Here is a 57,671-nt window from a genome sequence, read left to right as displayed (position 1 = left end):
CCCCGGCAAGCTTGGAAATGCGCAAAACAACTACCTCTTTCGCAATTTGGCAAAGACGATCCCAAGGCGTTCCAGGCTTCACGTAGAGTAGATCGTGAGCGTCTTGTTCGGATAAGCCTAAAATATCGACTGCAAGCGTGCTGAACAGTTCAATTTTCGATTCGAAATAGTTATAAATAAGACCTTTGCTCATTCCCGCCGCTTTCGCAATATCGCTGATCGTCGTCGCATGGAGCCCGTTTTCAACAAAAAGCGGCAGCGCCGATTTTAAGATTTGTTTTTTTCGTTCCTCGCGGAGTTGAATATCTTTTTCAACATTTCTTGGCATCCCGTATAAGCTCCTTGATCTTATTCACGTATTCGTAAACCATTATATTCAATTGTTTGGTTCGCCACAACTATAGTTCAAAACAATAGGCGGGGTAAAACCGCTGCGGGACAGAGGATTCTTGCAATCGCTGTTAAAGCCCGATTCCTTTACTTAATTGAAGTTTGCGGTAGGAAGGAATCACGCTTTAAAGGCGAACACTATCGTTTCTCCAGAATCCCTCTGTCCCTTCGCTGCCCTATCCTTTTCCGTCAAGCATTAACCTTTATATAGAAGGTTCACGAATTTTGTTTAATCCCTTTTTTCACAAAAAAAGCCGGCGCCTTTGAACATCGGCGCCAGCTTGGCTTGTAGATATGAGCTTGTCGTACAACATTGCGGTATTAGATCAATTCGAGACGCTTCAAGTTTCTATAGCTGATGGCCAGGCTTTCGAGCGGATCTCTGCGGCTAAAATCTTGTTCAACCACCAGCCACTCCGTGCCGACCTCCTTGGCCGTACGGGCAATGGCTTTAAAATCGAGAATACCCTCGCCGATCTCGGCAAAGAACGCTTCCTCGCCCGCTTCCACGTCCTTAATGTGCAGCAGCGGACAACGGCCGCGCAGCTTGCTCAAGTATTCTACGGGATCCAGACCTGCGCGCTTTACCCAGTACGTATCCAGCTCCAATTTGACCAATGAAGGGTCCGTCTCCTGGAGCAGCCTGTCCAACGCATAGACGCCGTTAAAGGTTTTAAACTCCCAATCGTGGTTATGATACAGCAGCTGCACGCCCCGTTCACGCAAACGTGAGCCGATCTCGTTCAGCTGCGCCGCCTTGATTAGCAAATCCTCTTCCGAGTCGAAGTGATAGGAGAGCGCCACATATTTCTCGGCGTCCACCGCCTCCAAATAATCGGCGATGCCGTCCGGATTGGAAGCAAGCTCCTCAATTCCCGAATGAAAACCAGTCACCTTTAAGCCGAGTTGATCGAGCAGCGACTTTTGTTCGGCCACTGTCATACCTGCCGGCGGCGGTCCAAGCTCAATGCCCCGATAACCGATTTCGGCAATTTTTTTTATCGTTCCGATATAATCTTTGCTAAGATGATCCCGAACAGTATAGGGCTGTACGGAGACAGAAAATGTAGACATATTGCAACAAGCTTCCTTTCTTGCCTCTGGGATGCGGTTTAGATTTTATAACGAATTAAGACCAGTCGAACACGACGCCGTGATAATGATCTTTGTCGTTGCGCAGACCTTCATAAGCCTGCGGCGCTTGCTCCGGCTTCAAAATATGGCTGATTAGCGGCTCGATCTTCAACTGCTCGCGTTTCAGCAAATTAAATATAATTTGAGAATTTCGCGTAAGCGAATGCTTGACGAACGAATCCGGTTCTACCGGATATCTCCACTCGTGAGCGCCTTTAAAGGTAAGACAGCCGTGCCCGTCCAAATGAACGTAGTTTAATACGTCTGTAATATTGCCTTGGAATTCGCCCCGCGGGCTGCCCAGCAATATAACTTCACCGTATTTCGCCACCCATGGCAGTCCGTCCGTCACTACTTTCGGAATGCCGGTCGCATCGATTAAAGTAGATACCCCTCTGCCTTGGGTAATCTCGGCTATCTCCTCTTTCACTGTTGCTCCGGACTGTACCGCATAAGCGACACCGCTTGCTTTAGCAGCATCCAGTCGATTGGTCGACAAGTCGATGCCGATTACGAAAGCGCCCTGCAAAGAGGCCAATTGTGCGGCCATGTTGCCGATCAACCCTAAGCCCGTTACCGCTACATGATCGCCTAGCTCAATATTCGATACGCGCAGAGAGGTCATTGCGACGGAAGCCATTCGTGTAAACGGCACCCAATGAAGAGGCACATCCGACGGCGCCTTCAAGAAAAGGCCGCTCGTTGAAATGACCGAATACAAGCTGTGATCGCCATAGTGAAACACATGATCGCCTTGCTTATACCCTTCCACTTCTTCGCCTAACTCGATGATTTCACTCACGGAAGAATAACCTGGAATCGAAGGCATTTGGAACCAGCCTTCATTGCCCGACAAGCAAGCCAGCTCGGTTCCTGGGCTGATTAAGGAATATTTCTTTTTAACCAGCACTTCCCGTTTTCCGATTTTGAAGTCGCTCTGCTGTTCCGTTTCGACCTCGACCTGCCATGGCGCTTTAAAAATAATTTTTTTATTTTCCATAATCAACTCTCCTTTGAATTCGCTGTTTGCATGCTGCGGCTTCTTGCCAAATAATTTTCAATAAATTGACTGGCGGTAAGACCAACGATCGTTTTAAACGTTCGGCTAAAGGAATGGATGCTCGCAAAGCCGACTTCATCCGAAATTTGCGTAATCGTAAGACGGTTTTCCAGCAGCCTTCTTTTCGCTTCCTCTATCCGAACATGTGTCACATACTTATGGATTGTAATGCCCAACTGCTCTTTAAAGAGACGAGACAGATGGTTGGTCGACAGGCCCGTATAATCACCAATTCGCTCCAGCTTCAATTGAGGATCGCTGTATTGCTGCCGAATGTAGACAATTGCCTTCTCGATGGAAGCCCAGCCTTTCGTCTTTGTCCCTTTTCCTTCCGACGACTCGCGTTGGTTTCTTAGAAAATAGATCAGCAGTTCCAACGCCAGTGATTTCATAAAAAGGTGACTATAAGGCCGTTGGCCGATAAATTCCTGTCTCAACAGGTGGAATCTTCTATGCAGCTCTAGTCGGAGCGCGGGGTGGATTCGCGAAATCGGATTTAACGCCGATAGCAGTTCCTCTTCCGGCTTAATCTCGATTTGCTGATCCTGATTCACCCCGGTATCAGCCCAGGTGCTCTGATCGTCCCAATGGAATAAATCAAAATGAAAAATATATTGAATCAGCGGCTCACTCGATGTCGCTCGGATAAAATGAAGCTTCATCGGCGGAATGAGGATGACGTCCCCCGCCTTTATCTCATATTGAACGCCGTTCAGTATGATGTCGGCCTCGCCCTGTTCGATGTACGTATACACATGATCGAAATCCAGCCATTCGCCGACAAGATACTGGAACTCGGTTATCTTCACAGAGCGCACAAACGGCGACAGCCTTTCCATTCCACTGATGCTTCTTTCCATCCGATCCTCCGCCTATATGGTGTTTCTTCTATTTAATAGAGAACGCTTGCGAGAAGCCTTTGCGGGAACGCTCCAGCAGCTCATCCACCGATTGGTTCGGCTCCTCTTGCGATAGCACTTCCTGAGAGACGACTCCCGTATATCCCATCTGATCCAGCCTGCGCAAAAACTGTGCCAAGTCGATTACGCCTTCTCCCGGATACAGACGGTCGTTATCGAGCAATTGATCGATCGGCTTATCTTTTGCATCATTAATATGAACATGAGCGATTTGATCCGACCGGAGCGAATCCCATTGGCCGGCTTCCATTTCGCTTGTATAGCTATGATAGGAGTCCATAAGCAATCCGACGTTAGGCAATCCAATCGCTTCAATCAGTTCCAGCGTCTCTTCAACCGTCCATATGAAAGGATTTTTCCATGTCGTACGATAATGATGAGGACCGACAAATTCAAGCGCCAGCTTAATGTCGCGGCTTTCGAGGACCTCGGCGCAGCTTCTCAAACGGTGAACCGTTTGGGCCATAAAGAAGGCCGATTTCTCATCAGTCGAAGGCAAAATGTAGGTCGTGAATACGCTGATACCCAGCTCCTTAGCCGCATCGGCATATTGAGGCAATTTCGAGAGATCCTTTAGAAACTTGTCGTTGTCGTTTCGCCAATCGACGCCCACATCGCTAGCCCCTGCGACGATTCCATTGGTTTGCAGCGCGCTTTTAATGAGAGCGACTTTATTCTTTTCTACGATGCTTCCAATATCTAAATCAACCGCTTCGAAACCGTATTCGGCGGCTTTTTGAATGAAAAGAACGTCGTCAATATTTCCAATTCCGGCTTTCGTCAACCCTTTTTTCATTCACAGTCTCTCCTTTTATGTTGGTAGCCGCTGCATTTTTCCCTATGCAGGTTACTACCTATGTTAGTGAAAATAAATGGAGAAGTCTTTAATCAGGAAAACGATTTTTTAACAAAAACAACGATTTTTGAAGAAAGCATGTCGACCGATAGAGTAGATAAAAAAAAGAGAATGGATTGTTCATCCATTCTCTCGGCTTGAATCGTTTTAAGTTAATCTGCGCTTGCGGTAATGTGCTCCCACTTCTCATATTCATCCAACATGGAGTTGAGCTGCGTGCGAGCCATTACGAGCCCCATGCTACCCAGAGCCAGTCTTCTTGGCGGATTGTCTGTAGCAGCAATATCGGCGACCGCAGACATCGCTTTTTCTACATCGCCGTAAGGCGCTGTCTCGGCAAGTTTATTGTACCAATCGTACGTCGGTTTATAATCGGCAATTTCATTTTTATTTTCTTGCGTATTTGCTTGAAAACCTGTTTTGAAGCCTGCAGGCTCGACTAACGTGATGTTGATCCCAAGATCCTTCACTTCGGCAGCCAGCCCTTCGCTAAGACTTTCAAGCGCGGCTTTCGAACTGCAGTAGATCGGCAAGGTCGGCAAGCTTTGTACGCCGCCCATAGACGATATATTGATAATATGGCCGGAACGATTTTTTCTCATTTGCGGAAGAACGGCTTGAATCGTACCCATAACGCCAAATACATTCGTTTCATATTGTTTGCGCGCTTGATCGACCGTTACTTCTTCAAAAACGCCCGCCTGAGAATATCCCGCATTATTGAGCAAAACATCAATTTGCCCGTATTGATTCGTTACCGAATTGACAACCTGTTTAACCATTTCTTGATTCGTAATATCTAATGCCAGCACCTGAATGTTAGCATATTGCCCGAATTCCGGAGCGGCTTTCTGCGTATCCCGCATGGTAGCTACTACATTCCACTCGCGTTTGGCGAATTGAAGGGCCAACTCTTTGCCGAAGCCTGTCGACGTGCCGGTAATTAATATTGTTTTACTCATCTGTTTTTCCCTCCTGGTAGCTGTTTGAGCATCGCTCATGAATGATCTTACCCCTTAAAGTCGACTTTAAGTCAAGCGCCGTTTTTTTGGTAAAAAATCATTCTTGTGCCAATCGCCTCACGCTTTTCTCACCAAGCTGCAGAAGGGTATTTCACTGCTCCTATGTTTACAGTGTCACCGATTTCAGGCATTACACTTCTTTGCTTTTCTTCTTCATTAAAAGATACAAAAAAAACGGGGCGCCAAGCACAGCTGTGAACACGCCTGCCGCAATATCCTTAGGCTGGAATAACAGGCGGCCCATTAAATCCGCTCCCCCCAATAGAATCGCCCCCACAATTGCCGAAGCGATTAACAAAACAAAGTGGGACCCGCCAACCAGTCTGCGTGCAATATGCGGCGCCATTAATCCGATAAACCCAATGCCCCCCACATATGCAATGGCGGAACCGGCCAATGCCGAAGCAATTCCAATTAGTGCAATCCGCTGCGCCTGCACTCGGCCCCCAAGCGATATGGTTGTTTCTTCACCCAATATTTGAATGTCCAGTTGACGCGACATCATCAGAAGGAGCGGAAACAATACGCCAATCCATGGCAGCAGCGCAAATACATTCTCCCATTTGGCTCCATAGATTGTGCCTGTAATCCAAATCTGTGCTTGGCTGGTCAAAAAGATGGGACTAAAAATGAGAAATAACGTTTTGCCTGCCTCCAGAAGCGCTGAAACGCCAAGCCCAACCAATATCATCCGAAACGGAGAAACTCCCTTCTTCCAGGAGAACAAATAAATAAAAAAGGAAACGAGTGCAGCGCCGGCAAACGTAAATAGCGGCATAAATCCAAAGCCCCACTGTTCATTCAAAAAAGCAAGATAAAAAACCGCAACCATCGAAGCCCCGCTTGTTACCCCTACGATATCCGGAGACGCAAGCGGATTCCGGACGACACCTTGCAACACAACCCCTGAAACTGCAAGCGCAGCTCCCGCCAGCACTGCAAGCAAAAATCTCGGCATGCGAAAGTTCCATACAACCAGTCCTTCCGTCGAATGGCTATCTCCCGTAAACAACAATTGTATGACACGAAGCGGATTGATCCACAATGTGCCAATGCCAATGCTGATAATGCCGCATACAGCCAATAATAACAGCAGCAGCGTCACTTTTGTCCCTTTCAGCCGTTCCCTTTGCAGCAACGGTCGGATTCGTCCCTTCAACCTTGCTTTCATGATAAGCGTCTCTCCCTTCTAGCCAAATAAATAAAAAAGGGCGCGCCAACAAGTGCAGTCATCACTCCAACAGGCACTTCTTTCGGAAAAGCTATAAATCGGGCTCCGATATCTGCAGCGAGAAGAAGGTTGCCCCCTAGTACAAGGCAGTACGGAATGATCCAACGGTGATCGTTACCGACAAGCGCACGAACAATATGCGGAATCACGAGACCTACGAATCCGACAGGGCCTGCAACCGCAACCGAGCTGCCTGCGAGCGCAACGACCGTCAATAAGGATACAATCTTCAGCCATTGCGTACGCTGTCCTAATCCTTTCGCAAGCTGCTCCCCTACTGCATAAATGTTAAGCGATTTTCCCAACACTAATATGACCACATAACCCGCAAGCAGAAATGGCAGCACAGCCGTAAGCTGGTTCAAGCTTTTGCCCTGTACCGAACCGGCCAGCCAAAACAAAACATCATCGAGTGTCCGTTCGTCACCGATCAACAACGCTGTTGTAAATGAAGTAAACAACGCAGCTAGGGTAGCTCCCGCCAATGTCAGCTTGAGCGGCGTAATACCGTCCTTGCCCACCTGTGCCATGACGTAGACGGCAATAGCTGCAAAGGCCGCTCCAGCAAATGCAAGCCACACCATCGACATGGACGATTGGATTGAAAATAAAGATAGGCCCGCAACAATGAAAAAGCCTCCTCCTGCATTGACTCCCAGAATGCCGGGGGATGCCATCGGATTATAGGTAATGGCCTGCATCAACGCGCCGGAAGCGGCTAGCGCAGCTCCTATTAACAGTGCAATAATGGTGCGCGGCATACGCAATTCCCGAATGATAATATGTTCATTAGACCCGTCAAACGCCGTATACGCCTCCTTCACCGTGTGCCAGGAGGTATCGGCATAACCAAACACGACGCTCATCCAGAATAGTAGGATTGCAAGCGCCGCAGCCAAAAGGAGTCCTATTATTTTCCAAGTCTTATTATGTAGCATATCGGCTAGCTCCTGTTTTATAAGTTCAAAACCGAAATCAATGCTTAAATTCAAAGTGAGCAAACGCTACGTGGCAGAGGGTTCTTCCAATCGCTTCACTTCCGAGACATGCTTCAAGCAGTCCGAATAAATTCGGACTGCTTGAACTAAACTCGTTTCATTTATTGCCGCTTACCCCAAAAGATATTTCTTCAGTTCATCCAATACCAGGTTGGCAGAAACAATACCGCCGGATGAGTTCCATATCCCGTCATAGACTTTGTGCGTATTTCCTTTTTTCACCACGTCAAGGTTTTTCCACAGCTCATTTTGCTGCCATTCTTGTTCCGCCTTGGCCGCCTCGCCTTTCTCATTATCGTAAGTAAAGAAGAACATGATGTCGCCATCCATGTCAGGAATGCGCTCCTTGCTTACATCGTCTGCAAACTCCGCTTTATCCTGAACAGCCGGACGCTGTAGGCCTACCTGCTTCAGAATAACCCCGGAGAACGTATCGTTATAATAAATACGAACGATGCCCCCTGGATTGAAGCGCACAATGGATACTTTCGAGTTGACTTTATCGCCAAGCTCCGTTTTCAGATCCGACGCTTTCTTATCGAATGCAGCAAGATTGGCTTCGCCCTTCTCCTTCAGGTTCAAGGCTTCAGCATATACTTTATAATTGATTTTCCAATCACCGCTCAGACGCTCCGAGAATACCGTTGGAGCAATATCGGACAATTGGCTGTATACTTTTTCTTGACGCATCTTGTTGCCCAAGATGAGATCCGGCTTCAACGAAGCAATCAATTCAAGATTAGGCTGATTCTCGTCGCCCAAGATCGGAATATCCTTCAATTGATCCGATAGATGCTGATAAATAGGATCAATCCCCCAAGATCTAACGATGCCAACCGGCGTAATCCCCATCGATAATACAGCCTCCGTACCTTCATTCGTCAATACGACGATACGCTTAGGCGTTCCTTCAATGACCGTTTCCCCCATCGCATGCTTAACCGTATACTTTTCACCTTGTACCGCTTCTTCTTTATTGGCCGTTTTCCCGGCACAACCGGATAGAATTAGAGTGACTGCCACTACTGCGCTTAGAATAAAAGCAAAACGCGCTTTTTGAATATGCATGATGATTTCCGCTCCCCTTGTCTTTGATAATGATAATTGTTTTCATATGTAAGACTAAAGCAATCCTATCTTTTCTACAATATCCATATATACCTGTTTATTTGTCTTTTTGTATCCCCATTCTCCGTTCATTTGTCTTCTTATACCCTATCTATGAATGCTCGGAAACACGATCTACTTAAAAATGACGCCGATTCTAAATGACTTTCTGATGAAAAGAGTGAGCCATAGCAGCAAACAGACCATACCAATGGCCGATCCGCCGTAAAATATGCCCGAGCCTCCAAAAGGAATGAGAAACATGGAAGCAGTTAGCGGCGCGAGCAGCTGCCCGCCGTTTTGAAATACCATCGCCATGCTGTAGTTTAAGTGCATTTGACCGCCTGCACTTGATTTGAACAGCAATAATTCCAAGCTCGCTTGCGCGATGACTAGACTAATCCCGAATAAACAGCGGCTTACAATCATGAGCACCATTCCTCCTTGGCTTCCTTGCAAGGCAAGACCGATCTATTGATAATCGTTATCAATATGATAAACTATATAATAGTGTAATGTGCCATTTACTTGAATATCCCTTTGCATCCTTTTGTTTGTCTAATCGTTTCCATTATTTTCACTAAAGGAGATGCTTTGAACTTGAGTCTTCCTTGGAATGATCAGTTCTGCCTTTTTTCTAACATACATTTCTACCAATATCGTGAAAGTGCCGATCTTTCAAAAATAGATACGCTTACTGGTCTCACTCATCTCTTGTTCGTCGTCTCTGGCAAAGGGACCATTGAAGCTGGTGACACCATCTATTCCGTTGAAGCTCCTCAATTATTTCATTTACCTGAAAATACGGCGTTGAAAGGAATGCTGTTCGGACATCAAACACAGTGTTATGTTATTTCTTTCCAATTGATTACGATATTCAAGCAAGGGGAACGATGGATCGGCGAACAATCAACATCAGGCGCCCAAGCGCTTCAAGCCGGGCACATCGAGCTCAGAGATTATTCAATTTACTCGGAGATCAAAGAGCTTTATGAGACTAATCTCTTGCCCGATAATCGATCGCAATCCAATCTGTTATTTCAGAAGCTGCTTCTACACATCCATGATCAGACTCCCCCGCGTCCCCACACGCAAACGAATAAAATGCCCAAATGGAATGGCATCGAAGAAAGCATCCGTTACATGCAAGCCAATCTCAACAAAAAAATGAATCGGGAAACATTAGCTGCAATCGCCAAATTAACGCCTAGTTCGTATTGCCGCAGCTTCAAGAAAGCGAAAGGCGTCGCCCCAATGGACTATTTGAGCCATCTTCGCATTGAACAGGCCAAGCAACTGCTAGCCACCGGTATAACCTGTAAGCAAGCAACCTACCGATTGGGGTATGTCAGCGAATACTACTTCAGTCGCGTATTCAAAAAAATGACCGGCTTGCCGCCGACCATTTATATGAAGCGAGAGCATTTGCGAGTTGCCGTCGCCTCCCGGTTTGATATCCATATGAATTTGGAATCGCTAGGCGTAGAACCCGTTGTCGTCGTCGATTGTTATCATCATCCCGGAATTGAACAGGAGGATTACAGGCGGCGCCTGATGAGCCAGCTTGAAGAATTGAGAATAGCGCAGCCCGATCTTATTATTGGAGATTATTCGCATGCTTTCTTATATGAAACGTTTAAGCGAATCGCTCCGACGGTCTTGTTAAACTTTGATCTGGATTGGCTTGTTCTTCATCGAAAAGTAGCCGAATTGGTAGGAAGAGAAAAGGAAGCGCAGAAAGTGATTGAGCAATTAGATGAGCGTGTCGCGGTGGTAAAACAGAGGATAGTAAGCATGGATAAGCCGCCTCGGGTCGCATTTATGCAAGTCATGAACGATCATGTTTACTTGCAAGGAATCATCAATCACCCGTTGAATAAGCTGCTGTATACGGAAATGGGGTTGCTGCCCGGCAAGCATGTGCCGAAAAATAAAATGAGACAGGAGTTATACCCGTCTCATTTTCCCAACATAGAAGCCGATCAAATATGGATTCGTCTATATTCTGATACTGCCAAGGTGCGGCAAACGTTGCAGCGGATGATCGAACAGCCGTTTTGGAGCAATATCGACGCCGTTCGAAACAATCAAGTTCACTATACCGCCAATTGGCTTATCATGAGCTGGACAGCACATGGGAGAGAGAGAATCATAGATGAAGTCATGACCTATTTAAAGCATTGAATAGACGACTGCTATTCCCACCATGCTTCGGAAGGGTATTTCTCTGCTCCAATGGTTACGGTTTCGCCTATTTTAGGCGTCGCCAACGCTGTATTCAGCTGCTCAGCCGCTCGTTTCGCCCGTTCAATAGGGTCTGTCCAGCTATGCAGCGCCAGCGTAAAAGCCCCCCAGTGAATAGGGATCATTAATTGGCCTTGCACATCTTGATTGGCCTGCAGCGATTCTTCAGGAGTCATATGAATGTTGGCCCACTTCTCATCATATTGACCCGTTTCGATAAGCGTGAGATCAAACGGACCATATTGATCGCCAATTTCCTTGAAATGCGGTCCGTATCCGCTGTCGCCGCTATAGTAGATCTTCGCTTGATCACTAATAATAACCCAAGAGCTCCATAGTGTGGAGCCGCCGCTGCTTCCGCCTCGGCCGGAGAAATGTCTTGCAGGCGTGCTGACCAGCTTTAATCCCTGAACCGGCTCTTCCTCCCACCAATCCAGCTCTTTAATGCGATCGGGGTCGACTCCCCACTTCATCAAATGCCCGGAAACCCCCAGCGGGACGATAAACTGCTTCACTTTTCCTTTCAGCTTGCGAATCGATCCATAGTCCAGATGATCATAATGATCATGCGAGATAATGACAGCGTCGATTTCAGGCAAATCCTCGATCTCAGCCGGCAGCTTGTCGCTGTAACGCTTAGGACCGAAGAATCGGACAGGAGAAGCATAATCGCTGAGTACAGGTTCGATGAGCAGCTTCACCCCGCTTACTTTCAACAACAGTGTGGAATGGCCGAACCAGATTACTTGATCTTCCTTACTTTCCTCGAAAGCTTTCGGATCGAAGGATTCGACCGGTATGCTCTCCTGCTTCTTCGGCCTGCTGTTAGGAGTCCCTTTGATCGTTTTGATCAGCGCATCTGTAGTATCCTTCAAGCTGTAATCCATTGGCGTTGGAATCTGATTGCGAAACTTCCCGTCAACAAACTGCGGGGAAGTCTGGATTCTTTTCTGGCTTTCCGCCGAGCTTTTGCCGCCAAGCGGAGGATAATATTTCATTATTAAATAAATGATTAAAGCGACTATCGCGACTAGAAGCAATAATTTCATTCCGATTGATTCCCACTTTCTCATCATTACATAACGGCGTTGCGACCCAAAATCGCCTTCGGCTCCAAATATTGTTCCAATCCGTACGAGCCGTGATCCCTGCCTATACCGGAGTTTTTAAACCCTCCGAACGGCGCTTGCGGTTCGTCGTGCAAGCCGTTGACCGATATCCGGCCGGCCACAATCTGCTCGGCGACCCGATTGCCCCGCTCCGTGCTCCCGGAGAAGACAAACGCTTGCAAGCCGTACGGCGTATCATTGGCAATTTCAATAGCCTCTTCTTCCGTCTTATAAGTAATGATCGAAAGAACCGGACCAAATACCTCTTCCTGAGCAATCGTCATATCATTTGTCACATTGGCAAATACCGTCGGCTTCACGTAGTAACCGCCGTCCAGCCCTTCAGGACTGCCTGCGCCGCCGACTACCACTTCCGCTCCATCGTTGATCGCCTGATTAATATAGTGCTGAACTCTTTCGAACTGCTTCTCGTTCACCATCGGACCAATTACCGCAGCTTCGTTCCACAGATCGCCCACTTTTAACGCACCGACAGTTTCAGCCATTAAACGTTTGACCTCGTCTAAGCGCGATTCCGGAACGAGCACCCTAGTGCCGGCCAGACAAGCCTGGCCGCTATTGATGAATCCGGCGCTTACCGCAAGCGGTACGGCTTTCGTGAGATCAGCGTCATCCAAGATGACGCTAGGCGATTTTCCTCCCAGTTCAAGTGTAATCCTCTTCAAGTTAGCCGCCGCGCCTGCAGCGATTCGTTTACCGACTGCTGTGGAACCTGTAAACGTGATGCCGGTCACGTCCGGATGGCGAGTCAGCTCTTCGCCGACGACTTCTCCCTTGCCATTAACGATGTTGATTACACCTGCCGGGATATTGGCTGCATGGACAGCCTCCATGAATAGTTCCGTTTGCGCCGCGCTGAACTCACTCGGTTTGACAACGACGGTGCAGCCCGCTGCAAGCGAGGGCGCAAGCTTATTGGCAAGATGTGTCGCATTGGCATTCCAAGGCGTAATGACGCCTACGACACCGACCGGTGCCATTCGTACTTGTGCCGTACCGGCCGGCCGTACGAAAGGATACGATTCCACCGTTTCTTTCATATGCGAAAAGGCGTTGACCGCAATTTGAGTCAGCATTTTAGCCACACTAACGGGCGCGCCGTATTCCGAAACGGTCGCCTCCGTCAATTTATCGAAACGTTGCGACAGCGAGTCATGCAGCCGTGCAAGAATTTCCATGCGTTCCTCAATACTCGTTTTAGAGAACGATTTGAATGCAGCTTTAGCTGCCTCTATTGCGTTACGCGTATCATCAACGTTTCCCAGCACGACTTTGCCGGTAACTTGTTTGTTAACAGGATTGCGCAGCTCCAGTTCTTCCGTGCCCATAGGTTTGACAAATTGTCCATTTATATAAATCCGATCGTACACATTCATTTTCGTTCCTCCTTGATTTTAAAAAGTGTTAGCCATTAAATCATTTACATTCTACATGTTAAAGTTCACTTTAAGTCAATAGTTTTACATAAAATTAGCGAAGCTTTGCTCTCTTTTTTTCTCACGAAAGAAAAAAGGGGCAAAGCTTCGCTTCGTTTTCGCTCGTATTTAATTGGCGGTTTCCTTGTTCGTTGGAGTATCGAGCTTCTCAATATACGCAAGAAAGCTGTCCTCCGGACTGCCATTTTGGATGTTGTTATAAACTTCCAGCTTCTGACTTACTGCTTCAAAAGCCTCGTTCAGCACCTGCTGCTTTTTTACGATTTCCGCTTGATGCGCTTGCAAGATGGCCCTTCTTTGCGCAATCGTCGATTCTCCCTGTTCGGCAAGCTCGACAATTTCTCTTATGCCCGCTATGCTCATTCCCGTTGCCCGAAAGCAAGTCATTAATCGAATCCAGTCCAAATCCTTTTTATCAAACAGGCGGTTGCCTTTCTCATCCCTGCGAATGTTCGGCAGCAGTCCTTCTTTGTCATAAAATCGTATCGTATGCGCCGCGCAATTCAATATCTCCGACGCTTCCTTGATTGTGTACAAGCGCTCTCTCCCCCATTCCAACGTTTGCTTTCATATCCCGATTATTGCTCTGCACAGTAATTAATCAGCGCCTATTCACCTTTTAATTTCGCAATTATAACATAAGCCAATCGTTAATCAAATGAGCCGACGACTAGCCGCCAGAACCCTCTTTCCTGTCGCACTGGAAAAATTGAACACGAATAGATTTTACAAAATCTTTTCATAGTTTTGTCATTGCGCGAACAAATGGGTTCTAGTATGTAGGGGAATTTAGACGAACGAAACAGAGGAGAATGCCTATTCATCACCCTTAATATCCGGCAGTGGGATAATTGCCAATTGTTATCCAAATAGGGACGGTTGATCCAAAACAAAATAGATCGCTGGAGGTGCAACATGGAGCCGCTAAAAATTTGGGCACATCGCGGAGCAAGCGCCTACGCTCCGGAAAATACGATGGCAGCTTTCGAGCTTGCCGTGCAGCAGCATGCCGATGGACTGGATATTACGATTCATCGTACAAAGGACGGAGAAATCGTCGTCATCCATGACGACAAGATCGATAGAACCTCCAACGGCACGGGTGACGTTGCCGACTACACGCTCGCCGAGCTTCAAATGTTCAATTTCAACGCCGGCTTTGAGGAGCAATATCCGACAGCCGAAATCCCGACGCTTCGTCAAGTGCTGGAGTTTGTTAAAACCCATGGTCTTGAGCTGAACATCGAGGAAAATGTCATTTTCTCCGACCATGACCGTGCAGCAATCAGCTTGGATGCCGCCAAGCTGGTACAGGATCATGGCTTAACAGAGCGAGTAAGCTTCTCATCCTTCAACCATCAATCGATGGCTCGGATCAAGCAGTCTGTTGCTGAAATTCAGACAGGCTTGCTCTATCTGGAAGGCTTATACAATGGCGAGGAGTATGCCAAAACAGCGAACGCTTCCGCCCTGCATTCCTTCTTCATCAGCGTAACGCCTGAAATGGTCTCGCAGGCTCATAACGCTGGAGTACGCATCCATGCATGGACAGTCAATGAAGTCGCTGCCGTCAAATCGATGATCGATGCCGGGGCAGATGTGATCATTACCGATTGCCCGGACATTTGCGCCGATCTTCGGGATATGGACAAAGACTCGCGCACTCATTTGAACGAGCAGCAATTTAGAGCTCGTTACGGTGAAGTAAAGTCCTACTCCTTTATGCAAAGCCTGTATACAAAAATGGCCACTAATCAAAGCCAGGAAGGATAACAAAATGAAAAATCCTAAAATACTCGGTCATCGAGGCGCAAGCGGGTATGCTCCCGAAAATACGATGGAAGCTTTTAGACTTGCGATTCAGCAGCATGCCGACGGATTCGAAATTGATATTCACATTACGAAGGACGGCGAAATTGTCGTCATTCATGACGACACAATCGATAGAACCTCCAACGGCACAGGAGTCGTGACGGAGCTCACGCTTGCCGAGCTAAAGCAGTTTAATTACAACGTCGGCTTTGAGGAGCAGTTTCCGACCGCTGAAATTCCAACGCTTAGCCAAGTGCTGGAGCTTGTGAAGGCGCATGACTTATACCTGAATATTGAGATCAAAGATATTATGACCAACACGGGCAAATATGACGGACTGAACATTGCCGCCGCCAATTTGGTCAAGGAATTCGGGCTGGTGGATCAGGTTATTTTCTCTTCCTTCAACCACCATTCCATGGCTGAGCTGAAGCAGGCCTGCCCGGAAATAAAAACGGCGCTGCTGCATTTCTCCAAGCTGTATAAAGGCGAGGAATATGCGAGATCGGCCTATGCCGATGCTCTCCATCCTCTTTTCTCTATCGTGGACAAGAGCACGGTAGAGCAGGCGCATCAAGCCGGCGTTCAGATGAATGCCTGGACCGTTAATCAGCCCGCTGATATTGAAGCGATGATCGTTGCCGGCGTTGACGCCATTATTACGGATTATCCAGACACAGCATATCGTCTTAGAGAATCGAAGCAGGCATAAGCTCAGCTCGAATTCAAGCAAGCAATTCAGTTTCAAGAGGACTAAGGCTAGACGGAAGGAAGCGGATATGAGCAGCATAGTACTGGAAAACGTAGAGAAAAAGTACGGGGATAAATCCATCATTGACGATCTCAATCTGACGATCGAAAGCGGCAGCTTTACCGTACTCGTAGGACCGTCCGGCTGCGGCAAGTCGACTACGCTTCGCATGATTGCGGGGCTGGAGGAGAACACCGGCGGTACGATTTACATTGGCGGTCAGAACATGAACAAGGTGGAACCGGGCAAACGGAATTTGGCCATGGTGTTCCAAAACTATGCATTATATCCGACGATGACCGTCTTTCAAAATATCGAGTACGGTCTCAAGAACAACAAAGTGCCCAAGGCTGAGCGGAAGCGCCTAATTGAGGATATTGCGGATACCGTCGGGCTGACCAAGCATCTGCAAAAAAAGCCGGAGTTTCTCTCCGGCGGAGAACGGCAGCGGTTGGCGCTTGCCAGAGCGATGGTGAAGAAGCCCGCCATCTTTCTGATGGACGAGCCGCTTTCCAACCTGGATGCCAAGCTGAGACAGCAAATGCGCGCGGAGCTGATCGAGCTTCATAAGAAGCTCGGAGCGACATTCGTTTATGTGACGCATGACCAGGTTGAGGCGATGAGCATGGGGACGAAAATTGTGCTGATGGACGGCGGAAAGATCATGCAGGAGGATACGCCGCACCATATGTATCAGCAGCCGAAAAACATTTTTTCCAGCAAATTCATCGGCACCCCTGCCATGAACATCATGGAGCTTCAAAACTGCCCTAACGCACTGCAGCAGCTTGCTCCCAAAGAAGCAAGGTATGTCGGCTTCAGACCGGAAAAGGTGAAATTCAGCCTGGATGCGATAGAACCTGCTGCAAGAAGCAGCGCTATTGCATTGGAAGGCGTTCTGACTGCGCGTGAAATATTAGGGGCCGAAATTATTTATAAGGCAGAGCTGGACCGCAATCAAACGATTGCCGTTAAATGCTTCGACAGCCTGGAACGAGATTTAAGCAAAACGACGATGTATGTGGAACCTGCCCACCTCGCTTTCTTCGACAACAGCGAGCAAAGAATTTACGGTGCGAACGCCGCTGCGAAATCTATAGAATTGTCGAGTGAACGGTCATGAGCGGCAGCGGCACGGTTAGGCGAATTTTGCCTTATTTGATGGTCGCGCCTGCAGTCCTTATTTTAGTAACCTTCTATCTCTATCCGATCGGTTACAACATCTATTTGAGTTTCTTCTCTTGGAATATGCGGGGGCCGATGAAGTTCGTCGGAATAAAAAACTATACGGAACTCTTCATGAGCCGCGACTTTACACAAACGTTGATGAACACGGTTTGGTATACGGTTATGGAGGTCAGCCTCGTGATCGTATTCGCTTTGTTGCTTGCGTTGTTTTTGCAAAAAAACACCGTGATCAACCGGTTTATCCAAACGATCAGCTTTACGCCGAATATTATTTCGCTCGTTTCGGTATCGCTGATCTGGATGTGGCTGATGAATACCGACAAAGGGCTATTCAACTATATCCTGTCGCTCTTCGGAGCGGATGCCGTAGGCTGGTTGACCGATAAGCGCATCGCCTTGTTCTCCATCGTTCTTGTGTCCGTATGGAAGTCCGTCGGATTTAATGTGTTAATTATTTTATCGGCGCTTGGTTCGATACCGCGTTATCTCTATGAAGCGGCGGCACTGGATCGGGCGTCCAAAACTTCCGTGTTTTTCAATATTACGCTGAAAATGATTTCGCCAACGCTGTTCTTTCTCATTCTGATGAATATCATCAGCTCTTTCCAAGCCTTTGAGACGATCAGCGTCATGACGAACGGCGGTCCGTCCAATTCGACTAACACGCTCATCTTCAGCATTTATAAGCAGAGCTCCGAGTACTACCGCGTCGGGTACGCTTCGGCGATCGCCGTTGTGCTCATGGCCATCGTAGGCCTCATCACCTTGGTCTACTTCAAAGTACTCAATAAGCGCGTTCATTATCGTTAAGGGGGACAACTTGAATGGTTAACTGGGTTAGAACCCCTAAATTCATTATTCGACTATTGCTGTCATTACTGCTCCTTGTCGTTTTCCTGGCGCCATTCTATTGGATGATTCTCAGCGCCTTCAAAACATTGGATGAAGTCATCGCCGTGCCGCCAAAGTTTTGGGTGGACAAGCTGCAGTGGGTCAACTTCCAGCAGGCTTTTACAAGAATCAACTTTATGCACTATACCAAGAACTCGATCATCATTACGGTAGGCACGCTGATCGGCCAGCTCCTCGTTGTCGTGCCTGCGGCGTATGCCTTTGCCAGGTATCAGTTCCGGGGCAAAAACGTATTGTTCGGTTTGGTGCTTATTACGATGATGATCCCGGGACAGCTCATTTTCCTTCCGATCTTCGTCATGTTCGCCAAGACGGGACTGCTCAATACCTATATTTCCTTGATCATTCCTTTTATCGCAAGCGGTATGGCGATCTTTATGCTTAGGCAGACGTTTATGCAAATTCCAGACTCGATCTTGGAAGCTGCACGGCTGGACAACTCCAGCGAGTTTAAAATCATCCGTTCCATTATGCTGCCGATGGCGATTCCTACACTGTCTACCCTCGCGCTCCTGACTTTTATCGGGACTTGGAACAGCTACTTCTTCCCGCTCGCATGGACGACGACCGATGCGGTTCGCACCTTGCCGCTGGGCGTGAAGAAGCTGCAGGATGCCGAAGGGTTGAACCCTCATATCGTCATGGCCGGCAACATGATGCTGATCCTGCCGATCTTGATTATGTTCGCTTTTGCCAGAAAGCATATTATTAAAGCTTTTACTTATTCGGGCGTAAAATAATAACCCAACTATCGGGAGGAAACCCATGAAAACCTCAATGAATTCGCTGAAAAAAAGACTGATTCCGATGACAACGGCTGTACTTGCCACCACTGTTCTATTGGCTGGCTGCGGACAATCCGGCTCCGACCAGAAGGCTGTTGCTTACACCAAGGGAGATGAAGTCGTTGAAGTCCAGTTCTGGACGTCTGCCATCGAGAAGGTCAATCAAGATCTGGTAGATGAGTTTAACAAAACAAAGGGCGCGGAATTGAACATTCATGTCACTGCGGAATATCAGGGCGATTATTGGGAAATGCAGAAGAAGGTCAATGCTGCAGCCATTGCCAATACGCTCCCCAATGCGTTCATTGACGAAGTTGCAATGACGAAGGGTTTTGCGGATAACGACACCATTGTCGATCTGGAGCCTTTCATCAAAGCGACCGATTTCAACCGGGATGACTTTAAAATCGGCGATTTAGGCAACCTCTACGTTGGCGACGACATGTACGCATTCCCGCATATGCGCAGCTTGCCAGTTATGTACATCAACAAGACGCTGGCGAAAAAAATCGGCATGAACGAGAACGGACCGCAAACGTTCGCTGAACTGGAAAGCTATTTGAAAGCTTCCTACGATGCGACCGGCAAAACGCCTATGTACTTGTTTAACAACGACTTCTGGGTAATGGAGGCGCTGCTGTACTCCTACTCCGACACTTCAGTTCTGAGTGAAGACGAAAAAGCGACTAATATCAATGGCAAAGGCGCTGTCGATCTTATCACTTACTTGAATGATCTGATTGGCAAAGGATATATCAAAGTGCTGAGCGCAACACAACAAAATGATTTTATCGGCGCTGTTTCCAGCCCGGATACGCTCCTTACCTTCTCCAGCATTGGCGGCTACAAAATCTTTTTGGGCCTTGCAGCGAAAAGCCAAACGGAGCTCGGCGTCGCTATGATTCCTGCCGGCGAAGCCGGAAAACGCGGCGTATCGGTTGGCGGATCGAATATTTACATGGCCAATACCGGCACTGATATTGAAAAAGCGGCTACGTTTGAATTTATTAAATGGATTACGGATACCGATCAGGCTGCTTTCGCTTCCGTGAACACCGGCTACTTGCCGACTCGTCTTTCTTCGCTCGACACCGAGATGATGAAGAACACGATCGCCGAGCTTCCTGGCTACCAGGTCGCTATTGACGAGCTGAAATTCAGTAAAAAGAGACCGCAAACCGGCGTCTACCACGAAGTCGAAAACTTGTTTGTTACTCGTATTGCTGACATCTGGACGGACAAGCTGAACATTCAAGAAAGCCTCGACGCTTTGAAGAAAGATGTCGACGCGATTTTGACGAGATAAGCTGTAACACGGAGGCAAAAGGTTCTTTACTATCAGATATACTCATTCAAACAAAAGAAGAAACCCGTCGTCATCGAATTTGACGTTGGGTTTCTTCTTTTGTTTTGCCGGGGTATTCCCGTTTAGGAAAAGAACGGATGAAACTTCTCCTCTGCGCTCCGATCAAGCGTCCGGTATGTGGAGCGTCCCAAATAAAGCGGAATTTCCAGCTTAGTTAAGTCCGGCAGCCCATTGTCCAAGAAGCGCTCCCTATCCTGGTAGCACTGGACGATTTCGCCAGCAAACCATTCGTGATCGCCGAAAGTCGTAATGCTCAATGTTTTACATTCATAGGCGACATAAGCATCGCTTAGCACCGGAATATCCGCCTTCAGCCCTTCCTCATATGCAATGTTGAATTTCTCGAATTTATTGACGTCCCGCCCGCTGAACGAGCCGGCCGCTTGAATGATCTCCGAGCAACTCGCTGGCAGGAAGTGTACGCCAAATACCCCGCTCTGCTTAATGAGATTGTACGTATGCGTTTCTTTGCGTAGCGAAATACCGTAAATGCCAGGCGAAGAACCGACGTAGGTATGCCAGCCAGAAGCCATGACGTTTTGTTCGCCGTTGTAGCGAGACGTTACAACCGCAACCATGCCCGGATAATTATAGGTCAATGTTTCTTGAATCGGCTCTCTCATCTATGGATTCTCCCTCGTTTGCTCAACATCATTTTTTTCGAATGAACGATTGGAGCAGCAATAATCCTGCTGCCAAGGCTGCTGCATTACCCGCTATTGCCGAAGCAGGAAATAGTTTATAAGCAAACAGTGAAAATACAATAAGCAGTGCTGTGATTAACAATAATGGAACATTGATTTTAAAAACACTTCTCTGAACAAGCACGATAGATAAATAAATTCCTAGTACAAAAAAGATCGCTTTAATGGCGTAATCCAGTTCGTATATGTTCCCGCTAAACCGGTACTTCTCCTCGTAATGACCATGTACAGTAGAGAAAGGCCAATAAAGCCTGCAAACCATAGCAAATAATAAGCGCTCTGGATGATTGCCTTCTTCATCCCCGCTCACCTCCTGGAATAATAAATCCTCATTCCAGTTATCTGGTAATTAAATCGTATCACACTATTCCTCTGTGTCAACAGAGAATTAATGATGATCCTTATCAGAAACTACTGTAGAGAGTTTAGTCTTCCTTGACCTCGCTTCCAGTTGACAATAAAAGCAAAAATAAATATTATAGTCGTAGCAACTATATTCATGTCTATTATTTGAGGAGGCCTCCTTTGGAATTAGAAAAGTATATCGGTGTCAACGTGCAGCGCGCCGCTCTTAGATTAAACAATTTTTATCAAAAAGTGGTTAACCCATTTGAAATTACAATAGATCAATGGGAAATACTCGTTGTTTTGTGGGAAAAAGAAGGCATTACGCAAAAGGAACTTGCCGAACGGCTTCATAAAGACCCGACGAACGTTGCCCGGATGTTATTTAAACTAGAGAAGAAGAGCTTTATCTACCGTGTCGTCCACGAGACGGACCGGAGATCGCTGCGCGTTTATTTGACTCCGAAAGGAAATGAAATTCGGGATGACATTTTAGAGCCTTCCATCGAAGCCTATAAGAACACCATTAAGGGCTTGTCTGAAGAAGAAGTTGCGACGTTCATACGAATTCTCAACGTCATCTCTAACAATGTAACTGAAGAATAACGTCAAATGTCGGCTGGCAGCAGCGTACCAGCAATTTGAGTGTTATTATGGCGCAAACCCAAGCTTCATGAGAGTAGGAAAGCTACGGATCAGAGGGTTCTTCCGGTCGCTGTTAAAGCCCGATTCCTTATTGGGTGAGCGTTTGCAGCAGTAGGAATCACGCTTTTAAGGCGACCGACCACTATCGTTTCACTAGAATCCCTCTCTCCCTTCGCTAATTACATCGCCGCTCTTCCTTTTATCCAACTGTTGAGACATAATGGCCTATATAGTTGCTGCGACTATTATAGTCTAGACATCTTATTTGCTTATCGCTTTCTGATCTCTTTATTTAATCCACACCACTAATAGTTGCTGCAATAACTAATAGTGAAGCAATAAAAGGAGGGTTCATCAAATGGAAGAATCGCAACAGAATGCCGGCATTTTTAGTCCGCAATATCGGGCTTTGACGATTGGGATCATTCTTGCCGTAACTACCGTCGCATTCGAGGGATTGGCGATCACGACAATTGCCCCTAGCCTGGCGCAGAAGCTACAAGGTCTTCATTTATACGGCTGGATTTTCAGCGCCTTCCTCTTGGCTCAAATCATTGGAACGATGGTTGTGGGTCAACGGATTAACAAAAACGGCGTACTGGCTTCATTTTCAGTCTCCATCCTTTTTTTCGTCGTCGGTATTGTCATTGCCGCCCTTTCCGTAAACATGATGATGCTCATTATAGGACGCGTATTTCAAGGCTTTGGCGCAGGAGCCATTATCACTTGCGTCTACTACAGCATAACGCTTGGCTATCCTGACAGATTAAGAACGAAGATTCTTGCTATGTTCTCCAGCGCGTATATTTTGCCAGCATTAATTGGTCCTTATATCGCCGGTCTTTTAGCTGAGTACGTTTCATGGAGATTCGTATTCTGGTTCGTGCTTCCGTTCATTGGCTTGGCTGTCGTTCTGACGCTCCCTGCTTTCCGCAAATTTCCGGCTGGCGACAAGTCCTCTTCGCAAGGTCAAGGCAACCGGAAAGAAGGCTACGCCGTGCTGCTGGCCGTCGGTACCGGACTGCTGCTCACAGGGCTAGGCTTTATTACAGATTGGAAAGGCATGCTGCTGTCGGCTACGGGATTGCTGATCATGATTGTCCCTCTGCGGAAGCTGCTGCCCTCTGGAACTTTTAGCGCAAGAAGTGGACTGCCTGCGACAATCGCTTCAAGGGGGTTATTTGTAGCTTGTTATAATGCTACGGAAAGCTACGTGGTTTTGGCGTTGACGGATGTTAAAAACCTGTCTGCCGATCTTGCGGGTTTAATCGTCGCCTCGGGGGCACTAAGCTGGTCGGCGGCGGCATGGTTCCAATCCAGGCTTGACGCCAAAGACCAAGGGGCCGGAAGAAACAAGCGAGTCATGACCGGCATTGGCTTTATGATTGTCGGCGTTGCCGCCGTTATACTTGCCGTAGCTTTGTCGGAAGGCGGAATCGGTTTTGCGATTATTTCGCAAATTTTCACCGGCTTTGGCATTGGCTTGGCGCACCCGACCACAGGCGCAATTGCATTGCAGCATGCTAAGGCGGGAGAAGAGGGGGAGACCTCGGCAAGCATTCAATTCACGGATGCGTTCAGTCCAGGGTTAAGCATCGGTATCGGCGGGGCGTTCATCGCCATTAGCCAAACGATGAATTGGGGATTGTTAACCGGGATTGTATTGGCCTTGTCGTTGCAGCTGTTGTTTGCAATCATTAGCCTTGCAGTTTCGTTACGCATCAAGCAAGCCTTATAAACTAATGAGAGTAAAATCAGTGCTTGACGGAAAAGGAGAAAAAGTGGAGGGGCAGAGGGATTCTGGAGAAACATAGTGGTCGCTCTTAAAGCCAGATTCCTACCTCAGACTTCTATAAATGAAAGGAATCAGGCTTTAATGGTGATCGGAAGAACCCTCTGACCCATCCCCTCACTTCAAGTCAAGCACTGTTTTCGTTTTTGAGCCCTTATAATAGAAGAAACTGCCAAAAAAAGCACTGCCTCTAAAGCAGTGCTTTTCCAGTTGGAGCAACCGAATCGGAGCGAACGCGGCCTGTGATGAACACCCCAAGCAGAATGAGCGCTCCCCCGGCGAATTGAGAGACGCCTACCTGCTCGCCAAGGACGAGCAAACCAAATAAAATGGCGATGAAGGGAGGCAGGTTGTTGAACAGTGAGGCTGTCCCCGGACCAACGACCGCCACTCCTCGAACCCACCACACAGCTGCTGCTACGTTCATAAGTCCGGCTAAGGCGATAATCAGCCACATGGATAGACCGCCTTGCAGCATCATCCCTCCAAGTAACCACTCTCCCCCTGCGGGAGGCACCATCAGCAGCATACCAACGAAGGAGGAATAGGTCGTAATCGTTAACGGAGATAGCCTGCGCGCCAGCCTTGGGGTGAACAAGGTGCTTGCCGAAAAGCCAAACATCGCCAGCAGCAAATAGAGGTCACCTGTTCCGATACGCCAGGATTGTTCGCCGCTCTGCACAATGACTAGCACACCTGCAAATCCTAATCCCGCCCCCAACAGCTTCAGTCCGCGAATACGAGTCTTCAGAAAGACGGCCTCTAGCGCCAGCGTTGTAAGAGGGGCGGCGGCATAGATTAATGAAGCATTGGCAGCGGTCGAATTTTCTAACCCGATAAAATAGGCTGGTTGCTGAATCAACGTAAACAAAATCGAAGAATAAAGCAGCAGCAGCCATTCAGCTTTGGTCGGCTTTTGCATCGCTTTTTTACGACTGCCGCCCCAATAGAAAAGAAATAAAAACCCCATCGTAAACAATTGCCTTAAAAATGAGAGCAGCACCGGCGAGAACGCCTGCAGCAGATAAGCGCTAATAACGTAGCTGATTCCCCATAAAAAAGCAACAACGAACAGCCTAGCAAATGCCGATCTATATTCAGCCGTCATCGTGAATGGCTACACGCGGACCGAAGTGTAGCGGTTGGCCGGACGCCCAAGCGACAAATGATCACGCAGAGTGCGCCCGGTATATTCCGTACGGAATACCCCTCTGCGCTGCAGCTCCGGAACGACCAGTTCTACAAAATCTTCGAGTCCGCCCGGCAGATGGGAGAATGCAATGTTAAAGCCGTCCGCCGCCCCTTTCAAGAACCACTCCTCCAGCAAATCAGCGATCTGCTCCGGTGTGCCGACCACACCGCGCCTATTCGTCGATCGTTCATAAAGCTGGCGAAGCGTCAGCTTCTCATCGTCCATCAGCTCAAGAATGCGCTTCAGCATACTCTTGCTTTGATTGAATTCGTCAAGATTCGGACGAATCGGCAGCGGCTCATCGAGCGGATAAGACGAAATGTCCTGGCCGAGATAATGGGAGAGCAGATCGAGACCGAGCTTCGACGGCGTCAAGCTCTCAATGAGCGCCGACTGCTCCTTCGCTTCCTCCTCCGTCCGGCCGATAATCGGCATAACGCCGGGAAGTATTTTCAACTCGTCGCGGCTTCGGCCGTACTTAGCCATCCGTCCCTTAATATCTTCATAGAGCTGCTGGCTGGCGAGCAAGCCTTCCGCCGAGAATTCGCTGACTGGAGCAAAGACGACCTCCGCCTTGGCTGCCGCCAATTCCTTGCCGGCCTCCGACGCTCCAGCCTGAATAAGCACCGGGTAGCCTTGCGGGGGTCTGGCTACATTAAGCGGGCCATGCACTTGAAAGTGGCGGCCTTTATGCTGAAGATTATGCAGCTTCTCTTTATCCGCAAAATACCCGCTTTCCTTGTCCAGGAGCAGCGCGTCATCCTCCCAGCTGTCCCACAGCCCTTGCGTCACATCGACGAATTCCTCTGCCCGCTCATAGCGTGTTCCATGGTCCAGATGCTTCTCCAACCCAAAGTTACGCGCCTCCTCATCTGTTTGCGAGGTAACGATATTCCAGGCTGCCCGCCCGTTGCTGAGGTAATCCAGCGTAGCCAGCTTGCGGGCAATATGATACGGCTCATTATAGGTAGTGGAGATCGTTGCCGCAAGGCCGATATGCTCGGTCGCTCCCGCCAACGCGCCGAGCAGCGTGAAAGGCTCCGGGCGAATGCTGTTGGCATGGCTAATCCCCGATTCGAAGCGATCCCATACATACAGTTCATCTGCATAGAAGAACATATCGAACTTGCCGCGTTCCGCCGTCTGGACGATTTTTTTATAGTAGTTCAAGTCAAGCTGTCCTTGCTCATCGGATTGGGGATGCCTCCAGCTGGAAATATGCTCGCCCCCCGGAAAAAACATCATCGCTCCAAGCGCCATTTGCCGTTGTTGTTTACTCATTTCATTAGCCTCCATTTCATTAGTAGAATTGAAATTCAGTTCTGCACCCCAACCGAAGCGAATCGGTTAGCCGGACGCCCCAGCGACAGATGATCGCGCAAGGTGCGTCCGGAGTATTCAGTACGAAACACCCCTCTGCGCTGCAGCTCTGGAACGACCAAATCCACAAAATGCTCGAGTCCGCCCGGCAGATAGGGGAACGAAATATTGAAACCGTCCGCCGCTCCCTTCAAGAACTACTCCTCCAAAAAATCGGCGATTTGTTCTGGCGTCCCGGCCAGCGCAAGCCTATTCGTTATTCGCCCATACAGCTGGCGAAGCGTCGGCTGCTCCTCGTCCATCAGCTCAAGGATATGCTTAAGAACGCTCTTGCTCTGATTGAATTCGTCAAGATTCGGGCGGATCGGCAGCGGCTCATCAAGCGGATAGGACGAAATATCTTGGCCTAGATAATAAGAGAGCAGATCAAGTCCAAGCTGCTGCGGCATCAGGCTTTCCGTGAATGCCAGCCGCTCCTTCGCCTCCTCTTCCGTCCGGCCGATTATCGGCATAATGCCGGGCAATATTTTCAACTCGTCGCGGCTACGGCCGTACTTGGCCATTCGTCCCTTAATATCCTCATAGAGCTGCTGACCGGCCCGCAGTCCTTCCGCCGAAAACTCGCTGATCGGAGCGAAGACGACCTCCGCCTTCGCTGCCGCCAGCTCCTTGCCGGCCTCTGACGCTCCGGCCTGAATAAGCACCGGGTAGCCTTGCGGAGGCCTGGCTACATTGAGCGGCCCATGCACTTGAAAGTGGCTGCCCTTGTGCCGAAGATTGTGCAGCTTCTCTTTATCTGCGAAGTACCCGCTTTCTTTGTCCAAGAGCAGCGCGTCATCCTCCCAGCTGTCCCACAATCCTTGCGTCACATCGACGAACTCCTTGGCCCGCTCATAGCGAGTCCCATGCTCCAGATGCTTCTCTCTGCCGAAATTGCGGGCCTCCTCGTCTGTCCGCGAGGTGACGATATTCCAAGCTGCCCGCCCCTTGCTGAGGTAATCCAGCGTAGCCAGCTTGCGGGCGGTATGATACGGCTCATTGTAAGTAGTGGAGATCGTCGCCGCCAGACCGATATGCTCAGTCGCTCCCGCCAACGCGCCGAGCAAGATGAACGGCTCCGGGCGAATGCTATTGGCATGGCTGATCCCCGATTCGAAGCGATCCCACACATACAACTCATCTGCATAGAAGAACATATCGAATTTGCCGCGTTCCGCCGTCTGGACGATTTTTTTGTAGTAATTGAAATCAAGCAATCCTTGCGTATCCGTCTCGGGATGCCTCCAACTGGAAATATGGCCCCCCGCCGGGAAAAACATCATCGCCCCAAGCGACATTTGCCGTTGCTGCGCAGTCATTTTGTCAGCCTCCATTTCGTTAGCTCAGCCCAATTCCGTTACGCTTACCCTTCCAACAATCCGTTAGCTATCAGCCATTCCTTGGCGACATCAATTGCAGGCCGCTGCTGATTCTCGACCTCGCCGTTAAGTCTCTGCATTTCCTTTTCTGTCATTTTCCCAGCCATGGCATTGAGCACTTTCTCCAGCTCCGGGTGCTTCGCCAGCACTTCATCGCGAACGACCGGAATCGCGTAATACGGCACGTATACATGCTTATCATCTTCCAACACCACCATCGGCCTCACCAGCACCTGGGCGGAGGTCGTTTGCACCATCGTGACATCGATCAAGCCTTGCTCGATCGCTTGATACGTCAAGCTTGCTACGACCGACTTGGTATCCTTGAACTTTGGTTTATAGGCTTCCAGAATCGGCGGCCAGAGATCGGGACGGTTCATAAACTCCTCGCTTGCTCCGAAGACGAGCTCAGCCGATTTTGCGGCAATATCCGATCCCGTCTTAAGACCGAGCTTTTCCGCTTTCTCCTTGCGTACTCCGAAAGCATAGGAATTCGTAAAGCCCAACGGGTCCAGCACCGTAATCTGGTTTTTCTCCTTCAATTCCTTCTTCACTTTTTCGTAGACCACTTGAGCATCGTATTCCGGGTCGGCCTTCAAAATATTAATAAGCGCCGTTCCGGTATACTCCACATAAGTGTCCACTTCTTTTTTCTTCAGCGCAGTCCAGAGCAGATTATTATCCAGCTTCTTGACATCCGCTTTCAGGTCGGTCTTCTCTTCAATAAGCAGCTTTAACGCGTTCGCCAAAATATCAGACTCCGCAAACCCCTTAGTCGCGACCTGAATCGTTTCTTTCTTTCCGCCGTTGGCGCAGCCGGTCATACCGACTGCAAGCAGCAGCGCTGCCGTAAGGGTAAGAATCGTTCTCTTGCTCTTCGTCCACCGTTTGCTCATACCGCTAACCCCCGTACTTTTCTTGCTCATCCTTCTCTCCATCTCCCTTTTCCCCTTTCTATTAATCCTTCGTCACATGACGAAGGCCCTTTGGCGTTAACCAGCGATTTAAAACTAATAGCAGCAAATTAATCAAAATGACTAGCAAAGATACCGGAATTGCCCCGGCCAGAATGACGTTGTTGTTAATCGCCGCAATGCCGCGCGTAATAATATCGCCTAAACCGCCGGCAGCGATGTAGGTCGCTATAGTCGCAATACTGATCGTCTGAACCGCTACAAGCCGTACGCCGGCCATAATGAAACTGCGGGCGATAGGCAGCTGGACCAGCCTTAAAATTTGTCCGCGAGTCATTCCCATCCCTGTTCCCGCCTCAATGAGAGCAGGAGAAACGCTGAGCACACCGGAGTACGTATTCTGTAAAATAGGCAGCAGCGCATATAGCGTCAGCGCGATAATGGCAGGCTGCTTGCCGATGCCGACAAGCGGAATCATAAAGCCGAACAGCGCCAGGCTCGGAATCGTCTGAATGACCGATACGACCGTAATAACCCCGTTGGCCAGCTTTTTGTGAGTCGTTAAATAAATACCGGCCGGAATGGCAATCAGACAGGCGATAAGCACTGAAATAATCGACAGCTCGAAGTGCTCGATTGATTTTTCCAGTATTTTCGGCCATTCCGTTTGAATCGTTTCCCAAAAGCTCATACGGCGGTCTCCTTTCGTTCGTTAAGCTGCTCGAACGCCTTGATGCAGCTCTGCCGGGTAATCGTCCCTAGCAGCCGCTCGTTGTCATCGACAACCGGAACAATCGGATACTCCTGCAGCAAGTCAAGCAGCTTCGCGATTGGCGAATGATCCTGTACCGACGGACCAGGAGGCCGCATCACTTCCGCTACCTTCAACCGCCCGCTCTCGCTTAATCCTGGCCGCTGCCCCAGTTCGTCACGTCCGACGATGCCGACAACCTTGTTGTTTGCATCGGTAACGAGCAGTTCGCTCGCCTGACTTGCATGCAGCTGCTGGAGCGCTTCCGACACATAACGATGCGAATCAATAGAGCCGCTCGCTTCCATCAGATGGATAAGCGAAGGCGCAGAATGCGGCTGCGGCGAGACTTCCGGGGCAAATCGCTCGCTGCCAAGAAACTCCCTGACGAAGGCATCAGCCGGATGCTTGAGCAGCTCCTCCGGCGATCCCGCCTGTACGATCTGACCGTTCTTGAGCAGAATGAGATCGTCGGCAATTTTGAGCGCTTCATCGATATCATGCGTGACAAAAACGATCGTCTTCTTCACATGCCGGTTCAGATGAATAAGCTCCTTCTGCAGTTGCACTCGGCTGATAGGGTCGAGGGCGCTAAACGGCTCATCCATCAAAATAACGGAAGGATTGGCCGCCAGCGCGCGGGCAACGCCGATGCGCTGCTGCTGCCCTCCGCTTAGCTCATGCGGATACCGCTTGCGGAACTTGGCCGGGTCGAGCCCGATCAGTTCAAGCAGTTCCTCCGTGCGGCTGACAAGCTTCTGTTTGCTCTCCCCCTTCAGTCTCGGAACGATCGAAATATTCTCTTCGATCGTCATATGCGGAAACAGACCGATCTGCTGGATGACATAGCCGATACTTCTGCGCAGCTCTACCGGGTCCAGCTTGCTGATTTCGTTGCCTTCCCACAGAATTTGTCCCTGATCGGGTTCGATCAGCCGATTGATCATTTTCAGCAAGGTGGTCTTCCCGCAGCCTGATGGGCCGATGAGCGTCACAAGTCTCTCCTTTTCAATCGTTAAGTTGAAGTTTTCAAGAACGGGGCCAGCTCCATAATCCTTGCTCACTTGCTTGAATTCCAACGCGAACCTGCTCATAGCGCTCATCCTTTCCTTAAAAAAATAAAGAGGCCTTCTTTTCCATCGCGGAAAACAAGACCTCCATTCGTGTGGTCGGTCAGCATTATTCGTATTTGACAATATGTATCCATCATTTCGGCTCTAAACTGAAATCAGTTGCTTGACTTGAAGTGAGGGGAAGCGCTGCGGGTCAGAGGGTTCTTCCGCTACTCTCTTCTTTTCCGTCCAGAACTGATTTCGATGTAGAACCATCATTTCTTTTAAAATTTATTATTTGCATAGGAATTGTTGGTTTAGTAGATACAGAAAGACCTCCTGCTAACAGGTCAGTCTCAACACCCAATGTTTTCAATCCGTTATTGCCTGTTCCTTACCTAACTGGGTGGCTGCTGCAGCTATCAAGCGCTAATAACCTCGCTGTCGATCGACAACACCCTGCAATGGTTCGCCCCGTCTGAATCGCTCCAAGTTGTTCAAGAAGTACCGGCTGACATTGGCAGCAACACTCGGTCCTGATAAATGAGGGGTTACAATCACATTCGGAAGCGACCAGAACGGATGATCGTTCGGCAGCGGCTCTTTGTCGAATACATCTAAGACGGCCGTCTGCTGCGGATGACTCTGGAGATGGCTTACTAACGCCTCCTCGACAATAAGCGGTCCGCGCCCGACATTGATTAAACAAGCGTTGTCCTTCAAAGCTTGCAAAACGTCAAGCGTCACCACATGCCGCGTTTCCGGGGTCAAAGGAAGGGTCAACACCAAATAATCCAACTCTCTTACAAATGCCGTCCATTCGTCAGCGGTATAGTGCCGATCCACGAGCCCAGCCTTACCCTTGGTTGTACTCAAACCGTGAACGACCATATGAAACGCTCTTGCGCGCGATACGACCTCTGCCCCAATCGAGCCTAGACCCGCTACACCGATGACCTTCCCTTCCAGCGTGTCGACATCATGGTCACCCCAAATACGGGATTGCTGGTTGGTAAGCAGCCTCTCTATTCCTTTATTGTGAAACAGCATGTAGCCGAGCACATATTCCGAAATAAGCTTACCGAATTGGTCGACAATTCTCGTGATTGTAATCGACTCGGGAACGTCGGCGCCATTGACCAGATTATCGATGCCCGCACCTGTTGACTGAATCCATCGCACGTTCTTTGCTTCCGGAGCAGACAACAACTCCGCCGGGAATTGCCAGCATAAAATGATGTCGGTGCCAGCCAGCTGTGCAGCCGCCTCATCCGGTGTTACTGCGGTTCTAATTGTGCAATCCGCTTCCTTACGCAAGTATTCAGCAAATCGCTCCGCTCGCTTATGATAAATCAAAATAGTAGCATTTTTCATGTGTAGTCTTATTCCTCCGTAACTAGGTCATCTCTCCAGGCTGTCATTCTCCAAAGAGATTAAGAACATCAATGACGGACTTGTGCCACTGCTGCACGGTTTCTTGCACGCCATCGACATAGACGGCGTCAACCTTCTCGTTGTAGAAGGAATGCAGTCCGGCAATTTTCGGAATTTCCTGAATGGGATTCGGATAGCTCCATACGATATTTTCAAAACGTTGACCGTTAATATCTGCAGTCAAATACGAAGCCTCGCCTTTATAGGGGCATCTCGTCTTCAAATCCGAAGAGATAAACAGCTCCTTGCGAATATCCTCTTCAGGCAAATAATAGCGTACAGGAACCCCCGTTTCAAATACAATAACCGGCCTCTTGCTGTCTGCAACAACTTCGCCGTTCAGCACAATCTGAATGTGCCGGGAACTAGCGATGACGTCAACCCTTTTGTAAGGATCGCGAGGATGTACGAATACTTCCTCTTCCTCCTCCAGCCACTTGTCAACTTTGTTCCAATAAAATGCGATATATTCACGAACGCCTTCGCTTTGCGGTATCGGATCCTCATAGCTCCAGGCGGCCTGTTCAATGACTCTGTCGCCAACCTTAATGTCCCAATATGAAGCATAGCCTTTGTACGGGCAATAGGTACGATGTTCGCTGGCTGCAATCAGATCCTGTCTGACATCGGATTTCGGAAAATAGTAGACCGGCAAATGCCCGCGCTCATGGAGCAGCACAACAGACTTGCTGTCTGCAATCGTCACCCCGTCCACCTCCACGCGTACCCACTTCTGGCTAGGTTCAGTTTTTACACGCGTTTCAACTGCTGGAACACCTGGTTCGCCTGAGCATGCGGATACCTCTGTCTGGCAGGCTGATTGAACTGTTTCACTCATCTTACTACCTCCTAGATTATCGATATTAGGTAACTAATTATTACATTTGGATAATATCATCATTTCCGTTTTTTAACAAGCACTATTCCGATTAAAATAATAAGAATAAATCCAAAGAACTAATCAACCGCCAATTTCGGTTTTAAGCCAAAAAAAAGAGCACCTAATCTAGGCACTCTCTCCCCTATCTATTGTCGAATCCGCAGGAAAAGATGATTTCATTTTCCTTGATCGATTACCAATTTGTCCTTAACCTTAACCTCTGCCTCGAGAATATCATGCTCCCTATAAAAGTCCTTCAACTCATCTTGAGCGCTATTCTCCGCCAACGGAACTTGGTGGCGGTAAGCGGCCCGACAGATCACATGAGCGGCCACTGGAGCAGTCAAGAATACAAAGAAGATGCCCAAAATAAGGCGGATGCTGAAGAAACCGTCGGAAATTAAGAAATAGAGCAGGGTTCCAATCAATGCGCACAGCACGCCAAGCGTAGAGCTTTTAGATGCTGCATGAGACCTTGTGTACACATCGGGCAATCGCACAATTCCAATCGCGCTGATCAAGCTGAATATAGCTCCAATGAGGATGAGGACGGCCCCGACTACTTCACCTATTTCACCGCTTACGTTCAATGACAACACCTCTTTCAATAAATCTGGCGAAGGCAACGGTTCCGATAAATGAAAGGATCCCGATCAGCAATATGAGATCAAAAAAGGCATGCGTGTGCAGCAGCACGGAGAATACGGCAGTACTGGCGATCAAATTAATACCGATGGAATCCAGCGCTTGAACGCGGTCTGGACTAGATGGCCCTTTTATAATCCGATATAAATTGAATAGCATAGCCAGCACTAGAATACATAAAGCGATGACCAACACCGTTTTAAATATCATTTTCTCGTCACATCCTTTATCGCTTTTTCAAAAACAGTTTTGGATTTTAATACTGAATCCTTGGATTCGGGCATGTTCAGACCGTGAATGTACAGCACCTTTGAATCAGGGCTTACCTCCATGATAACCGAGCCTGGCGTTAAGCAAATCAATAAGGACAGGAGCGTAATTTCCAAATCTCCCTCCAAATCGGTTTCGACCTTGAAGATTCCCGGCTTGACATCGATTTTAGGGCGGAGCACGTGCTTCACGACCATCATCGCAGAAATATTCAATTCATGGATAAACAGAATGAACAACTTGCCGACTGCGACTAATGTAAATAGATAAAACGGTTTTTTAAAGAATCGGCGGATGCACAGTAAAATAAACAGACCAACAAGGTAACCGCTGATAAAGTTTAATATGCTCATTTCCTCTTGCAGAAACATCCACAAGTAGGCGATGAATATGTTGAGTAGCACCTGAACGGGCATGGCTGTTTCCCCCTTTATTCAAACACGGCCTGAATATATAAGCTTGGATTCAACAATTCTTCCGCAGCTTGGTCTACGTAACCTGTAATCGCCTCGGTGCCGACTCCCAGAGCAACGCTAGCCAGCGTCAACAGAGCGATCGGAAACAACAAACCTTTCGTCGTCCCCTTCTCCTCATCTTCGCTCAGAATCGTTTCGCCCCAGAAAGCGTTCATAAACAATTTGATCATCGAATACAGGATAAGCAAGCTGGCCAACAGCCCGATTGCTCCAAGCCAGTAATGACCGGATTCAAAGACGCCCTGCGTCGTAAATACTTTACCAAGGAAACCGCTTAATGGCGGAATTCCAACCATAGACAAAGCTGCAATGAAGAACATCCAGCCTAATTGGGGGTGAAGACGAATCAAGCCGCTAATTTTCCGCAAATCGCTTGTACCTGTGAGGTGAACGATCGTTCCCCCAATCAAAAATACTAGCCCCTTGATCAGGATGTCATGAAGTAAATAATAAATGGAACCCGTAATGCCCGTCGTTGTAAAAGAGACGAGGCCGGCCATTATAAAGCCGACACTTATAATCACATTGTAGGTTAAAATTTTTCTCAAATCCCAAAAACCGATCGCTCCGAGTCCGCCTAATATCATCGTAATAGCGGCTAGTATGCCGATAAACAGATGGGTAATCTGCGGTTCGTGATAAAAGATGAGCGTAAACATTCTGAAAATAGCGTATATCCCTACTTTAGTGAGCAGCGCGGCGAAAATAGCGGCGATTGCCGTTGGCGGTACGCTATAGGATCCTGGCAGCCAGAAATAGAGCAGTAAGCCCGCCTTCATGGCGAAAACAATCAGGAACAACAAGGCGACTGTCGTAATTAACCCATCCTGGCCGATCTCTGCGATCCGTAGCGATAAATGGGCGAGGTTCAATGTGCCCGTCATCGAATATAGATAGGCAATGCCGATCAAAAAGAATGCCGAAGCAATGATGTTCGTAAAAATATACTTCAGCGACTCGCGAAGCTGCCTCTGTGATCCTCCAAGTGCGATGAGTACATAGGAAGCAACCAGAAACAATTCAAAAAAGACATATAAGTTGAACAAATCCCCTGTCAAGAACGAGCCATTGACGCCTGTAATCAAAAACAAAAATAGAGGATAGAAATAAAGTTTTTCTTGTTTTCGGCCAATCGATGAAAAGGCGTAGATTAGACAGCCTATCGCAACAATTGATGTAGCCAAGAGCAGCAAGGCGCTAAACATGTCACCCACGAAGCTAATGCCGTAAGGCGCTTCCCAGCCGCCCAGCTGTACCGTCTGAATACCGCCGTCTTTGATCTGATTCATCAGCAGAACGGCAATGACGCCAGTGGCTAACAAAGCAGCCAGGCTAAGTATCCGCTGAAGATTTATATTTTTCTGGAATATAATAAGAACCATACCAGTCAACAGAGGAATGACAACCGGTGCGATCAACAAATTATTCATTCTCATTTCCCCTTAATTGCTCCATGTCATCCGTCCCGAAGCTTTTATAGGAACGGTAACTTAGAACAAGTACTAATGCTGTCACAGCAAAGTTAATGACGATCGCCGTTAATACCAAGGCTTGAGGAATCGCATCTGCAAAGCCTGCTGCCTTCTCTCCCAGCAGCGGGGCGCTCCCCCTCTTCAGCCCGCCGGAAGTAATGATCAACAAATTGACAGCATGACCCACAATTGACGCTCCGAGCACAATCCGCAACAGCTGCTTAGATAGAATCAAATAGGTTCCAATCGATATTAAAATTCCGACCAGTATGACCATTAATGTCTCCATATTAACGATCCTCACTTATGCTTAGAATAATATTGACTGCGGTGCCTATGACAGCCAGAGCGACTCCGGTATCAAAAATGAGTGCAGATGCGAGCTCGGTATCTCCGAAGATCGGCAAATCAAAATGACCGAAGGCTTGAGTTAAAAAAGGTTTGCCAAATATGACGCCCGCCATTCCGGTTCCAATCGCAATCAGCACGCCAATTGCCGCAAGCTTCTTGAAATCAACTCGTATATTTTCCCTGACCTTATCGACTCCGAAAGAAAGATACAGCAGGACAATAGCCGATGACATGCTTAGTCCCCCAATGAATCCCCCTCCCGGATGATGGTGACCGTTCATAAATAAATAGATCGAGAAGGTCAAAATGATTACGGCCGCTACTCGGGTTACGCTTTTCAGTATCACATCATTCGTGTTCATGTTGTTCCCTCCCTTTGGCACGCTGGTGAACCAGAATATATACACCTAGCCCTGCAATGGCCAACACGGATATTTCAAGCATCGTATCAAAGCCGCGGAAGTCCACTAATATAGCGTTGACAATATTTTTGGCGCCCGCCAGCTCAAAGGCATTTTCAAAAAACGAGGTAATCGGTTCAAATAATTTATGTCCGTTCGCGGACAATCCGAGCAGCGTCACCGTTAAGCCCATCGCGATGGATACGATCAGGTTCGTCAGCTTGAAGGGTATACGTTCCATGCTTTTCTTCAGCTTAGGCAAATGGTAGAAGCACAGCAGGAACAGCAGTGTGCTCACTGTCTCTACGACCATCTGCGTCAATGCAAGGTCTGGAGCTCTAAAGATCACGAAGAACATCGAAACCATATAACCTAACACGCCGAGTGCTACGATAGCCACGATTCGATTGCCGGCTAATAAGACTGTACCTGCGGCAATCACCATCATGAGCACAAGTCCGACATCAAAAATGCTGATGGCTGCATCATTGGAGAAATCGAACCGGATACCATAGAGCAGCAAAAGCGAGCTGATCAATACAATGACAAAGAATGCAAACGTGTAGATCAGATAGTGCCTCAACGAGCCTGTCATATAGCCATTCGTTAAGGATGACGAGAATCTCTCCGTACCGGATAAGCCTTTATTGTACCAGTGGTTTAACGTTAATCCTTGCGGATAATTGCGCATAGCCTGAACCCATCGCTTCGATGATTTGAAGAGAAGGAGACCGATAACAATAACACCGATCGTCATCACGAGTTCTAGATTCAACCCATGCCATGCGCTAATTTTCAAGTCGTAGGCTGACATCGGCGTCGTCGGCAGCATTGCGGTTAATGCCGGGGTAAGAATGTATTTGCCCAATACATTCGGGAAGAAGAAAATGAATAGAACGAGCAAGCCTAGAATGATTGGAGAAAACAACATGCCCCATGGAGCTTCATGCACCGTTCGCGTCAGTTTTTCGGGACGATATTTTCCCCCAAAAGTTTTGAAGATAAAAATCATGCAGTAGACAAAAGTAAATATGCTGGCTACCCAAGCTGTGATCGGGAACAGCAGTCCAATTTTGCTCAAACCGAAAATACCGGCCTGGGACACCTCATTCACTGCTGCAAAAAACATTTCCTTACTTAGAAAACCGTTAAACGGCGGCAATCCCGCCATCGATAGTCCGCCAACCAATGCAATCGTGAATGTGATCGGCATCACTTGCATCAAACCGCCCAAGTAGCGAATATCTCGCCGGCCTGTCTCATGGTCAATAATACCGACAACCATGAACAGACTTCCTTTAAAGGTCGAGTGATTAAACAAATGGAATAAGGCGGCAAATCCAGCTACCCCAAAGACGGTGCCGCTGTCGCTCGCTCCAAAATAGACGGCTAAAGAACCGACCCCTAGCAGACACATAATCAATCCCAATTGACTAATCGTAGAATAAGCTAACATCGCTTTGAGATCAGTCTGTCTAAGCGCAGTCAAAGAACCATAAAGCAGCGTAATGATCCCTATTCCAGCCACCAGCCAGAACCAAACGGAGCTGCCCCCGAAAATCGGAGTCATGCGAGCCACTAAATAAATGCCAGCCTTGACCATCGTAGCCGAGTGGAGATAACTGCTCACAGGAGTTGGCGCTTCCATCGCGTCCGGCAGCCAAATGCCGAATGGAAATTGCGCCGATTTGGTAAATGCGCCCAACAAAACGCATAGCATGGCAGGAATAAATAACGCATGGTTTTGGATAGATTCCAGGTTAGCGAGCATTTCACGAATGCTGTAGGTATCCGCCATCATGATCATCATGATAAATCCGGCTAACATGCCGAATCCGCCAAGGACAGTAATCAACATCGCCTTTAAGGCGCCTTGGCGAGAGCTCTTGCGTTCGTACCAATAGGAGATCAACAAGAAGGAAGAAACGCTGGTTAACTCCCAGAACCCATACAGGACTAAGAGGTGATCCGAGAATACTAATCCCAGCATAGCGCCCATGAACATCAGCAAATATATATAGAAGTTATGGAGAGCCTCGCGAATCTTGGACATGTAAAAGATGGAATAAACAATGACCAACGCACCGACACCGCTGATGAGCAGACCGAATAACAGACTGAGCCCATCCACATAGGAAACAATATTCATATCAAGGGACGGAATCCAAGATAATGTGTATTTATAGGTGTCGCCAGCCGCTACGCTAGGTATATACTGCAACAAATAGATAAAAATAGTTAGAGGTACAACTAAAACGAACCAGCCCGTGTGCACCCGGCGGTTGAAATGCTTATATAGTAAGGGAACAAACAATGCACTGATCAACGGGAGAAAAATAAAGGTATAGAACATAGTGAAGCGCACTCCTCCTTGTTTAAGACTTCTGCTTTCTTAGCTGCAGCTTCCTTATCTGCGTATTGACTCTTTACGTAACATCCACTATAGTCTTACATAGTTTAAGCGAGTCCAACTACTAGCACTGAGGTGAAATACTTAAAATGAATAACAACGTATATAATGAGAGCATTCTTGTTTGCGTTTATTATGGTCCCAATAGCGAAAGATTAATCAAACGTGGCTGTGCAATCGCTAATCTGATGAAAGCTCCGCTTTATATACTGACCATTGATCCGAAGCCATTCGACGAATTGGATGCCGAGAAATTATTCTATATCGAACAATGGAAAGAATATGCCCACTCACATGCTACGGCCCAGTTTGTTATGAAGGACAATGAAAGCCGCCCTGTCTATAAGGTCATTGCAGAAGTGGCCAGAGATAACAACATTACACAGATCATTCTTGGCCAGACGGCACACAGCCGATGGGAACAAATTACGAAGGGATCTATCATTAATTCCTTAGTACGCGAGATCCCATTTGTCGACCTGCATATTGTTTCCGTTGCCCGTTATATTCGGGATGAAGAAGGTCTTTATGAAAAAGGAATTCGAGCCTATTTGATTAAAGATGGGGAGCAATATAAGCTAAGCTTCAATCATGAGAAGCAAACCGATTATGAAGGCATCTTCTTCAAAGAAGTCGATACCGATTTCGATAACGGAATTTTCCGGTTTATGAAAGATGCTGCAACTATACACGTTCAAGTTATTGACGGGATTGTCACAGAATTAAAAAACGTAGATATTCATGCAGCAATGAATCTTGACGATTCTGTTGAATAAAGAGAATAATGCAACTAACCTTCTCCACATGTTTAATGTGGAGATTTTTTCTTTTTCAAAACACAGTTCATTATAAATTTACATCCACTTTAACGGTTCTCTTCTCGGTCCTGTCGATTCCCAGATACTTTAACGTTTCTGCCGTGGAATGATGATGCAAAATCGACTTTAAGATCGAGATGGCAACCCCCCTGTAATACGCATGGTAACCAAACGTCTTTCTCAGCGTGTGGGTGCCGATTTTCTCTGATATGCCTACCTCCCTTGCCGAGTGGTTAATAATTCGATACGCCTGCTGACGGGTAATCGGGCGACAATCCTTTTTGGATTTAAATAAATAATCCTCAGATTTCCAATCGATATTAGATAAATACTCGATTAGTATTTCCCCGACCTTGCTGTTTAGGTAGTAAGCCTTTTCTTCTCCTGTCCTTTCATCCTTAATATAAAGAAACTGCTTAGCATCCTGGCCATCCCAAACGTCCTGTACAGTAAGATTGAGCAAATCAAGAAGACTGATCCCGGTGTTAATTCCCAGCACAAAAAGCAACAGATCCCTTATAGAGTGTTTTCTCAGTTCCTCTTTCATCGCTTGAATGGTTTGCACGTCTCGAATCGGATTGACAAATTGCACAGAGAACCCCTCCGTCAATGTTACTTAAATTAAGGTTAACAGATATTAAGTAACATCACAATCTAAAAGTTCTTTCATTTTTATTAAAAAATCAGCCGATTAGCCTCATCGCCTATTGAGGTAAACAAATAGGTGCTTCCAATTGAACATGATATCCAGTCGGACAAGAAGCTAATCAATAAGATGCTGCACCCTTGAAGCTCAATAAGATATGGCACAATTAAGAACAGAAATCAGTGGCTGACTTCCAGTGAGAGGGAACGCTGCGGAACAGAGGGTTCTTCCGATCGCCATTAAAGCCTGATTCCTTTATTAGGACCAAAGTTTACGGTAGGAATCATGCTTTAAAAGCGACCACTTTCGTTTCCCAGAATCCCTCTGACCCTTCGCTTTTCTCTGCTGGTCTGTTAAGTACTGATTGAATGTTCAGTTGAAGATTGAGCAAAAATTAGAGCTGAAAAACAAAAAAAGCGACTTTGTAGGTCGCTTTAGGTTGCCCGCTGTCCGAGAAGGCCTAGCAGAGTCCTCCAACTGCTGTTGGAGCAGCAGTGCAGAGTTTAGACGAGGAATATGTACGATTAATCATATATAATTTTTCGAAAATCGGGATTTTGGACGATTATAGTCGAACTATATAATCGAAGATTTTTCTCGAAATCAGAAAAATATGCATGAAATTTCATACATATTTAAATACGCGGCTCAAACCGCTAACAGTAGCTGACTTCCACTGAGAGGGAAGCGTTGCGGGTCAGAGGGTTCTTCCGATCGCCATTAAAGCCAGATTCCTTTCTTTTGTTGCAGTTTGCGGTAGGAATCTGGCTTTAAAAGCGACCACTGCCGTTTCTCCAAAATCCCTCTGACCCTTAGCTACTCTCTTCTTTACGTCAAGAACTGATTTTGATGTAGAACCGAAATTTCATATATATTGAAATACTGCTTCAAAACCGGAATCAGCACCTGACTTTAAGTGTGATCCGAATATTCTTATATATCGAAATACGCAAATCAAAAGAAACCCGTCGTTATTGAAACCGACGAGTTCTTCTCAACCAACTGAAGCAACTATATAAATCGTCGCTTCAGGTTGGCGACAGTTTGAGGGGCTGTCCCTAAGTCACGTTGAAGATTTTGGGGCAGCCCCTTCCTTACTTAACTGGCCCTATACGCACAGGCTCCGGTGCGTCTTCGCCCCTTGATGATTCGGCTCCAGAGCAAGCACTTCGTCCAGCTGTTCGGAAGCTTCACGGTAACGGCCAAGGCCGATCAAGCCAAGCCCGATCATATAGCGGCAATGAATCTCGTTGCGTTTGTTCAGATCATCTTCGAAAACGAGGAAGTCCGGCAGCGAGACGGCGAAATAATCAAACTTCACATCGTCGCGGATATGCTTCTCGCCGTAATCGATCAGCTTGTTGAACCGGCGCTTCGCCTCCTTCAGATCGCCAAGCTGCAGCCAGGCCATGCCCTGGTAGAAAATCATATCCGGCGGCTGATCGTTGTAGTACATCGCGCTGGCTGGTTCCTCCAGTCCTTGCGAAGCGATACGGAAATGCGCCGCAGCCTGCTCGCTTTGCTCTAAGCCCAGATAAGCGCGGCCAAGATGGTAATGGACATTGTTCTCCTGCGCCCCCGTCAGTTTGCCTTCTCCCAGATTCTCCGGGTAGACCAGCGCTTCTTGCAGCAGCTCGGCAGCGCGTGCGAAGCGTTCTTCGCCAATCTCGCGCTTTGCCCACTCAACGCGGCTGAACACATGCTGGCCAGTCGTTTTGCCTTCTCCGCCTTCCCACGGATGAAACTTGCGTGCAGCCAGCTTGCTTACGGCCTCTTCATGACGGCCCAGCGCATTCAGCAGCGCGACATGCTCTAAGTAGAGGTCGTCACGCAGCTTTACGAGAGCCTCATTCCGCTCTATGTGCGGCAGCCGGTTCTCCGGCGCATACCCCAGCTTCTTGTAAAGCTGATCAAGCTCATAGAATACGCGGGCGTCGTCCGGCCCACAGGCGAACGCTCGCTCCAGCGATTCCAGCGCTGCCCGGCTGTCACCCAGCTTATTGAAGTAGGCGAGCGCCAAATTGCGGTGAACGGTGGCAAAGGCGTCATCCAGCTTGCGGGAAGTCTCCCATTTAGCAATCGCTTCCTGATGGCGCTTCTTGTCGTATAGCAAATTGCCGAGATAGTAAAGCGCTCTGGCGTCTTCGGCGTCGGCCGCAACGGCGCTTTCCAGCACGATCAGATCGAATAGACTGTTCGGGAAGCAATAATCCGGCTTCGCATTCCGGCCCGCTTGACGGGCGGCAGCCGCTTGTTCCGGCTGGCCGGCGCGCTCATGCAAATACCCCAGCGTATAGTGAACCATCGGGTAAACATCTTGCGCCGGCTGTTCTTGAGCGATCCGGCTCAGCACATCGATCGCTTCGCCGTAGAGACCGCTTTCCGCATAATCGGAAGCGAGGCTCAAGTAATTATGCGGGTCCTTCCGCATCAGCCTTGTCAGCTCGGCATCCGCTGTGCCTGCCTCCTCGGCTGCTCCTTGCGCAGCATGCGCAAGCGTTAGTTCACGGGCGGCGCCAAAGTCGGCAACGTCGATGCTCAGTGTCTCGCGCGCGAAGGTCTCAGCCTCAGCAAAGCGGCCAAGCTTGCGCAGCAGCGCAGCGCGGAGATGACGCGCCTTGTAGTTGCGCGTGTTGCGGATAAGGGAGCGGTCAACCAGTTCGAGCGCTTCCTGGAAAGAGCCGTTCGCGCAAGCGATCCGGGCAAGATTGAAGTAGCCCGGGTCCTGCCATGCGGCGGACCATACGGATTTATAGAAAACGGCGAAAGCCTCTTCCGTCCGATCCTGCTGCTTCAGCGCAATACCCAACTGATACAGCGCTTCGCTGTCGTAAGGGTTCGGGTTGCGCCACGTCATCGAAGCGATAGCTTTGCGCAAATGCTTTTCCGCTTCTTTGAACAGACCTTGACGAAGCAGCAGCGTTCCGTAAGCAACGTTGATCCGAATATCCGAAGGGTCTCGTTTCAGCCCCTCCAGATAATACGAGGCTGGCTCAAAGGTCGCATGACGGTATTGTTCCAAATGCAAACCTGCGAGGTACAGCTGCTCGTTCGTCGGCAGCTCTTTCGGTTCAGGAAGCGGCTGGGCCGCATCCGGCACCTCTTCGATCGACGGCTTTGCCGGCCGGTACGAGACGAGCAACGCTCCGCTTGCATCGCGAACTGTAACGAGAAGATCATGCGGCTGATCGTTCTCATCGAGCGTGACTACCGATTTGAAGGTCGACACGGGAGAGAGCTCGACCGCCTCCTTCAAGTAGGTGCGGCTGCGCCCTTTCAGCTCGATAACCGCCCCTTCGAAGATCGAGGTTGCGTATGCCAGCACGGTCGCCGTTCCCGTCTCCTTGTCCGTTTCGAGATTGACGGCAGCATCAATGGATGCGTTTTTGACGACGCCTACATTTTTATAAGGCATGAAATATTGCTTAAACGTTTTCTCCTCATATGGCTGCAGCCAGGTGAAGTCCGGCTGATTGTCCGTGTACATGCCGGTCATCAGCTCGATGTAAGGCCCGTCCTCATCGGTCAGGTTGCGGTCCCAGGCCTGCCCGAACTCGCCATTTCCCCACGTCCACTGCTTCTTGCCCGGAGAAACGAAATGATTGGCCACATGCAGCAGTCCGGCTTGTACGCCGTGGTCATAGCCGCCTACAAAGTTATAGTCCGATTTGTACGCCATGTAAGATGTCGGAACCGGAATGTTGCGATAGCGCGAAATATCGACGCCTTCCGAATAGTCCATCTTGTAGTACGTGCCCGTTGCAATTGGAAAACGCGATACATCCCGCTTGCCGTGGTCGAATACCGCAGTAACGTCCGGCGGGAATACCGACTGCGTGTCGTCATTGACGGCAACGGCCGGATTGGCCCACCAGAGGAAGGTTTGCGGCAGTGTCGTCCGATTGTACAACTGTGCGGAAACTTCCAGATAGGCTTTGCCCGGATAGAGCGTGAAACCAGCCGTCACCTTCGTGCCGTACATCCGGTCGATCTCGCTCACCCATACCGTCGCGCTGCCGTCCTTGCCTTGTTCCAGCCGGTATTCAACTGGTCCGTACGTATTTGGCCTGTGGTGCTGCGGCCAGTTGAACTCGATGCCTCCGGAAATCCACGGGCCGGCGAGCCCGACGAGCGCTGGCTTGATGACACGATTATAATAAACGAAATCATAATTGTTCGTTTTGTCGAGCGCTCGGTAAATCCGTCCGCCAAGCTCCGGCATGATCTCGATGCGGATATATTCATTTTCCAATACAGCCAGCTTATACGTCTGATCCTTTTTCTCGTCTTCGATTTTATCGACGACGGGATGCGGATATACTTTGCCCGTGCTGCCTTGGTAGACGCGTTTCTCCAAGAACATCGGATTACGGTCCGGCGCGCCGATGCCATAAGTCGGAATCGATACTTCTTCTTCCCAGATACGTGCGGCCGTGCCGGCTTGATTTTGCGTTGAAGACATTGTCATTCCCCCTTTGCTGATTACCTTCACTTTATATTGAAATGAAGGTGGTGCCAATTGACGGAATTCGGTTTATAATGGACGATATTCGGATTATTTTATAAATCAACACCTTATAGACAATAACCTTTTCGTCCTGAAATGAATGATTTTCTTATAAGGAGCAAAAACATGGATGAACTTAGAAAGTCCCAAGGCTTCGAAGAGGAAAAGCTGCTCGTCCTCCCCGCTTACTATATGGAGGAGCTGTCCAGCAACAAATTGACTCGCAGCCTGTTTGTAAGCGACATCGGCTTTTTTCCCCGCGCGCAGTATCATTACCGTGAACGGCCGGAGGGCTGCGACTCCCATATTTTCATCTATTGCTCGCAGGGCGAGGGCTGGATTGAGGTAAACGGCCGCACCATGCCAGTGCCGGAGCATCATCTGGCCGTCATCCCCGCAGGGGAAGGGCATCGGTACGGGGCATCGGCCGCCAACCCTTGGAGCATCTACTGGTTTCACTTGAAAGGAGAACAGGTCGCCGACTACATCAAGCTGTACGGCCTCGATTCCGGCCCGCTGCCGCTGCCGGCCGGCCTTTACGCCGAATGGGCGGACAACTTCTCCCGCTGCTTCGAGCTGTTGACGGACAAGCCCTATTCACTGCCTGTACAGGTGTACGTCTCGCAATCGATGGGCCGGATGCTTGGCAGAATCGGCCTCGGGTCGGGGGGAACGGCGCGCGACAGGAAGAAGAAGCAGGATCTTGAACGAGCTATCCGCTATATGAGCGAGCGGCTCTCCGATGTCATTGCCCTGCCGGAGCTGGCGGCGCACACCGGCTTGTCCAAGCAGCATTTGATTTACATGTTCAAGCAGGAGACCGGCTTTCCGCCGATCGAATATTTTTTGCGGATGAAAATGCAAAAGGCCGGCCAGCTTCTCAGCTTGACCAGCCTTACCGTTAAAGAAATTGCCGCCTCCGTAGGCGTGTCAGACCCCTATTACTTCTCCCGATTGTTCAAAAAAAGAATGGGGGCCTCGCCGACCGAGTACCGGAGCGCTCCGAAGGGCTGATTGGACCTGGCGTCGGCCGTCAATTCCGCTGCCGAACGTCTACCTCCAGAAACCATTCATACCTGCCGCCCGCTTCAACTACAGCCGCCTCGCCTCGCTTCATCGCGTGGGCGAGGTCATCCATCCTTCCCGTCGCAGGCTCAAGCGCAACATGGTAGCAGTCGCCGTAACCTCCGTAATTGGCCCATACCGCTAAATAAGGGACCTGCTCCGGCGGAAAACGGAAGGTGATAGCTTCCTCTGTCACAGGGTCGAGCAGTTCGGCCCATCCCTGTACGACCTTGCCCTCGAAATAATATTTCTCTGCATATCGGCCGGACGCCGCCTCAACGACACTCAAATCAACGCCTTCTCCGGCATGCGGCCACCGCCGTCGATCTCCGAATACGCCAAGCCGCTCTTCCGCAGAGTAGGACACCTCAATGCGTTCCATTCCCTCTGGAACGCGGATGCGCATCCCTTCGGAGGCTTGGAGCAGCGGATGCGCGGCCCACAAGAACGAGAAAGGCGACTCGCTTCGGTTCGTCACCGAATAATCGATGCGTATCGTATCCCCGTCCGTGAACGTATAAACCTTCTCCAGCGTATAAGGAAAATTTCGTCCCTCCACTCTGCACAGGAGAGCATCACGCTGCAGCTCTGCCGTCCATGGCAATGCCCATGCTTCTCCATGATCAGGAACGGAATGCCCCTGCCACGGCTCTTCGGGATAGTGACAAGCGTTGATGCCGGGAAACATCTCATCCCAGCCGCTCTCGTCTCCTTCTCCGAACGGGGAGCCGAGGCCTTTATTGCCGAGCGGCTTCCCGCTCCGCCACAGCCATTCGCGATCCGCAGCCTTGCTGCGAAGCGATATCGCCTTGCCGCCTAAAGCCGGAATGACGGTGATGGAGAGGCGGCCCGTCTCGCCGATCCACGCCTCAAACCCTTCCACCTGTGTAATGCTCCATTTGTTTGTCATGGCATCCGCCACCTTTCGCCGCCAATCTTATACCCGCTTTAAACGGATCAAGACGCTGGCATAATCTCCGCGCCAGTTGAGCGGCAGACCGATCTGCGTCAGATTGGAACCGTGAAGACGCACGCTCCCTTCCAGGGCGCTGCCTGTAACCTCGTAGACAGCTTCGGATTCCAGACCTTGCAGGCGCAGCATTGTATGCGAGTTTCCGAAATGCTGCGATTGCAGGAAGGCGAATACGACCGCTTCTTGTCCGTTCGCACTCACATACTGGCTCGCTGCATAGTTGGCCTGACGAAGTGACTGCAGCCGGTACAGCTCGCCTTGCTGCACGATATGCCGGATTTCCTTGTATAACGCAACGTAGCCCTTCGCTTCCTCCATCTCTTCCGCTGACCATTTGCCAATGTCCGCGCCGATGCCTAGACCGCCCATCATTGCGCTATGAAAACGATAGGAAAGCGGCAAGCTTCTGCCGTTGAAACCGTTCGGCGCCTCCGTCACCCAGCACATCATAACCGACGGGCTGTAGGCGTAGCTGAAGCCCTCCTGTATGCTGAGACGGTCGCGCGCATCGGTGTTGTCGCTGATCCATGCCTGATCGGCATAGCGTAGAATGCCCAGATCGATACGTCCGCCGCCGCCGGCGCAAGTCTCGAATTCCACATTCGGGAAACGGCGGCGCAGCTCGGCCCAAATGTCATACAAATGCTCCGCATGGCGAATCCATACCGACTTGTCCTGGCTCGGGCCCTCCGCCTCTCCTGGTTCCGTCACGGTTCGGTTCATATCCCATTTAATAAACGAAATATCGTAGGTGGACAGCAGCTCCGTCATAAATTGCAATACAAAATCTTTAACCTCCGGCTTGCCCAAATTGAGCAGCAGCTGATTGCGGAGCTGCGTTCCTTCGCGCGTCGGAAAATGATACGTCCAATCCGGATGCGTCCGGAAGAGATCGCTGTCCGGATTGACCGACTCCGGCTCTACCCACAAGCCGAATTCCATGCCGAGACCCTTCACTTCGTCAATCAGCTCCGACAAGCCGTTCGGGAATTTCTCCGGATTGACATACCAGTCGCCAAGACCGGCCCGGTCACTGTGCCGCTGGCCAAACCAGCCGTCGTCTACGACGAACCGCTCGACGCCTAGCTTCGCGGCCCGCTCTGCGAGCGCCCGCTGTCCTTGCACCGTCACATCAAATTCCGTCGCCTCCCAGGAATTGTAGAGCACTTTGCGCAGTTGCTTCGTTGGCATAATCTCGTTGCGTTCATAGCGGTGAAGAAGCCGGCTCATTTCGCCGAAGCCGCCTGTCGTGAAGCCGCCCACAAACATAGGTGCCTCATACGATGCACCTGGCGTCAGCACGAATGAGCTGTCGAAATCGTTGATGCCGCCCGCGATGCGAAGCTTGCCAAACGTCGTCCGTTCAAGCACCAGCTTCCAGTTGCCGCTCCACGCAAGCGCGCCGAACCAAACGCTGCCGGATTGTTCCCTCGTATTACCGTCGTCAATAGCAAACCACGGATTGGAATGCGGTCCGGTAAAGCCTCTCCGGGATTCCAGCACCTTTTTCCCCTCAGTCAGGAAATTCGTTCGCAATTGATATTCACCGGCCCAACGGCCGGTCACATGGGTTAGACGATAGTCGGGCAGTTCCCCGATCGACCAAAGAGCGGACATGATCTGTTCGATCCTTACCGGCTGCTCTTCTCCGTTCGTCACCTTCACTTGACGCTCGATCAAATCATAGTCGGGAACGATCGTGTAATGCACCTCGACATGCAGAGCGTAATGCTCATCGGCTAGCCGGACCATCAGCTTGCGGCCGTCCTCGATCTCGTAACCGGCATAGACCAGCCGCAAGTCGCGTACCCCATCGGCGAAACTAGCCTTCAGACCGGGCTCGGCATAACCTGCGCCTCCCCAGCCGCCATATTCCTCCGTCTCGCGGTCAACGGCCATATCGAACGAACTATGCGATCTGGCCTGGAGCAGGCTGGCGCATTCCTCCGCTTGAACCGGAGATCCCCAATAAATATGTTGAAGCGTACCTCTCTCATTGACGCCAAAAAGATAGGATGTATTTTCGGTACGAAGCTCGAATAGGTTGAACTTGTCCCAATATTTAATCGTCATCGCTGTCGTCCTCCTTCGTTAGCCTTCCATTGCGGGTTGCTGCCAATTGAACGTATGCTTCACTTTATCCCGAAACGGCCACGGAGACAATTGACTGAATTCGGATTATCATGGACTATATTCGGATTTGTCAGCCCTTGATCGCCCCTGCCGCAATTCCTTTGACGATAAACCGCTGCATGAACAGGAAGAAGGCAACGATCGGCACCATGCCCATTACGGCATATGCGAATGCCAGATTCAAATCGCTGCTGTATTGGCCGAAGAAAAAGTATTGCTGCAGCGGAATCGTCCGGAAAGCCTTTCCTTGCAAATATAATAGCGGCAGTAGAAAGTCATTCCAAATGTACAGCACGTTCAGTACGACGACAGTCGCGGTAACGGGCTTGAGCAGCGGCAGGATGATCCGGAAGAAGATGCCCGGCGTCGAACAGCCGTCAATCCGGGCTGCCTCCTCGATTTCCCTTGAAATGCCGCGCACGAAACCGGAGAAGAACAAGACGCCCATCTGAACGCCAAAGCCGCCGTAGATCAGTGCAATTCCCCAATAGCTGTCGACGAGCTGCAGCGATTTGCCAAGTTTGTAGAGCGGGAGCATCGTCACCTGAAAAGGAACCATCATCCCCGATAGAAACAACAGAAAAACGAAGTTGTAGAACGGCTTGTTCCGTCTGGCAATGGAGTAACCGGCCAATGCAGACGCGATAATAATGAGCGCCACCGAAATTACAGTGATAATAAGACTGTTAAAAATCGCTTTCGGATATTCCGAGGTGTTCCACGCTTGAACAAAATTTGTGAAATCCAGGCTTGAAGGCAATGCGTAAAAGGAATCAAAAGTTTGCTTGGCCGATTTGAACGCCATTAGTACGGCAACATACAGCGGGAAGATGAACAAGACAGCGAGCAGCGCAACTAAGGCAAAAACCAAAGCTTTGGTTATTTTCATTACAAGTCCACTTCCCGTCTTCTGAAAATTCCGACTTGCGCGACAGTGACGATTACAAGTACGAGGAAGAATATCATCGACAGCGTCATGCCGTACCCCGCTTTGAAGTTATCGAATGATGTGCGGTAAATATAGGTGGACATGACCTCTGTCGCGAAACCCGGTCCGCCTTTCGTCGTTACGTAGACCAGATCGAACACTTTAAGCGCGCCTGTCATGACGAGCAGCAAGTTGATCGTTAACGAAGGCGCAAGCAGCGGGAACGTAATGCGGCGGAAAACCTCCCATGTCGTCGCTCCGTCCATCTTGGCGCTCTCCAGCAATTCGCCCGGAATGCCCTGCAAGCCCGCAATATAAATAATCATCGGCGAGCCGATGCCTTGCCACAGAGCGACAATAATTAGGCCAAGCATCGCATATTCGGGATTGCCCAGCGGACTGGTCATATCTAAGCCGAAATAAGCGAGCAGCTTCGGAAAGCCTTGACTATAGTTATAATTCCATACAAAACCCGACAAGACGATGGAGATGACGCTTGGCAGGAAAAAGACCGTGCGGAATACGTTTCTGAATTTGAGATAGGAATCAAGCAGCAAAGCAAGGAACAAGGATAATACATTAATCAGAATCGTTAGAATGATAGCGTATTTAAACGTGTTCCATAACGCTCTCCACAAATCTTTGTCGTGGAAAGCTTTCACGTAATTGTCCCAACCATTGTAAGCTATTGTACTGGATACGCCGTCCCAGCTGGAAAAGGAATAGCGCGCTCCCATCGTTAAAGGTACGACAACCGCCAGTATGAACAGACAGACAGCGGGCAGCAGGAAGAAGAGGTACCAGGCCTCTCCACGGAGAATTCGCTTCGCGTTGGTCATGGAATTTTCCTTTCTGAAGAGGAATGGCACAGGTGAAAGGTTCCCCGTGCCATTCGTCTATGCTGATGAAAAAGCGTTAGTTGTGGTTTTTCGCTATCCAGTCGTCCATCTCTTGAATGACTTGGTCCACGGTCGATTTTTTGAAAAACAGCTTTTGCAGCGATTGGACAAACGGCGTGCCCCAGTCAATCGTTGTCTTAGCCAGGTAGAGCTGGGAATCGTACAGCTCCCCGTTGTCGAAATAAGGCTTCAGTTCGTTAACGGCCGGCGCAATGTTCGTATCGGTTCCTTTTACATAGCTGAGGGAATTGAGATTTTGAACCCACAAATCTCCGCCTTCCTTGCTCGCCAGAAACGTGAGGAACTTCTCCGCTGCTTCTTTATTCGGAGATTTCGTGTTAATCGCGATAGAAGCGTCCGGATTGAACTCCAGCTTGTTCAAGCTCTCATCGTTGCTGAACGGGTAAGGGAAGTAGCCCATATTATTGTAGAGATCAGGATTTTTCTTCTGAATATCGACTAACGGCCAAGTTCCCATGTACATCATGCCAACGTCGCCTTTGGCGAACAGATCGACCGCACCGTTGTAATCCACGCCGAGTTGATCCTTGTTGCCCAATTCGAACAACTGCTGGGCATGCTCGATCATTGTTCTTGTCGCAGGGTTATCGGCAAATTTAACGGAGCCCGTCTCCAGCTTCTCGAAGAAATCCGGCTGGTTGTTCACGAGCGCGGAGTTGCTTGGCATATCGCGGGTCACCCACATGCTCATTGTCCATGGATCTTTCCAGCCCAAGGCAAATGGCGTTTTGCCCGCTTCCTTGATCTTTTTGGCCGCTGCGATTAGCGCATCGTATGTCCGAGGAATTTCAAGGCCGAGATCTGCAAAAATTTGTTTATTGTAAAAGACCGCAATCGGATTGGCGTTAATCGGCATCACGTAGTTTTTACCGTCTGTCGACTGCGACTTCAGTACAGCTTCTTCGAAGTCGGCTAGAAATGGCTTGCCTGTCAAATCCTCCAGGTAGCCGCCGTCGGAGAACAGCTTCGTATTCGCTCCTGCATTCAATGTAAAGACGTCTACGATGTCGCCGCTCGCCAGCTTCGTTTTCAGCAGCGTATAGTAGTCATCATATTTGACCGGCTGTACATTGACTTTGATCAACGGATTTTCATTTTCGAACTGCTCAACGATTTTCGCTACTCCATCCGTGAAATCACTTTTGAAATGCATGAAGGAAATGGTGACCGGCTTTCCCTCTTGGCTCTCGCCGCTAGCTGGGGCGGTGCTTTCCGGCTTTTCGTTCGCGGAGCCGCATGCAGCCAAGAGCAGCGTCAGGAGCGCCGATACAATGATTACATTTATTGCTTTCTTCATTCTGTAACCCCTCCTCGATTTATACGGGAACTTGCTTGCCCTGCACCAAGCTTACTAACTCACAAGGAGGAACCGTAATCCAATTTATTGTGCCGTTCATGTTTATTTTTTTGGCTCAAACCGGGAATTAACTTTAAGTTAGAGGAAGCGCTGCGGGTCAGAGGGTTCTTCCGATCGCCATTAAAGCCTGATTCCCTTATTTGATAGAGGGTTGCGGTAGGAATCTGGCTTTAAAAGCGACCACTATCGTTTCTCCAGAATCCCTCTGCCCCTTCGCTTTACTCAACTTTTCAATCAAGCACTGTTTTTAGGTTTGGTCCGTTTTTTGAGAATCACGGCTACAGCTGGCCAAATGCCTCCCGATATTCCGAGGGCGTACGGCCGGTAAATTTCTTGAACACCTGACTGAAATATCGCTGATTCTCGTACCCTACCAGCTCCGCGATTTCATTCACTTTCCTCTCGTGCGAACATAGCAGCTCGCAAGCTTTCTCCATCCGCTTGCGCGTCAAATATTCGATAAAATTCTCATCGGTTACCGCCTTGAACAGCTTGCTCAAATAGGCCGGGTCCATGTAATGGCGCGTCGCCATATCGATTAATCCAATATCCTCGAAGTATTGCTCGTCCATATATTGCGCGATTTGCCGGACAATCTGAACGGATGCGGGCATGTCGCGATTTTTGCCGTAGTCCTCCGCCGCCGAGGCCAGCTTATCGAGATAGGATCGGAGCTCCAGCGGACTCAGCACCGCCTCGACGGCTTGCGAATCGAATAAAGCAGGCTCCGCCGCAGCGATGCCGTTCATTTCGGAAGCAGCAGCTTGCCGGATCTTGAACAGCTCCCGGTGAACATCGCGAATCGTCGCTTCGGCATGCTGCCCAAGCTTCCGTACAAAATCACTCATAATGCCCCGCATGTCCTTCGCATTGCCTGAGCCGAATGCCTGTCCCAGCCGCTTTAGATCGAAGGAGGCGAGCAGCTCCAGCTCCTCTGACCGTTCGCCGGCTGCCGCGTGACAGACGGTCGAGCCGCTGCCGGCGAACGGGTTCTGTTCAAATGCGCCAATCGCTGCGCCATAGGCTTCCGGCAGCTTGTCCAGTCCGCTAAACTCGGGACTGATACCGACAGCTAAGTCTCCGCCTAACGTCTGGTGGACAGCTTTATGAAAAGCTGTCAGCATTTCTTCTGTACGCCGTTTATGAAACGAAGAGACCGGCAATATGAGGCATAGGCGAAACCGATCGTCCGATTTGTAGGTCCATGCGCTCTCTTCCTGCAACAGCAGTTCATACATAATATTTTCCAGACAAAACATAAACAAATCCGCATTGCCGTGAAATTTGATTCGCGATATTTCCTTGAACTGGCGAATCACACAAACCGCTACAAGATAGCCGCCTGCCGACAGCGCCGGCGCAAGTCCAAGCTCCTCCGCTTGCGACTGAATATCGAATTTATTCGTAATCCGCTTATTGGCTACATGCTGAAGAAAGTCTTGGCGCCGCAGCTTCATCATCTCCCGGGAGGACTTCAGCTCCTGCTGCCTGCTGGAATATTCACTCACCGCTTCAATAGCCTTGATGAGCGCTCCGTGCAGCTCTGCAACAGCAACCGGCTTCAGCACATACTCACAAGCCTGGAAAGTCAAGGCCGCCTTCAAATATTCGAATTGCGAATAGCCGCTGATGACGATGACTCTAATCTCGCTGAATTGGCGATACAGCGTCTCGAGAAACTGTTGTCCGTTCATCACGGGCATGTTCATATCCGTAATGACGATATGCGGCTTATTGAACGAAATGAGCTGCAGCGCCTCTTCCCCATGCTTCGCCTCTGCGATGATTTCCGTCTGAAGACCAAGCTCCTCTATCATTTTGACGATCGTTTTACGGCTCAGCGCCTCATCGTCGACCACCATAATTTTATACATCATCCATCCCCCGTTTCTTATAGGGAATTCGAATTCGAATCGTCGTACCTTTCCCTAATTCGCTGTCCAGCTCCAGCCCGTACGGTTCGCCATAGACGAGCCGAATGCGCTCATGTACGTTTTTCAGACCAATGGAGACGCCCGTGAGCACTTCAAGGGAACGCTTCTCCAAGTTGCGCTGCAGAGCAGACAGCTTTTCCGGCTCGATGCCAGGACCGTTGTCCCGCAGCTCAATGACCACCGATTCATCATGGCGGAACGCGGCAATCCGTATCCGAAGCTGGCCTTCACTATGCTGACCTAGTACATGCACGACCACATTCTCGATAATCGGCTGCATGACGAAGCGAATGATGGAGACGTCCATCAGATCGGAATCGATTTCAAATTCAGTCGAGATCGATTCCTCAAACCGAAGCTGCTGAATGTACAAATAGTTATTCACATGGGCCAGTTCGTAAGTGATTGTCGATTCCATATTGCCCTCGTAAAAGCTGTAGCGGAACATATCGGCCAGCGCCCGGCACATTTCGTGAATATCATATTCACCGATGAGCACCGCCTTGCCCCCAATCGTCTGGAGCGTATTATATAGAAAGTGAGGATTGATTTGCATCTGCAGCGTTAAAATTTGCGCTTCTTTGTTGCGGAGCTGCATCTGATACTCCATCTCGATCAGCTCCCGAATTTTATCGGTCATGAAGTTGAAGTTGCGCATCAGCTCCGACAAATCATCGCGATAGCGCCTTGGCTCCAAGGTTACATGGAAGTCGCCCGCACGCACTGACTTCATCGCTTTACCCAGCAGCTGTATCGGCTTCGTAATCGATTGCTGCACCAGCATGGAGCATACGGCAACGATAACCATAACGGAGGCGACCGCGCCGACAATGATGATCATCGTGTTTTTCCGGTTTTGGGCAAGCTCGGTTGCGGGATATAGAACGGTAAGGCCAATGTTGGCGTGATCCAGCTTGGATTGATTGATAAGCAGATTTTTGCTTTTCGAAAAATACAATTCTCTCGTCCGTTCGACAGGAGGCTCATCAGGCCTTGTATACGGCTGTACTTCATCGGGATAATTCTCATTGGTTCTATAAAAAGTCTCTCCGAATGCGTTTTGCAGCGAGATGACGTTCGGAGGCCGGTTCAACGATTCGATTTTTTTGGCCAGCTCTTTATGCTGCACGAAAAATACCATGGTACCGAATTTTTTCCGGTAAAACGGGTCGTAGATCGTAATGGAGTAAACAAATAAGTCTTGATTCAGCGACGGCTCGCGGTAGGTGTACATCAAGGTGTGCTGAAACGGCAAATCAAGCATCTCCTTAAAGTGAGGAGTGCCCGGGCCCAGCCGAATCGTATCGTAGCTAGACGCTCTTGACCATGTATCCTGCAGCTCATTGTTTTGACCATAGATCATGATCTTGATAATGTCCGTGTTTTTATTGACAACAAGCAGGTAATAGCTCGCCAGCGACTCCCGGAGGTTGATAATATCCGCGTCGTTATAGTCCACGCCATGCGTCATCATGTTCGTAATCCGGCTAAAGCCATAGACCTGAAGAGCGGAAGAAGTGAAGTTGCGAAAATAGACATCCAGATCGTCGGAAAGATAGGCCGCGTTCTGATCCGCGCTGCGAACCATCGCCTTCTCCAACGACAGATTGCTGCTGCGGTAAAACAAAAAGGACAGCAACAGCATCGGAATAAGCGAGATGACGACGCTGCTCCAAACGATCTTTGTTCGAATGCTTCTATTTACGAATAGCCATTTATACATGCGTTATGCCACTTCCCACTTAAGGTGTCACTGCTTATTGTAATGATCGCCCAAAACGCAGGCCATTTTGCGCTCATTATTGTAACATTTCGATGCAGCTGTCACAATTTAGTCTTTTGTCTGTTTGATGTTCAATTTTTTGGCCCCGGTCTCGCGGCTGCATCCTTCCCTTGGCTGCGGTAGGTGCTCGCCAGCCTCCGTTCGGAACTGTCACCTTAAAGATGACGCCCATGCTGGGCTTACTAAAAAAAAGAAGTATGACAGCGTTCTGTCATACTTCTTCATAAAAGTGTTATTACTGCCTGCCGCTAAACTGAAAGCTTTACCTCGAATTGGGCCGCCTCGATCCAGGCGCCGCGCTCGAAATCACGCCCTCTGACAAGCACCCGATCCGAGTAGACTTCGACATAGTAGCCCTGACTGCCATCCTTATGCTCGTCCTCATCTGTCCACAAGTAGGCAACCGAGGCCGAATTAAACATCGCCGGACGTCCCGGCTCCAAATTATGCGCCGTATGGCCGGCTCCCAGCTCCCAATGCGTATGTCCGGTGAACAGCATCGCCTGCGGATGGCGGTTCAGCACCGCCTTCAGCTCCTCGTCCTCCGTCACGCCAAACCATTGCTGCTCCTCGAACGATCCGGCCACCGTATCCTTTAGCGGCTGATGCAGGAAGATAAAGACGGGGCGAACCGGGGAAGCATCCTCGCCGAGCTTCTCATCGAGCCAGGCGAGCTGCTCCTCCGAAAGCGTGCAAAACCGCTCCATTCCCTGCTCCGTACCGAGAAAAATAAAATGATAGCCTTCAATCCAATGGTCGTGATAGGAGCCTGACGTGCAGGTCGCCTCGTTAAAGCGGGAAATCCGGCTGCGCCATTCTCCCAAGCCTACGTCATGATTGCCTATCGTAAAATGAATATCTGCCGCTGAGCTTCCGCGCTCCCGCAGCAGCCGGCGCAGCTCCTCATATTCCTCTGGGAAACCGTGATCGGTCACGTCTCCCGCATGCATAATGCCGACGCTGTCCAGCGCATGAAGATGAATATCCTCAAGCGCTCTGGCAAAATTAACGTTATGCGTATGCGCCGGATCAGCGGTAATATGCGTATCGGTTATGACCTGGAAGGAGAGCAGCGGCCGCTCCTCCTGACTGATATCAAACGAACGTCCCATCGGTTAACAGCCTCCTCTTGCCTGCCTCTTGTTAATGTCCCTTACTACTCATATTGAGCCCGATTACGCCAATAACGATGACGGCGATCCAGCAGACCGAGACGATCGACAGCTTTTCCTGAAAAATAAAGTAACCCGCCAGCGAAATGAGTACAATTCCGACCCCTGACCATATGGCATAAACGGTGCTGACGTTCATATAGCCGAGCGTGTAATTAAGCGAGGTAAAGCTCGCGCCGTAAAAGATGAACATCAGTATAGATGGAAGCAGCCGGGTGAAGCTTTCCGACCATTTCATCGACATCGTACCCAGCAGCTCCAGCAGAATGGCCATGCTTAGAAACAGCCAGCCGATGCCTCCTCCTTCCTTCATCCCGCCTCGCCTCGAATCGCCAGCTCCCGGTAAGAGGTAATCGTCCAATCGGCAGCGGGCAGCAGTTCCCGCGCGGATATGGCATCGCAAGCTGTAATTCCGATTGCTGCAGCGGCGCCAGCTGCTTTCGCCATTCGCATATCTCCGTTCGTATCGCCGATAACCGCTACCTGTGAGCAGGATAGCCCGAGCTCGCGGCAGGCAAGCTCGGCCATATCCGGGAAGGGCTTGCCACGTCCGACAACATCGTTGCCGACGCAAGCCGAGAAATAATCACGGATGCCAAGCCATTCTAAGTGGCGAATCGC

Annotated in this window: 54 protein-coding genes (2 of these 54 cut by a window edge); 11 read left to right on the top strand and 43 right to left on the bottom strand. The window is 49.3% G+C overall.

Annotation, left to right across the window (positions count from 1 at the left end):
* The 10 genes from ACFVTB_RS12065 to ACFVTB_RS12020 form a co-directional block, all read right to left on the bottom strand.
* Positions 1-328: the 5' portion of a TetR/AcrR family transcriptional regulator gene (locus ACFVTB_RS12065; protein ID WP_387748811.1), read on the bottom strand. Its footprint begins 296 nt before the window's first position; the window shows 328 of its 624 coding nt (coding positions 1-328); the start codon lies at positions 326-328; its stop codon lies beyond the left edge, outside the window.
* A 383-nt stretch (positions 329-711) separates the two neighbouring features.
* Positions 712-1,464: a sugar phosphate isomerase/epimerase family protein gene (locus tag ACFVTB_RS12060; protein WP_387748809.1), complete on the bottom strand. Its 753-nt coding sequence runs from the start codon at positions 1,462-1,464 to the stop codon at positions 712-714.
* Positions 1,465-1,519: 55 nt separating this feature from the next.
* Positions 1,520-2,524 carry a zinc-dependent alcohol dehydrogenase gene (locus tag ACFVTB_RS12055; protein WP_387748807.1) on the bottom strand — a complete coding sequence of 335 codons (1,005 nt, stop codon included), beginning with the start codon at positions 2,522-2,524 and terminating at the stop codon, positions 1,520-1,522.
* Positions 2,525-2,526: 2 nt separating this feature from the next.
* On the bottom strand, positions 2,527-3,444 hold the full coding sequence (locus tag ACFVTB_RS12050) for an AraC family transcriptional regulator (protein ID WP_387748805.1): 918 nt from the start codon (positions 3,442-3,444) through the stop codon (positions 2,527-2,529).
* A 28-nt stretch (positions 3,445-3,472) separates the two neighbouring features.
* Positions 3,473-4,300 (bottom strand): sugar phosphate isomerase/epimerase family protein, encoded by an 828-nt coding sequence (locus ACFVTB_RS12045; RefSeq protein ID WP_387748803.1) that lies wholly within the window; start codon positions 4,298-4,300, stop codon positions 3,473-3,475.
* A gap of 212 nt (positions 4,301-4,512) precedes the next feature.
* Positions 4,513-5,322 carry an SDR family oxidoreductase gene (locus ACFVTB_RS12040; protein WP_387748801.1) on the bottom strand — a complete coding sequence of 270 codons (810 nt, stop codon included), beginning with the start codon at positions 5,320-5,322 and terminating at the stop codon, positions 4,513-4,515.
* A 190-nt stretch (positions 5,323-5,512) separates the two neighbouring features.
* Complete coding sequence (locus tag ACFVTB_RS12035; protein ID WP_387748799.1) at positions 5,513-6,553, bottom strand: FecCD family ABC transporter permease; 1,041 nt, start codon at positions 6,551-6,553, stop codon at positions 5,513-5,515.
* The gene (locus ACFVTB_RS12030; protein ID WP_387748797.1) at positions 6,550-7,551 is read right to left on the bottom strand and encodes a FecCD family ABC transporter permease; all 1,002 of its coding nucleotides are present in this window, start codon (positions 7,549-7,551) and stop codon (positions 6,550-6,552) included. Before ACFVTB_RS12030 ends, ACFVTB_RS12035 begins: the two co-directional genes overlap by 4 nt.
* A 171-nt stretch (positions 7,552-7,722) precedes the next feature.
* A complete protein-coding gene (locus ACFVTB_RS12025) occupies positions 7,723-8,679 on the bottom strand; it encodes an ABC transporter substrate-binding protein (RefSeq protein ID WP_387748795.1) in 957 nt (318 codons plus the stop codon).
* Between the two features lie 174 nt (positions 8,680-8,853).
* Positions 8,854-9,147, bottom strand: a complete 294-nt coding sequence (locus tag ACFVTB_RS12020; RefSeq protein WP_387748793.1) for a hypothetical protein — start codon at positions 9,145-9,147, stop codon at positions 8,854-8,856.
* Between the two features lie 171 nt (positions 9,148-9,318).
* Between ACFVTB_RS12020 and ACFVTB_RS12015 the strand changes: the two genes are divergently transcribed.
* Positions 9,319-10,902 (top strand): ABC transporter substrate-binding protein, encoded by a 1,584-nt coding sequence (locus ACFVTB_RS12015; protein ID WP_387748791.1) that lies wholly within the window; start codon positions 9,319-9,321, stop codon positions 10,900-10,902.
* A gap of 11 nt (positions 10,903-10,913) precedes the next feature.
* Here the strand turns inward: ACFVTB_RS12015 and ACFVTB_RS12010 are convergent, their stop codons facing one another.
* The 3 genes from ACFVTB_RS12010 to ACFVTB_RS12000 form a co-directional block, all read right to left on the bottom strand.
* Positions 10,914-12,011: an MBL fold metallo-hydrolase gene (locus ACFVTB_RS12010; protein ID WP_387748789.1), complete on the bottom strand. Its 1,098-nt coding sequence runs from the start codon at positions 12,009-12,011 to the stop codon at positions 10,914-10,916.
* A gap of 26 nt (positions 12,012-12,037) precedes the next feature.
* Positions 12,038-13,468 (bottom strand): aldehyde dehydrogenase family protein, encoded by a 1,431-nt coding sequence (locus tag ACFVTB_RS12005; RefSeq protein WP_387748787.1) that lies wholly within the window; start codon positions 13,466-13,468, stop codon positions 12,038-12,040.
* Between the two features lie 168 nt (positions 13,469-13,636).
* On the bottom strand, positions 13,637-14,065 hold the full coding sequence (locus tag ACFVTB_RS12000; RefSeq protein ID WP_387748785.1) for a MerR family transcriptional regulator: 429 nt from the start codon (positions 14,063-14,065) through the stop codon (positions 13,637-13,639).
* 378 nt (positions 14,066-14,443) lie between these two features.
* On the opposite strand from ACFVTB_RS12000, the gene ACFVTB_RS11995 reads away from it, so the two are divergent.
* The 6 genes from ACFVTB_RS11995 to ACFVTB_RS11970 all read left to right on the top strand — a co-directional run bounded on the left by ACFVTB_RS11995 (position 14,444) and on the right by ACFVTB_RS11970 (position 20,282).
* A complete protein-coding gene (locus tag ACFVTB_RS11995) occupies positions 14,444-15,301 on the top strand; it encodes a glycerophosphodiester phosphodiesterase family protein (RefSeq protein ID WP_387748783.1) in 858 nt (285 codons plus the stop codon).
* A gap of 4 nt (positions 15,302-15,305) precedes the next feature.
* Complete coding sequence (locus ACFVTB_RS11990) at positions 15,306-16,052, top strand: glycerophosphodiester phosphodiesterase (RefSeq protein ID WP_387748781.1); 747 nt, start codon at positions 15,306-15,308, stop codon at positions 16,050-16,052.
* 67 nt (positions 16,053-16,119) lie between these two features.
* A complete protein-coding gene (locus ACFVTB_RS11985) occupies positions 16,120-17,214 on the top strand; it encodes an ABC transporter ATP-binding protein (RefSeq protein ID WP_387748779.1) in 1,095 nt (364 codons plus the stop codon).
* A complete protein-coding gene (locus ACFVTB_RS11980) occupies positions 17,211-18,089 on the top strand; it encodes a carbohydrate ABC transporter permease (RefSeq protein WP_387748777.1) in 879 nt (292 codons plus the stop codon). Before ACFVTB_RS11985 ends, ACFVTB_RS11980 begins: the two co-directional genes overlap by 4 nt.
* Positions 18,090-18,103: 14 nt before the next feature.
* On the top strand, positions 18,104-18,931 hold the full coding sequence (locus ACFVTB_RS11975; RefSeq protein ID WP_387748775.1) for a carbohydrate ABC transporter permease: 828 nt from the start codon (positions 18,104-18,106) through the stop codon (positions 18,929-18,931).
* A gap of 25 nt (positions 18,932-18,956) precedes the next feature.
* A complete protein-coding gene (locus ACFVTB_RS11970; protein ID WP_387748773.1) occupies positions 18,957-20,282 on the top strand; it encodes an extracellular solute-binding protein in 1,326 nt (441 codons plus the stop codon).
* Positions 20,283-20,404: 122 nt separating this feature from the next.
* Here the strand turns inward: ACFVTB_RS11970 and ACFVTB_RS11965 are convergent, their stop codons facing one another.
* Positions 20,405-20,965 carry a flavin reductase family protein gene (locus ACFVTB_RS11965; RefSeq protein ID WP_387748771.1) on the bottom strand — a complete coding sequence of 187 codons (561 nt, stop codon included), beginning with the start codon at positions 20,963-20,965 and terminating at the stop codon, positions 20,405-20,407.
* Between the two features lie 28 nt (positions 20,966-20,993).
* Positions 20,994-21,356: a hypothetical protein gene (locus ACFVTB_RS11960; RefSeq protein ID WP_387748769.1), complete on the bottom strand. Its 363-nt coding sequence runs from the start codon at positions 21,354-21,356 to the stop codon at positions 20,994-20,996.
* A gap of 215 nt (positions 21,357-21,571) precedes the next feature.
* Here ACFVTB_RS11960 and ACFVTB_RS11955 point away from each other — a divergent pair, with 215 nt between their 5' ends.
* Complete coding sequence (locus ACFVTB_RS11955) at positions 21,572-21,997, top strand: MarR family winged helix-turn-helix transcriptional regulator (protein ID WP_387748767.1); 426 nt, start codon at positions 21,572-21,574, stop codon at positions 21,995-21,997.
* A gap of 397 nt (positions 21,998-22,394) precedes the next feature.
* Positions 22,395-23,774 (top strand): MFS transporter, encoded by a 1,380-nt coding sequence (locus ACFVTB_RS11950; RefSeq protein ID WP_387748765.1) that lies wholly within the window; start codon positions 22,395-22,397, stop codon positions 23,772-23,774.
* Positions 23,775-24,018: 244 nt separating this feature from the next.
* Here the strand turns inward: ACFVTB_RS11950 and ACFVTB_RS11945 are convergent, their stop codons facing one another.
* From ACFVTB_RS11945 to ACFVTB_RS11870, 16 genes are all read right to left on the bottom strand, one after another.
* The gene (locus tag ACFVTB_RS11945; RefSeq protein ID WP_387748763.1) at positions 24,019-24,936 is read right to left on the bottom strand and encodes a DMT family transporter; all 918 of its coding nucleotides are present in this window, start codon (positions 24,934-24,936) and stop codon (positions 24,019-24,021) included.
* A 9-nt stretch (positions 24,937-24,945) separates the two neighbouring features.
* Positions 24,946-26,301, bottom strand: a complete 1,356-nt coding sequence (locus tag ACFVTB_RS11940; RefSeq protein WP_387748761.1) for an LLM class flavin-dependent oxidoreductase — start codon at positions 26,299-26,301, stop codon at positions 24,946-24,948.
* Positions 26,302-26,336: 35 nt separating this feature from the next.
* A complete protein-coding gene (locus ACFVTB_RS11935) occupies positions 26,337-26,534 on the bottom strand; it encodes a hypothetical protein (RefSeq protein WP_387748759.1) in 198 nt (65 codons plus the stop codon).
* A 3-nt stretch (positions 26,535-26,537) separates the two neighbouring features.
* A complete protein-coding gene (locus tag ACFVTB_RS11930; protein ID WP_387748757.1) occupies positions 26,538-27,698 on the bottom strand; it encodes an LLM class flavin-dependent oxidoreductase in 1,161 nt (386 codons plus the stop codon).
* A gap of 44 nt (positions 27,699-27,742) precedes the next feature.
* On the bottom strand, positions 27,743-28,684 hold the full coding sequence (locus ACFVTB_RS11925; protein WP_387748755.1) for an ABC transporter substrate-binding protein: 942 nt from the start codon (positions 28,682-28,684) through the stop codon (positions 27,743-27,745).
* Positions 28,685-28,715: 31 nt separating this feature from the next.
* The gene (locus ACFVTB_RS11920) at positions 28,716-29,363 is read right to left on the bottom strand and encodes an ABC transporter permease (RefSeq protein ID WP_387748753.1); all 648 of its coding nucleotides are present in this window, start codon (positions 29,361-29,363) and stop codon (positions 28,716-28,718) included.
* Positions 29,360-30,517: a betaine/proline/choline family ABC transporter ATP-binding protein gene (locus tag ACFVTB_RS11915; protein ID WP_387748751.1), complete on the bottom strand. Its 1,158-nt coding sequence runs from the start codon at positions 30,515-30,517 to the stop codon at positions 29,360-29,362. The genes ACFVTB_RS11920 and ACFVTB_RS11915 overlap by 4 nt, the downstream gene beginning before the upstream one ends.
* A 387-nt stretch (positions 30,518-30,904) precedes the next feature.
* Positions 30,905-31,849 (bottom strand): D-2-hydroxyacid dehydrogenase, encoded by a 945-nt coding sequence (locus ACFVTB_RS11910; protein WP_387748749.1) that lies wholly within the window; start codon positions 31,847-31,849, stop codon positions 30,905-30,907.
* Between the two features lie 43 nt (positions 31,850-31,892).
* Positions 31,893-32,747, bottom strand: coding sequence for a DUF427 domain-containing protein (locus tag ACFVTB_RS11905; protein WP_387748747.1), 855 nt, complete (start codon positions 32,745-32,747; stop codon positions 31,893-31,895).
* A 218-nt stretch (positions 32,748-32,965) separates the two neighbouring features.
* Positions 32,966-33,379, bottom strand: coding sequence for a Na+/H+ antiporter subunit G (locus tag ACFVTB_RS11900; protein ID WP_387748745.1), 414 nt, complete (start codon positions 33,377-33,379; stop codon positions 32,966-32,968).
* Positions 33,363-33,644 carry a Na(+)/H(+) antiporter subunit F1 gene (locus ACFVTB_RS11895; protein WP_387748743.1) on the bottom strand — a complete coding sequence of 94 codons (282 nt, stop codon included), beginning with the start codon at positions 33,642-33,644 and terminating at the stop codon, positions 33,363-33,365. The genes ACFVTB_RS11900 and ACFVTB_RS11895 overlap by 17 nt, the downstream gene beginning before the upstream one ends.
* Positions 33,641-34,120, bottom strand: a complete 480-nt coding sequence (locus ACFVTB_RS11890; RefSeq protein ID WP_387748741.1) for a Na+/H+ antiporter subunit E — start codon at positions 34,118-34,120, stop codon at positions 33,641-33,643. The genes ACFVTB_RS11895 and ACFVTB_RS11890 overlap by 4 nt, the downstream gene beginning before the upstream one ends.
* A gap of 14 nt (positions 34,121-34,134) precedes the next feature.
* A complete protein-coding gene (locus tag ACFVTB_RS11885) occupies positions 34,135-35,610 on the bottom strand; it encodes a Na+/H+ antiporter subunit D (RefSeq protein WP_387748739.1) in 1,476 nt (491 codons plus the stop codon).
* Positions 35,603-35,941 carry a Na(+)/H(+) antiporter subunit C gene (locus tag ACFVTB_RS11880; protein ID WP_387748737.1) on the bottom strand — a complete coding sequence of 113 codons (339 nt, stop codon included), beginning with the start codon at positions 35,939-35,941 and terminating at the stop codon, positions 35,603-35,605. The genes ACFVTB_RS11885 and ACFVTB_RS11880 overlap by 8 nt, the downstream gene beginning before the upstream one ends.
* Before the next feature lies 1 nt (position 35,942).
* Positions 35,943-36,365, bottom strand: a complete 423-nt coding sequence (locus tag ACFVTB_RS11875; RefSeq protein WP_387748735.1) for a Na(+)/H(+) antiporter subunit B — start codon at positions 36,363-36,365, stop codon at positions 35,943-35,945.
* Entirely contained in the window at positions 36,352-38,757 is a 2,406-nt protein-coding gene (locus ACFVTB_RS11870) for a Na+/H+ antiporter subunit A (RefSeq protein ID WP_387748733.1), read from the bottom strand. Before ACFVTB_RS11870 ends, ACFVTB_RS11875 begins: the two co-directional genes overlap by 14 nt.
* A 146-nt stretch (positions 38,758-38,903) precedes the next feature.
* Here ACFVTB_RS11870 and ACFVTB_RS11865 point away from each other — a divergent pair, with 146 nt between their 5' ends.
* Positions 38,904-39,590 carry a universal stress protein gene (locus ACFVTB_RS11865; RefSeq protein ID WP_387748731.1) on the top strand — a complete coding sequence of 229 codons (687 nt, stop codon included), beginning with the start codon at positions 38,904-38,906 and terminating at the stop codon, positions 39,588-39,590.
* A gap of 70 nt (positions 39,591-39,660) precedes the next feature.
* On the opposite strand, the gene ACFVTB_RS11860 is transcribed toward ACFVTB_RS11865, so the two are convergent.
* Positions 39,661-40,224 (bottom strand): tyrosine-type recombinase/integrase, encoded by a 564-nt coding sequence (locus tag ACFVTB_RS11860; protein ID WP_387748729.1) that lies wholly within the window; start codon positions 40,222-40,224, stop codon positions 39,661-39,663.
* 1,162 nt (positions 40,225-41,386) lie between these two features.
* Entirely contained in the window at positions 41,387-44,740 is a 3,354-nt protein-coding gene (locus ACFVTB_RS11855; RefSeq protein ID WP_387748727.1) for a DUF5107 domain-containing protein, read from the bottom strand.
* 171 nt (positions 44,741-44,911) lie between these two features.
* On the opposite strand from ACFVTB_RS11855, the gene ACFVTB_RS11850 reads away from it, so the two are divergent.
* Complete coding sequence (locus ACFVTB_RS11850; protein ID WP_387748725.1) at positions 44,912-45,799, top strand: AraC family transcriptional regulator; 888 nt, start codon at positions 44,912-44,914, stop codon at positions 45,797-45,799.
* Between the two features lie 19 nt (positions 45,800-45,818).
* On the opposite strand, the gene ACFVTB_RS11845 is transcribed toward ACFVTB_RS11850, so the two are convergent.
* The 10 genes from ACFVTB_RS11845 to ACFVTB_RS11800 form a co-directional block, all read right to left on the bottom strand.
* Positions 45,819-46,760: an aldose epimerase family protein gene (locus tag ACFVTB_RS11845; protein WP_387748723.1), complete on the bottom strand. Its 942-nt coding sequence runs from the start codon at positions 46,758-46,760 to the stop codon at positions 45,819-45,821.
* A gap of 27 nt (positions 46,761-46,787) precedes the next feature.
* The gene (locus ACFVTB_RS11840; protein WP_387748721.1) at positions 46,788-48,896 is read right to left on the bottom strand and encodes an alpha-galactosidase; all 2,109 of its coding nucleotides are present in this window, start codon (positions 48,894-48,896) and stop codon (positions 46,788-46,790) included.
* Between the two features lie 130 nt (positions 48,897-49,026).
* The gene (locus ACFVTB_RS11835) at positions 49,027-49,845 is read right to left on the bottom strand and encodes a carbohydrate ABC transporter permease (RefSeq protein WP_387748719.1); all 819 of its coding nucleotides are present in this window, start codon (positions 49,843-49,845) and stop codon (positions 49,027-49,029) included.
* Positions 49,845-50,723, bottom strand: coding sequence for a carbohydrate ABC transporter permease (locus ACFVTB_RS11830; RefSeq protein WP_387748717.1), 879 nt, complete (start codon positions 50,721-50,723; stop codon positions 49,845-49,847). Before ACFVTB_RS11830 ends, ACFVTB_RS11835 begins: the two co-directional genes overlap by 1 nt.
* 76 nt (positions 50,724-50,799) lie before the next feature.
* Entirely contained in the window at positions 50,800-52,101 is a 1,302-nt protein-coding gene (locus tag ACFVTB_RS11825; RefSeq protein ID WP_387748715.1) for an ABC transporter substrate-binding protein, read from the bottom strand.
* A 338-nt stretch (positions 52,102-52,439) separates the two neighbouring features.
* The gene (locus ACFVTB_RS11820; protein WP_387748713.1) at positions 52,440-54,038 is read right to left on the bottom strand and encodes a response regulator; all 1,599 of its coding nucleotides are present in this window, start codon (positions 54,036-54,038) and stop codon (positions 52,440-52,442) included.
* Entirely contained in the window at positions 54,028-55,818 is a 1,791-nt protein-coding gene (locus ACFVTB_RS11815) for a sensor histidine kinase (protein WP_387748711.1), read from the bottom strand. The genes ACFVTB_RS11820 and ACFVTB_RS11815 overlap by 11 nt, the downstream gene beginning before the upstream one ends.
* 308 nt (positions 55,819-56,126) lie before the next feature.
* Entirely contained in the window at positions 56,127-56,990 is an 864-nt protein-coding gene (locus ACFVTB_RS11810) for a metallophosphoesterase family protein (protein ID WP_387748709.1), read from the bottom strand.
* A 31-nt stretch (positions 56,991-57,021) separates the two neighbouring features.
* Complete coding sequence (locus tag ACFVTB_RS11805; protein WP_387748707.1) at positions 57,022-57,363, bottom strand: DMT family transporter; 342 nt, start codon at positions 57,361-57,363, stop codon at positions 57,022-57,024.
* On the bottom strand, positions 57,360-57,671 hold the 3' end of the coding sequence (locus tag ACFVTB_RS11800) for an HAD family hydrolase (protein ID WP_387748705.1). 471 nt of this gene lie beyond the right edge of the window; only the last 312 of its 783 coding nucleotides appear in the window; the start codon falls outside the window, past its right edge; the stop codon is at positions 57,360-57,362. The genes ACFVTB_RS11805 and ACFVTB_RS11800 overlap by 4 nt, the downstream gene beginning before the upstream one ends.

The organism is Paenibacillus sp. NPDC058071 (genome assembly GCF_042885235.1).
GTDB lineage: Bacteria > Bacillota > Bacilli > Paenibacillales > Paenibacillaceae > Pristimantibacillus.
The sequence above is the reverse complement of the archived record's forward strand: the minus strand, read 5'-3'. Positions and strand labels throughout refer to the sequence as shown.

Bases quoted from the DNA above. Each gene is read 5' to 3' on its own strand.
- ACFVTB_RS11905 (WP_387748747.1), bottom strand. From the start codon at position 32,747: ATGAGTGAAACAGTTCAATCAGCCTGCCAGACAGAGGTATCCGCATGC.
- ACFVTB_RS11815 (WP_387748711.1), bottom strand. From the start codon at position 55,818: ATGTATAAATGGCTATTCGTAAATAGAAGCATTCGAACAAAGATCGTT.
- ACFVTB_RS12035 (WP_387748799.1), bottom strand. From the start codon at position 6,553: ATGAAAGCAAGGTTGAAGGGACGAATCCGACCGTTGCTGCAAAGGGAA.
- ACFVTB_RS11995 (WP_387748783.1), top strand. From the start codon at position 14,444: ATGGAGCCGCTAAAAATTTGGGCACATCGCGGAGCAAGCGCCTACGCT.
- ACFVTB_RS11875 (WP_387748735.1), bottom strand. From the start codon at position 36,365: ATGAACACGAATGATGTGATACTGAAAAGCGTAACCCGAGTAGCGGCC.
- ACFVTB_RS11970 (WP_387748773.1), top strand. From the start codon at position 18,957: ATGAAAACCTCAATGAATTCGCTGAAAAAAAGACTGATTCCGATGACA.
- ACFVTB_RS11975 (WP_387748775.1), top strand. From the start codon at position 18,104: ATGGTTAACTGGGTTAGAACCCCTAAATTCATTATTCGACTATTGCTG.
- ACFVTB_RS11915 (WP_387748751.1), bottom strand. From the start codon at position 30,517: ATGAGCAGGTTCGCGTTGGAATTCAAGCAAGTGAGCAAGGATTATGGA.
- ACFVTB_RS11985 (WP_387748779.1), top strand. From the start codon at position 16,120: ATGAGCAGCATAGTACTGGAAAACGTAGAGAAAAAGTACGGGGATAAA.
- ACFVTB_RS12025 (WP_387748795.1), bottom strand. From the start codon at position 8,679: ATGCATATTCAAAAAGCGCGTTTTGCTTTTATTCTAAGCGCAGTAGTG.
- ACFVTB_RS11940 (WP_387748761.1), bottom strand. From the start codon at position 26,301: ATGAGTAAACAACAACGGCAAATGGCGCTTGGAGCGATGATGTTTTTT.
- ACFVTB_RS12045 (WP_387748803.1), bottom strand. From the start codon at position 4,300: ATGAAAAAAGGGTTGACGAAAGCCGGAATTGGAAATATTGACGACGTT.
- ACFVTB_RS12055 (WP_387748807.1), bottom strand. From the start codon at position 2,524: ATGGAAAATAAAAAAATTATTTTTAAAGCGCCATGGCAGGTCGAGGTC.
- ACFVTB_RS11910 (WP_387748749.1), bottom strand. From the start codon at position 31,849: ATGAAAAATGCTACTATTTTGATTTATCATAAGCGAGCGGAGCGATTT.
- ACFVTB_RS11840 (WP_387748721.1), bottom strand. From the start codon at position 48,896: ATGACGATTAAATATTGGGACAAGTTCAACCTATTCGAGCTTCGTACC.
- ACFVTB_RS11945 (WP_387748763.1), bottom strand. From the start codon at position 24,936: ATGACGGCTGAATATAGATCGGCATTTGCTAGGCTGTTCGTTGTTGCT.
- ACFVTB_RS11930 (WP_387748757.1), bottom strand. From the start codon at position 27,698: ATGACTGCGCAGCAACGGCAAATGTCGCTTGGGGCGATGATGTTTTTC.
- ACFVTB_RS11855 (WP_387748727.1), bottom strand. From the start codon at position 44,740: ATGTCTTCAACGCAAAATCAAGCCGGCACGGCCGCACGTATCTGGGAA.
- ACFVTB_RS11820 (WP_387748713.1), bottom strand. From the start codon at position 54,038: ATGATGTATAAAATTATGGTGGTCGACGATGAGGCGCTGAGCCGTAAA.
- ACFVTB_RS11870 (WP_387748733.1), bottom strand. From the start codon at position 38,757: ATGTTCTATACCTTTATTTTTCTCCCGTTGATCAGTGCATTGTTTGTT.
- ACFVTB_RS11885 (WP_387748739.1), bottom strand. From the start codon at position 35,610: ATGAATAATTTGTTGATCGCACCGGTTGTCATTCCTCTGTTGACTGGT.
- ACFVTB_RS11965 (WP_387748771.1), bottom strand. From the start codon at position 20,965: ATGAGAGAGCCGATTCAAGAAACATTGACCTATAATTATCCGGGCATG.
- ACFVTB_RS11845 (WP_387748723.1), bottom strand. From the start codon at position 46,760: ATGACAAACAAATGGAGCATTACACAGGTGGAAGGGTTTGAGGCGTGG.
- ACFVTB_RS11925 (WP_387748755.1), bottom strand. From the start codon at position 28,684: ATGAGCAAGAAAAGTACGGGGGTTAGCGGTATGAGCAAACGGTGGACG.
- ACFVTB_RS11950 (WP_387748765.1), top strand. From the start codon at position 22,395: ATGGAAGAATCGCAACAGAATGCCGGCATTTTTAGTCCGCAATATCGG.
- ACFVTB_RS12030 (WP_387748797.1), bottom strand. From the start codon at position 7,551: ATGCTACATAATAAGACTTGGAAAATAATAGGACTCCTTTTGGCTGCG.
- ACFVTB_RS12020 (WP_387748793.1), bottom strand. From the start codon at position 9,147: ATGATTGTAAGCCGCTGTTTATTCGGGATTAGTCTAGTCATCGCGCAA.
- ACFVTB_RS11805 (WP_387748707.1), bottom strand. From the start codon at position 57,363: ATGAAGGAAGGAGGAGGCATCGGCTGGCTGTTTCTAAGCATGGCCATT.
- ACFVTB_RS12050 (WP_387748805.1), bottom strand. From the start codon at position 3,444: ATGGAAAGAAGCATCAGTGGAATGGAAAGGCTGTCGCCGTTTGTGCGC.
- ACFVTB_RS12010 (WP_387748789.1), bottom strand. From the start codon at position 12,011: ATGAAATTATTGCTTCTAGTCGCGATAGTCGCTTTAATCATTTATTTA.
- ACFVTB_RS11880 (WP_387748737.1), bottom strand. From the start codon at position 35,941: ATGGAGACATTAATGGTCATACTGGTCGGAATTTTAATATCGATTGGA.
- ACFVTB_RS11835 (WP_387748719.1), bottom strand. From the start codon at position 49,845: ATGAAAATAACCAAAGCTTTGGTTTTTGCCTTAGTTGCGCTGCTCGCT.
- ACFVTB_RS12060 (WP_387748809.1), bottom strand. From the start codon at position 1,464: ATGTCTACATTTTCTGTCTCCGTACAGCCCTATACTGTTCGGGATCAT.
- ACFVTB_RS11830 (WP_387748717.1), bottom strand. From the start codon at position 50,723: ATGACCAACGCGAAGCGAATTCTCCGTGGAGAGGCCTGGTACCTCTTC.
- ACFVTB_RS11920 (WP_387748753.1), bottom strand. From the start codon at position 29,363: ATGAGCTTTTGGGAAACGATTCAAACGGAATGGCCGAAAATACTGGAA.
- ACFVTB_RS11990 (WP_387748781.1), top strand. From the start codon at position 15,306: ATGAAAAATCCTAAAATACTCGGTCATCGAGGCGCAAGCGGGTATGCT.
- ACFVTB_RS11865 (WP_387748731.1), top strand. From the start codon at position 38,904: ATGAATAACAACGTATATAATGAGAGCATTCTTGTTTGCGTTTATTAT.
- ACFVTB_RS12040 (WP_387748801.1), bottom strand. From the start codon at position 5,322: ATGAGTAAAACAATATTAATTACCGGCACGTCGACAGGCTTCGGCAAA.
- ACFVTB_RS11890 (WP_387748741.1), bottom strand. From the start codon at position 34,120: ATGCCCGTTCAGGTGCTACTCAACATATTCATCGCCTACTTGTGGATG.
- ACFVTB_RS11825 (WP_387748715.1), bottom strand. From the start codon at position 52,101: ATGAAGAAAGCAATAAATGTAATCATTGTATCGGCGCTCCTGACGCTG.
- ACFVTB_RS11980 (WP_387748777.1), top strand. From the start codon at position 17,211: ATGAGCGGCAGCGGCACGGTTAGGCGAATTTTGCCTTATTTGATGGTC.
- ACFVTB_RS11895 (WP_387748743.1), bottom strand. From the start codon at position 33,644: ATGATATTTAAAACGGTGTTGGTCATCGCTTTATGTATTCTAGTGCTG.
- ACFVTB_RS11850 (WP_387748725.1), top strand. From the start codon at position 44,912: ATGGATGAACTTAGAAAGTCCCAAGGCTTCGAAGAGGAAAAGCTGCTC.
- ACFVTB_RS11810 (WP_387748709.1), bottom strand. From the start codon at position 56,990: ATGGGACGTTCGTTTGATATCAGTCAGGAGGAGCGGCCGCTGCTCTCC.
- ACFVTB_RS12005 (WP_387748787.1), bottom strand. From the start codon at position 13,468: ATGAATGTGTACGATCGGATTTATATAAATGGACAATTTGTCAAACCT.